We start from the raw sequence: 48369 nt of genomic DNA, 5'->3' as shown, positions 1-48369 counted from the left end.
ACTGTCAGTCTTATAGACCAACAACATTTGCAGCTTGCAGACCTTTTTGGCCTTGCTCTACTTCAAATGATACTTTCTGGCCTTCAGCCAAGGTCTTAAAACCGTCTGAAGCGATGGCACGGAAGTGAACGAATACATCAGCACCGCCGTTGTCTTGAGTAATAAAACCAAAACCTTTCTCTTCGTTAAACCATTTTACTAGACCAGTTGTTGAATTAGACATGATGTATCCTTTACTTTGAATCTGATTAAATCATCGCGCTATGCAATAATCTGAAATGATAATATTCATATAAGTAATCGTACTTACCATCATCACTATAATAATACCGAGTAATTATAGAATGCGTTCAATACTTATATTTTTATTAAATAATGTCATTGGCGAGATAAGACATTTAATTAAAATCATTTCTTAATTAAATCCCCTAAGGTATTAATAAGAAATATAGAAATTACCAATTATTTTATTGCTGCTGTTCGTTATATTTCCTGCGGCTGTTTTTTCGCAGTAACTGAATGATATATCAAGATTATCAACATTACCGTTAATAAGAATATGGCGTTTCAATACATCACTATTTAACTGGTGAATATTAGCACTCCAAGTACGTTGATCTTTTACTAAATTAAAATTTACTATCATTATTTAACTTCTTGGTTTTTATTTAAAGTTGCAGGGTTTTCTTGACGATTTTGTTGAAACCAAAATCGCTTACGGCCTAATGAACGAGACATAATTGTCCTCAATTGTTTATTCGCAATAAAAATATTAAGACGATAAAAGTCATCAAAGTTTTTATGCTAATTAAATATTAAAATGCTATTTATAATAATGTAACGAAGAAAATAAGGAACGTAACGACAGATGCAGATTGAGATGCAGATGTTGGAAGTGTTTTATATTTCGATGATATTGTATAAATAATAGTTTGGTGAAAGTAACGTCAATGGTACTACGACCATTGACGTCAACTTAAAATCTTATAGCGCTACAACGTTTGCAGCTTGAAGACCTTTTTGGCCTTGCTCTACTTCAAAAGACACTTTTTGGCCTTCAGCAAGAGTTTTGAAACCTTCAGAAGCGATTGCACGGAAATGAACGAATACGTCAGCACCGCCATTGTCTTGAGTAATGAAACCGAAACCTTTCTCTTCGTTGAACCACTTAACGATACCAGTAGTAGACATAATGTGTCCCTTAATTTAATTAAAATTCATAAAATTTATCGTGCTTAAAATCACGATGCGCTGAAAGCTTGAATTATTGAATGTGACTATGAAGCTAAGGGAAACACTAAGGAATGCAACAATAACGAAGATATTCTGAGGGTTTTTCTTTTACTTGACGTTTTCATTAATAACTCTGAACAACAGAGCGACATCATTATTATCTGGTTAGCGATTATTGTAAAGATTTATTTTAAGATAAAACACAAAAAGAATATAACCAACTGATATTACTTAGAAAGATTTCATACCTAACCAAGCAATATCAATAAAAAAACACCATTCCGGATGAATTTTGAATGTTTTTAAGGCTTAAAAATTAAATTGATCGTTTTAAAATCATACGTTTTGGCCAGCGACATAGCCAGAACTCCACGCCCATTGGAAGTTATAACCGCCAAGCCAGCCACTAACATCCATCACTTCCCCAGCAAAAAACAGCCCGTTAATTTTTTTCGATTCCATGGTTTTTGAAGACAACTCATCGGTATCAACACCGCCTAAAGTCACTTCTGCAGTGCGATAACCTTCAGTACCATTGGGTGCAATATTCCATTGGTGGAAATAATTCGCTAGCTGCTCAAACTCTTTATGATTAAGTTGCTTTAACGGCTTATCGGTAATATCACCGCGGTTGATTAACACTTCAATTAAACGCTTTGGCAATAAACGCGATAAAGTGTTCTTTAAACTCTGATTAGGGTGCTGTTCACGTGACTCAATCAACGTTTCAGCCAAATTAAGCATTGGCAACAAATCAATACTCACTTTCTGTCCAGGCAACCAGTAAGATGAAACTTGCAGTACTACAGGCCCTGATAAACCGCGATGAGTAAATAATAAATTTTCTTTAAAGCTGGTGCCATCAGCAGTAGTGATCACCGCAGGTACTGCGATACCGGATAATTCTTCGAAGGTATCTTTATCTTGTTTATGTAACGTAAACGGCACTAACCCTGCAGTCGTTGGCACCATCTTCAAACCAAACTGCTCTGCTACTTGATAACCAAATGGGGTGGCACCCAATTTCGGCATTGATAACCCCCCCGTTGCAACCACCAACGATTCACAGCTAATAGTCTCACCGTTAACATCAAGACTAAAACCCGTCTCGAGCTGCATGATTGACGTAATATCGGTTTGATAACGTAAAGCGACATTTGGTAAGTCACATTCAGCAACCAACATTTTGACAATGTCTTTAGCTGAATCAACGCAAAACAACTGTCCATGATCACGTTCTTCATAGTCAATTTCATACTGACACACTAAGCCGATAAAATCCCATTGGCTGTATTGCGACAACGCTGATTTAACAAAATGGGGATTACGACAAACATAATTATTAGCGGCAACATCATTGTTAGTGAAATTACACCGACCACCACCTGAAATTAAAATTTTACGGCCAGGTTTCTTGCCGTGATCAAGTACTAACACTGAACGTCCACGCTTACCTGCCGTGGCGGCGCACATTAAACCCGCTGCACCTGCGCCAATAATTACTACATCATATTTGTTTGCCATGGATTTCAATCAGCCTTTAATGTCACTAAATAAACGCAAAAAGGATGCTAACGATTAGCATCCTTTTTCTATTGTCGCTGCTATTTTACCTGCCTCTTGGCGCAATACCAACCGCTATCCAATCTCAGTTATTTATTCGATTAAAATCAAGCTTGTTGACGATTATCGATAGCGGTTAATGCACTAATCGCAGCCGTTGGCATATCTAAAGTGGTGGTAGGAAATGCGAAATCAGCCCCGTGTGAATGTACAATCGCGACAATTTGTAACATCACATCTTGCTGTACCGCTTTGTATTTGACCCAATCAACTGTTTTAGTAAAGGTATACACCAGTATATTTAGTGATGATGGTCCATAGGTATCAAAGCTAACAATCAATGTTTGGCGAGTTTCAATATCAGCATGGTTTTGCAGCATCGTCTTAATATCATCGACCACCAATCCAACCACCGCCGCATCACAATAACGTAAGCCAACACTTTGCTTAATCCGGCGATTCTGCATCCGTGAAGCATTCTCAACCACCACCGAGCTAAACACTGAGTTCGGTACATATAATGGTCGCTTATCAAAGGTACGGATCACTGTCATACGAAATCCAATCCGTTCAATCGTACCTTCTATTTGGCGATCTGGGCTACGAATCCAATCACCAACTTTAAATGGGCGATCAAAATAAATCATCATCCCACCAAAGAAGTTAGCCAGTAAATCTTTAGCTGCCATACCGACAACTAAACCACCTACGCCACCAAAAGTGAGCAAACCCGATAAACTTAAACCGAAGTTTTGCATCACAATTAAACTGCTCAATACAATCACAATTAAGCGTAATATTTTTGAAATAGCAGTAACGGTGGTGGCATCTCGATGAGGACGATTATCTAATATTGTCTGCTCAATATTGGTGATCAGCCGCATCAGAATCCAAATAAAGACCCCAACCAACAATAAGTGGCGTAATAAAGCCAAAAAACCACTGGAATAAGAGGTAATATTATCGACCATAATGCCTAATGACATCAGCCCTGGCCACACCCAAATACATAACGAAACCGGCGCTCGAATAGCATCAATTAACGCATCATCCCAGATTAAATGGGTTTTACTCGCTATCGTGGCTAATCGGCTTGAGAGTAATAACCACCCCCCCCAAAGTAACGCACTCAACAGTAGCAACAAGCCAATGTTATACATCCAATTAACGGACGCACCTTTTTCAAGTGATGACAACCAGATTAAAAATTGATCCATAGCTACTTTGGTTCCGATACTGAAGATAAAAATGAAGTTTCATTGATAAACTATTGTTATATTGATACTAATCATATAACACTGAGCGGGGATACAGCAAAGAAAGTGCCACTAGAGCAGTGACACCTGAAGAAATAAACCTAAGATTAGAGTCCGAGAAAGGCCACGGCAAAAATAGCCACAAAAAAAGTAATCATAAACGTACTTGCTAACACAAATAATTTACGAACTTTCATGCATTTAGCCATAAAAAGCGGATCGTGATGTTTTTTATACTGTTGGCTACGAATGTAATGAAATAAGCGGATCTGTTTACTGACATTACCTTGAGATGAAAAGAAGCCACGTCCATCTACCTGCTGATATAATAATGGGTCACAATCTCTCATCACCACCAACAAAGAACGCAATGTACTGATATACCTACAAGTATTAACAGTTGCTACCACAAAAATCGCAACCAAAAGTGCATCACCACTGATCATAGTTATCCCCCCTCTTACTATCACTGACTTATAGGGATAAAAAGGGCAGCGTATTACCACCACCCTAAAATCACTTTAAGCTTGTGAGTCCATTACCGACGTTGGTGCTGATTCGCCTTTAGCCATCGCAGCTAAATCTTTATCAATAAAGAATAGCGCTTTGCCGTCTTCACCAACTAACTCAATTTTATCTAAAATGCCTTTGAATAACTTCTCTTCTTCATGTTGCTCTGACACATACCACTGCAAGAAATTAAAGGTTGAATAATCTTGAGTAGAAAATGCAACATGGGCTAATTCATTAATTTTTTTAGTGATAAGTTGCTCGTGCTCGTACGTTTCACGGAACACTGCGCCTAAAGAAGCAAATTCATGCTTAGGTGCTTCAATGGTACCTAAAATAGGTAACGCACCCGTTTCGCTCACATAAGTAAACAAACGTTGCATATGCTCCATCTCTTCAGCAGCATGCACACGTAAGAACGCAGCAGCACCTTCAAAGCCTTTATCTTCACACCATGCGCTCATTTGCAGATATAGATTTGAAGAAAAGAACTCTAAATTAATTTGCTCATTAAGATTTTCAACCATTGCCTTGGCTAACATTGCACTACTCCTGTTTGTTTAAGTGTAATCAAGACATTGTCACTGTGCATTGTTAAGAATGCAACAAATGAACAAAACGCCTTCATTAAAGATAACCACTGTTAGTATAAACCACTAAAATAACAATAAAAAATAATCGACGATTACGGAAAATAATTAACCATTTAGTAACCTATAGATGCGACCTAATCGATATTTTTAAGTTTATACCAGTGCTAACATACATCATTATTGTATTGCTATGGAGTGTAAGTGATGGTTTATAAACATATTCTCGCTGCTATCGATCTTTCTGAAGACAGCGCCTATCTCGTCGATAAAGCAGCCAAATTAGCGCAGTCATTGGATGCTGAACTATCACTGGTCCACATTGATGTCGACTACGCTGATCTCTACACTGGTTTAATTGATATTAATCTAGCAGAGATGCACGAACGTGCTGAAAATGATGCTCAGAATAGATTACACCAACTTGCTAATAGCGCAGGTTACCCAGTAGCACACACTTTAGTAGGTAGCGGCGATTTAAGTGAAGAAATTTGTGTCGCCATCAAAGATCTTAATGTTGATCTGGTTATTTGTGGCCATCACCAAGATTTCTGGAGCAAAATTTTATCATCGACGCGTCAACTCATTAGTCGCACTCCGGTTGATTTATTAATCGTCCCCCTAAAGTAATTCAACTACAGATACAGCAGTTGTTATCATAATAGCTGCTGATCATCGTTATTATTCTGCGTTTTAATTCTCATATTCCTACTGCCGCAATTTAGTTACACTATCATTACCCTTTATCAACACACCATGTTGCAACGATGAGATATTTATCTGTAATTACCCTGTTATGGGCTTTTTCTTTTAGCTTGATCGGCGTTTACCTTGCTGGCCAAGTCGATGCTTGGTTTTCAGTGTTAACCCGCGTTTGTTTAGCCGCAGTCGTTTTTTTACCGTTTTTACGCACCAAACATCTACACCCTAAGCTAGCGCTAAAATTAATGGCCGTTGGCGCCTTTCAGTTAGGGCTGATGTATTGCTTCTATTATCAATCGTTTCTATATTTAACGGTGCCAGAAGTGCTGCTGTTCACTATTTTTACTCCTATTTACGTGACCCTTATCTACGACGCACTGCATAAACAATTCTCACCATGGTATTTACTCAGTGCAGTGATCGCAGTATTAGGTGCCGCCGTGATTAAATTTGAAGGTATTAATCAGCACTTTATTATTGGTTTCTTAGTGGTTCAAGGTGCCAATCTTTGCTTTGCGATTGGTCAAGTAGGCTACAAAAGAATTATCGAACAAGAGCAAGCCGATATTCCACAACATACCGTCTTTGGGTGGTTTTATTTAGGCGCAGTTTGTGTGGCAGTGCCGATGTATTTATTGTTTGGTAATAGTGCAAAACTACCAACGACCTCGCTGCAATGGGGCATTTTAGTCTATCTTGGCGTGATAGCTTCAGGAGTCGGCTATTTTATTTGGAACAAAGGGGCGACGCTGGTCAATGCTGGTGCCCTGGCAATTATGAACAATGCCTTAGTCCCAGCAGGTTTGATCGTCAATATTGTAATTTGGAACCACAATGTTGATTACCCACGGTTAATTATTGGCGGCGGGATTATTTTATTATCATTATGGTTTAACGAAAGCTGGGTAAAAAATAAAGTCGCAACCCAGCGTCAAACGCTAGACTCGCAACGATAGTGATATAAAAAAGGCGCGTTAAACGCGCCTTTTTTAATGATTATTAGCTGTTAAATAAACGCAAATGCATCCGCAAACATATGCTCACGCACAGCGCCTTTTTCAGTACAGAAACGCTCACGAGCGGCTCCTGCCATTTCAAAACGACCGCAGACATAAATGTCATAGGCCGATAAACTGACAAAGTCTTCAGCAACGGCATCAAGCACATTACCCACTTTACCTTGCCAACCTTCCGGCGCGGTTTCAACCACAGGTACATAACTAATATTTGGGTATTGCTGTGCCAATTGCTGCATTTCATCATTAGCATATAGCTGACACAAATCACGTCCGCCCCAATAAATGAATATCGGTTGCGTTAAACCACGACTAATACAATTATCGACCATACTGCGAATATAAGAGAAACCAGTACCACCAGCAATCATCACTAATGGGCGCTGACTTTCATGACGCAGCCATGCCTCACCATGCGCAGCTTCAATTGTTACCGTTTGCTGATCACTTAAGGCCTTTTTCATGGTCTCAACCACTTCTAATGCATAAGCATTATGCTCGGCTGCACCAATATGAAGTTCAAGCTCGCCTTGACGACAAGGGCTGCTAGCAATCGAAAATGGGCGTTTATCCTGCTCACCCATGACAGCTAATAAATATTGCCCTGCTTTAAAATCGAGGGCTTGTAATGGCTTTAATAAAATACGGTATGTATTACACGCCAACGGTTCAACTGACTTTACTTCACATTTGATAGACATGGTTTTCCTCTAGTCTAACGATAATACCAAGTCACTTTCCACCCTCGCTTGGCAAGCAAATATCCAGCCTTGTGCCTGCTCTTGTGGCGTCAGCATCGGTTCAAGCACATAGCTTATTTGGCCTTGCTGTTTACGGCACATACACATCGCACAAGCACCAACTTGACAGCGATTAGGGAAAGCAATGCCTGCGTCGAGCGCTGCTTGTAATACTGTTTGCTGCGCATTGGCTGCAAAAGTAATGTTATTGGGCAACAGGCGTACTTGGTACATAAAAAACTCTCATTCAGTGGTAAGTTTTATCACTGAAACATAAAATATTCGGCTCTTGATTGGTACTCAATCTAACGAGTGTGATTCATTAGCAATCGCTAATTGAGACCACATCGCATCAATGCGTGCCACAATCTGTGGATCTTTAACTATCGGAGTACCCCACTCACGTTGGGTTTCAGCGCCAAGTTTATTGGTGGCATCAAAGCCGATTTTCGAACAACGGCTTGCCGTCGCAGCGATTAATACCGTATCACGGCTTGGATCCATACGGGTAGTGACAGCCCAAATAACATCATTCCAATCACGAACATTGACGTCACCATCACACATAATCACAAATTTAGCATCTGTGAACTGATTCAAAAATTCCCATACCGCCGTCATCACTTGCAGTGCTTCGCCTGCAACAGTTTTATTAATACTCACAATTGCCATACTGTGATCAACCGCTTCCGGCGGTAGATAACAATCAATAATGGCAGGGAATTGCTGCCGTAATGCGATTAATCCCGCTTCAATATCAAACTCTGGGTTAATTAATGGCGCTTTTTCTGTGGTATTTGCTAACTCTGCTGGCCATTTAATAGTGGCATCAATACCCATTTTTGAGCCTAAGCCCACCACAGGTGAGGCAAAATCAAGTGAATCTATCGGAGTGTTTTCAATTAATAAGCTGTCTCGTACGGGATCCATTTGGGTTGTCATCGCGCCAATCACACTGTGCCAATCGCGTGCATTGACATCATCGTCACACACAATTACAAATTTAGTGTACATAAACTGGCGTAAAAACGACCACACGCCCATCATTACTCGTTTAGCATGACCGGGATATTGTTTCTTCATCGTTACCACCGCCATACGGTAAGAACACCCCTCTGGCGGCAAATAAAAATCTACAATCTCAGGAAATTGCTTGTGCAAAATAGGCACAAACACTTCATTTAACGCGACCCCAAGTACTGCTGGTTCATCCGGTGGGCGGCCAGTATACGTACTGTGGTAAATCGGATCATTACGCATCGTGATATGGGTGATGGTAAATACATGGTGCCGCTCAACCTCATTGTAATAGCCAGTATGATCACCATAAGGACCTTCATCGGCGTATTCTTCAGGGTCGATATAGCCTTCCATCACGATTTCAGCACTAGCAGGCACTTGTAAATCATTACTGATACTTTTAACTACTTCAGTACGGCTACCACGTAATAACCCTGCAAATGCATATTCAGACAAAGTATCTGGCACTGGAGTAACTGCACCGAGTACTGTTGCGGGATCAGCACCAAAGGCAACTGTGACCGGAAATTTTTCACCCGGATGTGCTTCACACCATTCACGCATATCTAACGCACCACCACGGTGAGCTAACCAGCGCATAATGACTTTATTTTTAGCTATTTTCTGCTGGCGATAAATACCGAGGTTTTGGCGTTTTTTATTTGGGCCTCGAGTAATGGTTAAGCCCCATGTCAACAACGGTGCTACATCATCGGGCCAGCAACTCATAACCGGGATTTTATCTAAATCTACTTCGTCGCCCTGCCATATTATTTGTTGGCAAGCCGCCTTGCGAAGTACTTTAGTTGGCATATTAAGCACTTGCTTAAATACAGGGATTTTATTGATGGCGTCCCGTAAACCATGCGGTGGCTCCGGCTCTTTTAAATAGGCTAACCATTCACCGACTTCACGTAACTGCTTAACATTATCACGCCCCATTCCCATCGCGACTCGTTCAGGTGTACCAAACAAGTTTGCCAATACTGGCATGTCATAACCTACAGGATTTTCGAACAACAATGCTGGCCCACCAGCACGTAAAGTACGATCACAAATCTCGGTCATTTCCTGATTAGGATCAATCGGCTGTTGAATACGTTGTAATTGCCCTTGCTGCTCTAAATAGGCAATAAAGTCACGTAAATCCTTGTATTTCATAGCGACTACCTGTAGCTAAACTAAGTCAACCAGCATCACTGATATCAACTTAATGAGAATGATTTTTGGTAGTATAACCAGTTGTGAGATGGAAAACACCCGTCGTCCACAAAAAGAAAATACCCGTTTTAATTCTGTGGGTTAACGAATAAAGACAATGAATAACATTTAATTTAAGCAAAAAAAAACGTCACCCTAGGGTGACGTTTTTAATTCAATAACCACTCACTTAATTATGATTTCTGACGACGCATTGCGTCAAAGAACTCTTCATTAGTTTTAGTCATTGATAGTTTGTCGATTAAGAACTCCATGCTGTCCGTTTCACTCATTGGGTGAACGATCTTACGCAGGATCCACATCTTCTGTAGTTCATCAGCTTTCGCCAATAGCTCTTCACGACGCGTACCAGAACGATTGATATCAATCGCAGGGAAAACACGCTTCTCAGCAATCTTGCGAGAAAGGTGAAGTTCCATGTTACCAGTACCTTTAAATTCTTCGTAGATAACTTCATCCATCTTCGAGCCAGTATCAACTAGCGCTGTTGCGATGATTGTTAAGCTACCGCCTTCTTCGACATTACGTGCAGCACCAAAGAAGCGCTTAGGACGGTGAAGGGCGTTAGCATCCACACCACCTGTTAGTACTTTACCTGAAGAAGGAATCACAGTGTTGTAAGCACGTGCAAGACGGGTAATTGAGTCAAGTAAGATAACAACATCTTTCTTATGCTCAACCAAACGTTTTGCTTTTTCGATAACCATTTCTGCCACTTGAACGTGACGTGATGCTGGCTCATCAAACGTTGATGCAATCACTTCGCCTTTCACAAGACGCTGCATCTCTGTTACTTCTTCTGGACGCTCATCAATCAGCAAGACCATCAACACACATTCAGGGTGGTTGTGAGAAATACTTTGAGCGATATTTTGCAGTAACATGGTTTTACCCGCTTTCGGCGGGGCAACAATCAAACCACGTTGACCTTTACCGATTGGCGAGGCTAAATCAAGTACACGTGCCGTAATATCTTCGGTTGAACCATTACCACGTTCCATACGCATACGAATATTGGCATGTAGCGGAGTAAGGTTTTCAAATAGGATTTTATTGCGGGCGTTGTCAGGTTTGTCGTAGTTTACTTCGTTAACTTTCAGTAGTGCAAAGTAACGTTCACCGTCTTTTGGTGGACGAATCTTTCCGGCAATAGTATCGCCAGTACGAAGGTTAAAACGACGAATTTGGCTCGGTGATACGTAAATATCATCAGGACCTGCAAGGTAAGAACTGTCTGCGCTACGCAGAAAGCCGAAGCCGTCTTGCAAAATCTCTAGAACACCGTCGCCAAAAATATCCTCACCACTTTTAGCATGTTGCTTAAGAATGGAGAAGATGATGTCCTGCTTACGTAGGCGGGCCAGGTTTTCCAATCCTAAACTTTCGCTAAGTGATACCAACTTAGGAATAGGTTGGCTCTTGAGTTCTGTAAGATTCATAGTGGTGGGTTTCTTGTCTGTCAAAATCGGGGTTCTATATTAGTTGAGATAAGGATGACCAATAGGGCCTGGTCAAGAAATGAACGGAAATGCAATTTCTGTGCGTTACGTTAACACTAAACGTTCTATTCGTCTAGCATAGTCGCTAGACAAACCATGCACAACTTAGAAATTGTGCATGGCTCGCAATTATATCACTTATAAGTTCGCATCAAGGAACTCTTTTAGCTGTGTTTTTGATAACGCGCCAACTTTAGTTGCAGCAACTGCGCCATCTTTAAACAATAATAACGTTGGAATACCACGAATACCAAATTTTGGCGGTGTCGCCGCATTTTGGTCGATATTTAATTTACCAATCGTTAATTTACCTTCATATTCATCAGCGATTTCATCAAGAATAGGGGCAATCATTTTACATGGTCCACACCATTCAGCCCAGAAATCGACTAGTACCGGGCCAGCAGCATTGACAACATCAGTATCAAAACTTTCATCGGTAAGCTGCACAATCTTATCGCTCATCTTCCACTCCAACAGTGATTTTGTTAGCTGATATTGAATTAACCAGCAAATCGTTATCCTATTTGAATGGAATACGTTTCGTATTGCAACCCTAAGCTGATATTCTATAGTAATGAAGACGACACATATCACAGAGCAGAAATTTGCCGAACTAGGGTTAAACCCTCTAGTGCTAAAAGGATTGGAAGAGAAAGGGTTTCATAATTGTACCCCGATCCAGGCCTTGGCATTGCCAGTTGTGCTCACTGGCCATGATATCGCGGGACAGGCTCAAACAGGTACGGGTAAGACCCTTGCCTTTCTGACCGCTACTTTTAACCATCTATTGGAGACTCCTGCACCAGCAGAACGTAAAACCAATCAACCGCGGGCGATCATTATGGCGCCAACGCGTGAGTTGGCGATCCAAATTTTCAATGATGCTTCATCACTACTTGCAAGTACTGGCCTTAAAGCTGGCCTTGCATATGGTGGTGAACCTTATGAAAAACAAAAACAAGTGTTTGATGAAGGTGTCGATATCCTAATCGGTACTTGTGGTCGTATTATCGACTTCTACAAGCAACGCGTTATTGACCTTGCAAGCATTCAAGTCGTAGTACTTGATGAAGCTGATCGCATGTTCGATTTGGGCTTTATTAAAGATATTCGCTTCTTGTTCCGCCGTATGCCAGAGCCTAAAGCTCGCCTAAATATGCTGTTTTCAGCAACATTATCATACCGCGTTAAAGAGCTTGCCTTTGAACACATGAATAGCCCTGAAAGTGTTGTGGTTGAACCTGAACAAAAAACAGGCCACCGCATTCAAGAAGAATTGTTCTATCCTTCAAACCAAGAAAAAATGCGTTTATTACAAACGTTAATTGAAGAAGAATGGCCAGATCGTGCGATTATTTTCGCTAACACTAAACATCGTTGTGAAGATGTTTGGGGTCATTTAGCTGCTGATGGCCATCGCGTTGGTTTACTTAATGGTGATGTACCACAGAAGAAGCGTGAACGTATTCTAGAAGAATTCACCAAAGGTGATCTTGATATCCTTGTCGCAACAGATGTTGCTGCTCGTGGTTTACATATTCCAATGGTTACCCACGTATTCAACTACGATCTACCTGATGACGCTGAAGATTATGTTCACCGTATTGGTCGTACTGGTCGTGCCGGTGAAAGTGGTCATTCAATCAGCTTTGCTTGTGAAGAATACGCAATTAACTTGCCAGCGATCGAAACCTACATTGAGCATGGTATTCCACAATCAAAGTATGACTCTGATGCCCTATTAGATGATTTACCTGCACCGATTCGCTTACAGCGTAATCCTCGTCAAGGTGGTCGTCGTAATAACCAGCGTCAAGGTCAGGGGCAATCTCGTCAGCGTAATAATCGCCGTCGTCCGCCACAAAACAAACCAGCATAAAATAAGTTAAAGTATCTCTATGGAAAGAAATTCAGTATCACCGCTTTATGCCGCAATTGATTTAGGTTCTAACAGCTTTCATATGTGGGTTGTTCGTGAGGTCAATGGCAGTGTTCAGACGCTAGCTAAAATTAAACGTAAAGTACGTTTAGCGGCGGGTTTGAATAATCATAACGAACTCAGCCAAGAAGCCATTCAACGTGGCCTTGACTGTTTGGCTATCTTTGCCGAACGTTTACAAGATATCAAACCTGATCATATTCGCATTGTCGGTACTGCCGCTTTGCGTACAGCGGTCAATGCTGACGAATTTCTTTCTCAAGCTCACAGTATTCTTGGGTACCCTGTGAGTGTAATTGCGGGTGAAGAAGAAGCACGCATTATCTATCAAGGGGTAGCGCATACCTCTGGTGGCAGTGACAAACGCCTGGTCGTCGATATTGGCGGTGCGAGCACCGAAGTCATTATTGGTGAAGGTTTTGATGCCAGTGCATTAACTAGCCTAAAAATTGGTTGTGTCACGTGGCTGGAGCGCTATTTTAAAGATCGCTACTTAACCTCGGTCAACTTTGATGCTGCCATTAATGGCGCTAAAGAAGCGATTGAAGCCATTATTGAGCGTTATACCCAGCAAGGCTGGGAAACCTGTGTTGGCGCAAGTGGCACCGTGCAAGCATTACAAGAAATTATGCTGGCACAAGGCATGGATGAAATTATTACCCTGCCAAAACTTAAGCGTCTTCAACGCCAAGCGATGCAGTATGAACGTTTGGAAGATCTTGATATTGAAGGCTTAACATTAGAACGTGCCCTTGTTTTTCCAAGCGGGTTATCGATTCTAATTGCGCTGTTTGAATCATTACAAATTGAATCAATGACTCTCGCTGGCGGTGCGCTACGTGAAGGCTTGGTTTATGAAATGATGGATCAAATGCGTCATCACGATGTCTGCGCTCGAACGATTACTAGCATGCAACAACGGTTTCAATTAGATCATCACCATGCAGACAGCGTGAGTGATATGGCACTGGCGTTATTAGCTCAGTGTCCAAATTGGCAATTGGAACCGCCTGCAGAAAACCTCCTTCAAGCTGCCGCTAAATTACATGAAATTGGCGCTAGCATTGAATTTAAAAAAAGTGGTGAACATGCGGCTTACTTAATTAAGCACATGGATTTACCCGGCTTTACTCGCGCCCAAAAAAATCTTATCGCTGAGCTACTGCGTCGTCATAACGGCCCATTAACCAGCTTACCTGAACAACATGCGTTATCAGCGCCAAGTGCAGCTCGTTTACTACGCTTGCTACGACTAGCGATTATTTTATGCCATCGTCGAGATCAAACCTGTTTGCCTCCATTTAGCTTACACATGGAAGACAACAAATTGACCTTATTATTATCGGCAAAATGGTTGATCAATAATCCACTAACTCGCAGTGAACTGACCCAAGAAGCCACCCGCCAAACAGATATGGGCTGGCCAATGGTAGTAACGGCACAAGACTGATCACCAGCATAATAATTTAGCGACGAGATTTATTCTCTTAGCACTACGATCAAAAAAGGCTCCCCAAGGAGCCTTTTTTATTAGCTGTTACTTTACTATCAACCCGATTTAGCCAGTAATACCACTGTGACGCAGCATTGCATCCAGCTGTGGTTCTCGGCCACGGAAACGCTTGAACAATTCCATCGGCTCTTCACTGCCACCTTTTTCCAACACGCAAGTCAGAAAGTCGCTACCTGTTTGAGGGTTAAAAATGCCTTCTTCTTCAAAGCGTGAGAACGCATCAGCCGACAATAATTCTGCCCACAAGTAACTGTAGTAACCTGCACTATAGCCACCAGCAAAAATATGACTAAAGCTATGTGGGAATCGACCCCACTCAGGGCTTGGTACTACCGACACTTTATCTTTAACTTCAAGCAAAGTTTCTAGCACTTGCGCACCGACCTCTGGATCGTAGTTAGAGTACAAGCTGAAATCAAACAACCCAAACTCAAGCTGACGTAAAATAAACATCGCCGATTGGAAGTTCTTTGCCGCTAGCATTTTATCTAGCATCACTTTCGGTAGTGGCTCACCGGTTTGATAATGACCAGAAATAAACGCTAATGCTTCTTCCTGCCAGCACCAGTTTTCAAGAAATTGACTTGGTAATTCAACTGCATCCCATGGAACACCATTGATACCTGACACTGCTGCAACATCAATCTGAGTCAGCATATGGTGGATACCATGACCTGTTTCATGAAATAACGTCGTGACTTCGTTATGGGTAAACAACGCAGGCTGATCGCCAACAGGGCGATTAAAGTTACAGGTTAAATACGCTACTGGTGTTTGCAAGCTGCCATCAATGCGAGTACGGCGAACCATACACTCATCCATCCACGCGCCACCACGTTTATGTTCACGAGCATATAAATCTAGGTAGAAACTACCACGCAATGTACCTTGAGCATCAAAGATGTCATAGAAGGTCACCGATTCGTGCCACACTTCAACCCCTAAACGCTGTTTGATATCCAAGCCAAATACGCGCTTTAGCACTTCAAATAAGCCTGCAACCACTTTTTGCTCAGGGAAATACGGCCGTAACTCTTCATCAGAAATACTGTAACGATGCTGTTTTAATTTTTCAGAATAAAACGCAAAATCCCATGGTTCTAACTTTTCAACGCCAAATTCATTACGAGCATAGTCACGTAACTCAGCAACTTCACGTTCACCTTGTGGCTTCGCACGATCAGCTAAATCATTTAAAAAACCCAACACTTGATCGGTTGATTCAGCCATTTTGGTTGCCAGTGATTTTTCACCATAGTTGCTAAAACCTAATAAACTCGCCAGTTCATGACTCAGTTTCAATTTTTCAGCAATAATTTCTGAATTATCAAACTCACCCGCATTTGGACCGCGATCAGAAGCGCGAGTACAAAAGGCTTGATACATTTCAGCACGTAACTCACGGTTATCACAGTAAGTCATCACTGGTAGATACGATGGAATATCTAAGGTAAACAAATAACCTTGCTCACCTTTGGCTTCAGCATTTGCTTGTGCTGCTTGCAATGCAGATTCAGGTAAACCGCGTAGTTGCTCAGCATCAGTAATCACTTTGCTCCATGCCATGGTGGCATCTAACACGTTATTACTAAAGGTTGAGGCTAATTCAGATAAGCGTTTACTAATATCACCAAAACGTTTTTGTTGCTCAGCAGGTAAACCAATACCCGATAACTCAAACGCTTTAAGGGCATCATTAACCGCTTTTTGTTGTGCTTGACCTAAATCAGCAAAATCTTCACTGGCTTGAATCATCTTATACGCATCATAAAGGCCTTTATGCTGTCCAACCCAAGTGGCGTAATCTGACAATAACGGCAAGCAGCTTTCATACGCTTGGCGTAACTCAGGGCTATTTTTAACCCCGTTAAGGTGTCCGACTGGTGACCAAATACGTCCTAAACGATCATCCAACTCTGCCAATGGGCGACAAATCGTGTCCCAGCTTGGCATTTGTAATTGCGATAGCACCGATTCAACGTTGTTACGACAATCAATGATCGCTTGTTCAACCGCAGGTTTAATGTGCTCAGGCTTAATATGAGCAAACGGTGGTAAATCGGTCATCGTCAATAATGGGTTAGACATACGCTTTTCCTTTATTTTTATCTTCTTATTAACATGCGCCCGCAATAGATAAATTTCAATCCTTTGATCGGTTTAGAGTATAAAAAGGTAGAAATAGCGTATTTAGTCAATGTTGATCGGCGCAAAGGTTGGCACCATGGTTGGATATTAGTGAATAATTGACGATAATAGCCTTTAGCACCCCTGCTTTAGATACCGATAGAGACTGATTTCATGCTGAGTTATCGCCACAGCTTTCACGCTGGCAACCACGCAGATGTGGTTAAACACATTGTTCAAAGCCTAATTCTGGATGCACTCAAGCAAAAAGATAAACCGTTCGTGTATCACGACACTCACTCAGGTGTTGGTCGTTACGATCTCCAAGATGAGCGCAGCGAAAAAACCGGTGAATTTAAGCAAGGTATCGCCCGTATTTGGTCACGCGATGATGTACCAACAGAAATCGCCGCTTATATTGATGCGATTAAAGCCCTTAATAACAGTGATGAACTACGTTACTACCCTGGCTCACCAAAAGTAGCGCGCGCACAAATTCGTGACCAAGACCGCATGGTATTAACCGAATTACATCCAAGCGATTTTCCATTATTACTGCAAGAATTTCGTGGTGATCGCCAAGTTAAAATCTATCAAGAAGATGGCTTTGCCCGTCTAAAAGCGAGTTTACCGCCGAAAGAGCGTCGTGGGGTGGTATTGATTGATCCACCTTATGAACTCAAACATGAATACCAAGATGTAGTAAAAGCGATTAAACAAAGCTATCAACGTTGGGCGACAGGTACTTATGCGATTTGGTATCCCGTCGTTTACCGCGAAACAATTGATAATATGCTTGCTGGTCTAAAAGACCTCAATATTCGTAATATTCTTCAAGTTGAACTTGGGGTTGAACCTGATACTGAAGAGCGCGGAATGACGGCTTCTGGAATGATCATCATTAATCCACCATGGAAACTTGCTAGCCAAATGCAGCAAATACTGCCATGGCTACAACAAGCAATTGCGCCAAATCACGGTCATCATAAAGTTGAGTGGATCGTACCAGAGTAATCTTACTGCATTATTTTTTCGCTCAATAAACAGCCACATTCCCCTGTGGCTGTTACATTCCTCACGTGACAATCATCATTTCCGATGGTAAAACACTATATTAATCGGTTTTTCCGATTTTAAATCCTCGTCACTCAGCCCAATCTTGATTACACTAGGTGACAGTGAATATTCATAACATCTATTGGAGTAAAGTCATGGCAAAGCATTTTGATTACATCTGCATCGGTGGCGGTAGCGGTGGTATTGCATCAGCAAATCGCGCTGCAATGTATGGCGCTAAAGTAGCAATCATTGAAGCAAAAGCGCTTGGTGGCACTTGCGTTAACGTTGGTTGTGTACCAAAGAAAGTAATGTGGCACGGTGCCCAAATCGCAGAAGCTATGCACCTTTATGCTAAAGATTATGGTTTTGACGTTGATGTAAAAGGCTTTAATTGGAGCAAACTGGTTGAAAACCGTGAAGCCTACATTAGCCGAATTCATACCTCTTACGACAATGTATTAGGTAAAAACAACGTTGAAGTGATCAATGGTTTTGCTACCTTTGTTGACGCTAAAACAATTGAAGTTAATGGTGAACATTACACTGCTGATCATATTTTGATTGCAGTTGGTGGCGAGCCAACGATTCCCAATGTACCTGGTGCTGAACACGGTATCGATTCTAATGGTTTCTTTGAGTTACTAGAGCAACCTAAGCGTACCGCTATTGTTGGTGCGGGTTATATCGCAGTTGAAATTGCAGGTGTATTAAGTGCGCTGGGTACTGATACTCACCTGTTTGTTCGTAAAGAATCACCACTACGTAGCTTCGATCCAATGATTGTTGATACGCTAGTTGAAGTAATGGCAACAGAAGGTCCAACTCTGCACACCCATTCAGTGCCTAAAGAAGTGGTTAAAGAAGCTGACGGTTCAATCACACTTCATTTTGAAAATGGCGAATCACACAATACTGATTTACTGATTTGGGCCATTGGTCGTCATCCAACCACTGACAAGATCAACCTTCAAGCAACGGGCGTTGAAACCAATAGCCGTGGCTATATTAAAGTTGATCAATTCCAACAAACCAATGTTGCAGGTATCTATTGTGTTGGTGACATCATGGAAGGCGGCATCGAGCTAACACCGATTGCAGTTAAAGCAGGACGTCAATTATCTGAGCGTTTGTTTAATAACAAGCCAGATGCCAAGATGGATTACAGCCTAGTTCCTACTGTTGTATTTAGTCACCCACCGATTGGTACTATTGGTCTAACGACTCAAGAAGCTATTGACCAATACGGCGAAGACAACGTCAAAGTCTACCAGTCAGGCTTTACTGCTATGTACACCGCGGTAACTACCCACCGTCAGCCATGTAAAATGAAACTTGTTTGCGCAGGTGATGATGAGAAAGTCGTTGGCCTACATGGTATCGGTTATACCGTTGATGAAATGATTCAAGGTTTTGGTGTCGCGATGAAGATGGGCGCAACTAAAGCTGATTTCGATAGCGTGGTAGCTATTCACCCAACAGGTTCTGAAGAATTTGTTACCATGAGATAGTTACAACACTATCTTTGATATTAAAAAGGCCGCTAATGCGGTCTTTTTATATTTAATTTTCAAGTAAGTCAGTTACAATACTTCGTCTTTATAAACCGCCTTAGATTTAGTAACCATATAGATCTTCATATGACAGATAATAATGAAAAAACTATTTCCCTTTTGTGTAATTATATTTTTAAGTATTTTTTTATCATTATTAATTAGTAATATAACTATTAGATACATAGAAAAAAATCAAATAAGTAACATTTTATCACTATTAGACAATGTTATTTACAAACCACAGTTACATATTGAACATGAAAGCAACATTGATGGCAGTAATAAAGAAAACAATGAACGTTTTTTAGAAAACATTGAAATAAAATATCCAGAGATAATGAATATTTCATATATCGATAATGGAAAGTACTACTATAATAATAGTGGCATTAATAAACCTGTCCCTAAATATATAAGAAACATAATCTCTGATAATATAAGGGTTAAATTATTTAACGACCCCTATGATAAGAATAAAATAAATTATATATTTAAATTCGGCTCTGGTTATTACCTGATTGATTTTTATTCTGAATTATTGAAAACGCTAAGTCATAATGCCATAACTAATTTTGAAATTATTGATTCAAATGAAAAACCAAAAAGTAATTTATATTACAGCTTGAGTCACAACGCTAAACATCTACATGTGATTATTATCAGTGGATTGACGCTTAATAAACTATTATTAATAATGGCTCTAAGCTTCAGCCTATCATTAATATCTTTAAAAATTGTAGAATTAAATTTAACATCTTTTTTTGAGAGTAAAAAAGTATTACATCGAAAGTTAAAAAAAGCAGCAAACAATCATGAGTTTGTTCCTTACTTCCAATCAGTTTACTCGACTAAACAACAAAAGTTCATTGCCGCAGAGGTGCTATGTCGTTGGATTTACGATGGAAAAATCATTCCCCCCTCAGAATTTATAACAGATCTCGAAAAAACACCGGATATAAACATCGTCACTTTTAAATTAATAAAAGATGCTTTTGCCACTATAAGAAAATCAAGTGTAAATAAAGACTTCATGCTAAGTTTCAACTTTACGGTGACAATGCTGCTTGATGAAAAATTCATGAATAAAATAATTCATTTCATTCGAAAAAACCCGGCTATAAAAAATAAATTTATAATCGAATTAACAGAAAGCGAAAATAACTTTATTTATTTAAATGAGATAAATAAAGTGATGCAACAATTAAAACAAGAATCAATCTTATTATCAATTGATGATGTTGGTACCGGATATTCTAACTTATTGACCATTCAAGAATTACCCTTCGATATCATGAAAATAGATCGGTGCTTTATCTCTGATAGATTTGCAGTATCAAAAAGTAATATGCTTGAAACATTAGCCACGTTAGGTAACGCATTAAATCTAACGATTGTTGCTGAAGGTATTGAAACTGAGTCAGAAGTAAAAAAAGTAAATAGTTTTAATATTGATTTATGCCAAGGGTTTTATTACTCAACTCCCTGTGATGCTAAAACATTTATTGCAAGGATTGAGTCAGAACCACACTTATATCAATAAAAAGGCACCACAGTCAGTGATGCCTTTAGAGGCTCAAACCATTCTCTAATGATGATGATGACCATCTTCATGGTTATGGCCACAACTACAACTCGGTGCTATCACTGTTTGAATGGGTGTTAAGGTAATTTTAGATAATAGCTCTTCAGTGCTAACTGTATTCAATAAATGCATATTTTCAGCATTAACCGCCATTGGGTCTGCAATAGCACGTTGGGCTTGCATCACTGCAATTACTTGTTCAGTAACAGCTTCTGGTAACGACAGCTCACGGATCACTTTAAGTTCATTATTAGCAGTATCTAATGCCATCATTGATAACGCTAATGTCGATTCGGTTGGTTGTTGAAAATATTCTGCTGGAATCGCCGCAGCATTAAATTGAATATCAAATGCAAGTTCAGCTAATTTAAACACCACCAAACAACCGCCATTATCAGTTTTCATTAAACCAAACTCTGCGGTGGCTTCTGCCATCATTTGCTGCTCTTCTGCCGTGATGCCATTTAAACCGATAAAAACAATATTACTCATGTCATTACGGAACATTTCAATAACGGCGCCATCACCAGCAATAAACGGGTGTTCATCAATAATCTGACCGACATGAAACTGCTGATTTGAATGTGCTGCCATGGTGTACCTCATCATTATTTAAGCTCAATCATTTCAGTTTACACGAAATCAACAAGCATTTATGTTAGCGTTCTATTATTAATCATTACCTTATAACTAACAATATAGTTAAAAACTAAAACACTATTACTAACAAGTAACAATGCTAATGGTTAAAACTATAAAAAAAGCCCTAACAAAACGTTAAGGCTTTAATTTATAACAACTAAATTTTATATTTTATTGTGCAGGAGCAAAATCTGCCGCAGCTGAACGATGAGCGGTATAAATTGCTTCGCCATCACTCTCTGCATCAAAGATAACTTTAACATCAGGACTAAATAAAATAACGTCACCCACTTCAGCTACATATTTAATACCAGCTTCATCACGAACAACAATTTTACCTTTAGTGATCACTTTGTACTCAACTGAATCATAGAAGTATTCAAATTCAACCCCTGGTGACATAGTGAAGTGACCAATAGTCAGTGCGTTGCTATTTGTTGTTACGGCAACCTCCGCCATATCACTTTTTAAGCCTTCAACTTCTAGTAACTTACTTAAGTCATTAAGTTTAAAAGTACCTGACTTAATCAGTGTGATACCTGGCTTGGTTGTTAATGTAGTCATAGGTAGATCCTTATTTTTATATTAAGACCAAAGTCGATGCTTTCATCTTATCGAGTACAGATGATCGAACTACCGTAACAGTAATCGAATCTATTATTGGATTTGGGTGTTACACAAATAAATGCTGTTTCCTATCAACGTTATTGTCATAACCTAAATAGAATATTTATTTAATTGAGCATCATCTTTAGTAATGCTTTCTGATGTGATGCAGTTTAACTGATCATCAAGAATCAACAATAGCTTAAAAATATAAATACTATTACTGTATGGTAACAATAATTCGACATAACAGCCTCGACACCCAGCAAATAACCTTTTTATTTATAATGATATCTCGTCGTTCATATCGCTATTGAGTGCCTCAAGAATAAAAACCCCAAATAATCGCATAAGTAACCATTTTTTTAGTTGTAAACTATTCCATCTATTCAATAAAAAATGTAATCTTCGATTCCTTATTTATGGAATAGTAGTGAATAGTTATTCCACCAAGACCTCGGGGATACCCCCATTAATTCGGCCGTTTCTACCAGTAGGTTATGACAGATATGCATCAACAAGCAGTAGCACCACCAAAAAATCTCAATAATTGGTTAATGTTTATCATCCCATCGTTAATCGGGGTGTTTTTATTTATGGCACCGATTAACTTTAATGGCGATATCACGATTCCCATCGCTGTATTAGCAAAAACCATTCAAAGCCATTTTGAAAATTCACTAACATCAATTGTGACTGGTGTTATCAGTTTCACTGCCGTGATGTCTATTATCACCAAACTATTTAAGCCCGGTTTTATCCTTCGAAACAGCTTCGTTAATGGCTTATTAAACCCTTCTCCAATGTGGTTTATCGTCCAACAACTTGGCGCTATCTTTGCTGTAATGACCTACTTTAATTTTGGTCCAGTGATGTTTCGTAACGATGCCACTGGTGGTTTAGTATTAAATGATTTGCTGCCAGTATTATTTTCAGTCTTTATTTTTGCGGGCTTATTGCTGCCGCTACTACTCAATTTTGGCTTACTGGAATTTTTTGGTACTTTATTTACCCGCATCATGCGCCCTATTTTTGGTTTACCTGGTCGTTCATCCGTCAACTGTATTGCATCATGGTTAGGTGATGGTTCAGTTGGAGTCCTGCTGACCAGTAAACAATATGAATCAGGTATGTATACCCAACGTGAAGCGGCAGTTATCGGTACCACATTTTCTGCAGTATCGATCACCTTCAGTTTAGTGGTTATTGCCCAAGTAAATTTAGAGCATATGTTTGCCCCTTTTTACTTAACGGTTTGTTTAGCCGGTTTAGTGGCTGCGATTATCGTGCCGCGTTTACCACCATTATCACGTAAGAAAAATGTCTATATTAATGGCACTACTGAATCATCACATGATGAAACCGTGCCTGAAGGACACAATGTTTTTTCTTATGGGCTTGAGCAAGCACTTAAAAAAGCAGCGGAAGTAAAAAGCGTACCAGCGATTGCACTTGATGGAATTAAAAATGCCGTTGATATGGTATTTGGGGTGCTGCCTGTCGTTATGGCAATTGGTACGATGGCATTGGTGATCGCGGAAAACACCCCGATTTTTGATTACCTCGGGATGCCGTTTATTCCATTCCTTGAATTACTGCATATTCCTGAAGCAGAAGCAGCATCTAAAACTATCGTGGTCGGTTTTGCAGATATGTTCTTACCGTCTATTCTGGCATCAACCATTCAAAGTGATATGACTCGCTTTATTATTGCAGCAATGTCAGTTACTCAGTTGATTTACATGTCTGAAATTGGCGCGCTATTAATTGGTAGTAAAGTGCCGGTTAAAGCATGGGAATTATTTGTGATCTTTATTCTACGTACTCTGGTGACCTTGCCAGTGATTGCGTTAATGGCACATTTGATTTTCTAAAGCATCATTATATAAATAAAAAAGGCGACCACTTGGTCGCCTTTTTTTATCTTACATTTACGGCATTAGCCTTTGTAAATCTTGGGATTAAACACATCCCGTAGCCAATCACCGAGCAAGTTAATCACTAACACTAGCGTAATCAGTACTATTCCAGGGAAGGCAGTGATCCACCATGAGCCCGAGAAAATATAGTTAAATCCAATACTGATCAGTGAACCAAGTGAAGGTTGATCAACCGGCAAACCTAAGCCTAAAAATGATAGCGCAGCTTCCGACATAATCGCATTGGCAACCTGTACGGTTGAGATAACTAAAATCGGTGATAAACAGTTTGGCAAAATATGACGGAACATGATCCGCGGCGCGCGAAAGCCCATCACTTTAGCCGCTTCAACATATTCTTTCTTTTTCTCTGCCAACACAGAAGCACGTACCGTTCGCGCATATTGCGGCCACTCAGCAAAACCAATGATCACCACCAACATAATCACCGCATATTGGGCATAGGTTTCTGCCCCTAACGCAGTCCGGAAAATTGCCGAGACAATGATCGCGACCATCATGGTTGAAAACGATAACTGCACATCGGCAATTCGCATTAGTAAGCTATCAATACGGCCACCAAAATACCCCGCAGTTAAACCGACAATCACCCCAATAGTTAATTGTAGTGCTACTGCCAATAAACCTATCGTCAGTGATAACCGCATCCCATATAAGATAGTGGAATAAATATCACGTCCTTGATCGTCAGTACCTAACACAAAGCTTTGATCGCCATCTTCCATCCACGCTGGCGGTAACTCAGAATCCATAATATCGATTGACGATAAATCATAAGGATTGGTTGGCGCGATAAAAGGCGCAAATAGTGCCGCGGTGGCAAAACTAATAAAGACAGCAAAACAGACCATTGCCACTTTATCTTTCAGAAAATAATAAACAATATCGGAATTTTTAAAACGCTGCCAACGACTAGGTGCAACGGTGCTAATACTATCCATGACTTATGCTCCCTTGCCCGTCAAGTCTACCGTTGGGTTAACCAAGCCATAAAGCAGGTCAACAATGGTATTGGTTACCACAAAAATCAGGCCGACAAAAATCACATATGCTGTGATAAGTGGAGTATCGACACGATTAATAGCATCTAAAAATAATAGTCCAGTACCTGGCCACTGAAACACGCTTTCGGTCAAAATGGTGTAGGCAATCATGGTACCGATCTGTACCCCACCAACAGTTAATACAGGTAGCATGGTGTTTTTTAATGCGTGTTGGTAATAGACCTTATTCATTGGTAATCCCTTTGCCTTGGCAAATTTGATGTACTCAGAGCTTAAGACTTCCAACATTTCAGAGCGCACTAATCGAATGAATAATGGCAACATAATTGAGGCTAACGCGACACATGGCAGCACTAAATGCTTGAGGCCATCAATGGTAAAAAAGCCTGATTCCCAACCCAAGTAATTCGCTGTCTCACCCCGTCCAAATGAGGGTAACCAACCTAACTCAATCGAGAACACATACATCAACATGATCGCGGTTAAAAACACTGGAATAGAAATACCAATACTACTAAATGCCATGACTGCTTTAGTAAACACACTGCGAGGGTGAATCGCAGAATAGACCCCGAGTGGAATTGAGACCAAAATAATGATCACTGTCGCACCAAACACTAACTCTAACGTGGCGACTAACTTATCTAAAATAACCTCAGTAGCAGGGCGCTTAAAGGTGTATGAAGTGCCTAAATCCCCCTGAATCGCATTGCTAAGAAAACGACTATATTTAGTCACAAACGGATCATTGAGACCCAAATCATCCCGTAATTGTTGACGTTCAGCTTCTGATACCGACTGCCCGACGAGTTCTCGTAACGGATCGCCAAGGTTATCCTGAATGGCAAATGCCACCAGACTGATCACAAACATCACTATCAGTGCCTGAAACAGGCGTTTGACCAGAAACGAAAACATTCCCTGCCCCTTTTAATTCATCCTGAAAAAATGCCGGAGCAAGCCCCGGCACTCATGCTTAGCTATTGGTGGCTAACGATTATTTCTCATCAACCACGAGATCACCAAAGTATGGCTGTTCCATTGGGTTTACTACATCAGCGGCGTGGACATTACTACGTGCCCCCCATGCTAGGCTTTGCCAATGTAATGGTACAAATGCCGCTTCGTTATAAAGCGTTGCTTCCACTTGTTTTAACATTACCGCACGCTTAGCTGGATCGGTTTCAATATTAGCGGCAGTAACTAGCTTATCGACCTCTGGGTTAGAGTAGAAGCCACAGTTATATTGACCTTTACCTGTTTTCTCATTGCGAGTCATGGTCAAAAACTCAGTCATATTAGCTGAATCTTCGGTATCTGCATGCCAACCAATCATCATCATATCGGCAGAACATTTATCAAACTCTGGCCAGTACTGCGCTTTGGGTAAGGTTTTTAAATCAACTTTAATGCCAATTTTTGACAACATTGCAGCTGTCGCTTGGGCTATTTTTGCATCGTTCACGTAACGGTTATTTGGCGCTAACATAGTCAGTGTAAAGCCATTTTCATAACCAGCTTCTTTCATTAATTGCTTAGCTTTCTTAACATCATAACGCGGCACCAATTCACTATCGTGACCTTGGTAACCAGCAGGACTTTGTTGACCAGCAGCAGTTGCAAAACCTTTCATGATTTTCTTTACAATGCCTTCATTATTAATCGCATGCACAATCGCTTGACGAACACGGACATCTTTTAATGCTTCATTGCTGTTTTGATTCATTTGAAACGAGATAATACGCGTACCCGGTAAAGTTACTAAATCAACCCCCTTGGCATTTTTAAGACGCTTATGATCATTAGGTGCAACGTGGTCAATCATATCAACCCCGCCAGAAAGTAATGCTGCAACACGGGTCGCATCTTCTTTGATCGGTAATAGCGTAATGGTATCAACATTGCCTTTTGAGGCTGTATCCCAATAACCCGCAAATCGAGTAAATTCAACTTTTACCCCTTGCTCACGCTTAGTGACCGTAAATGGTCCCGTACCTGACATGTGAGTTGAAGCGAATGAATTACCGTGTTTGGCAACTTCAGCTTTATCTTTACCATCAGCCGTCTTACCAGTGTAAAACTTGCTATCCATTGGGAAAATGTAGGTTGCAGTTTGCAGAACCAATGGGTAAGCGCCTTTTGAAATAATATCTACCGTATAATCATCAACTTTTTTCATCTCAGAATACGGTTCAAAAATCGCTTTAAAATCAGGTGATGACTGGAGACGATTAAAGGTCCAAATAACATCATCAGCCGTCAATGGATTACCCGAATGAAATTTCACTCCAGGGCGTAATTTAAAACGGAATGTATGAGCATCAATACGCTCCCAGCTTTGTGCCAGACGCGGTTCAAAATCCATTTGCTGAGTAAAACGTACTAGTGGATCAAATACCATATGCGACAGCTGTAGTGTACCGCCAGACAATTGCTCATGAGGATCAAGCGATACCGGATCTGACGCATAACCGAGCTTTAAATCTGCTGCGGTAACACTAAAACTCAAACCTGCAGCAATCAATGCTAGTGCTAATTTATTCTTGATGGTTTTCATTGCATAACTCCTTTATGCCTAAGCGCCGTTGCTTAGTCTGTTTTTACTTATCAACTCATAACAACTCATTAAGCACGTTGCTGAGGTTTAATTTCTAACCCTTTAAATTCAGGCATTAACGAAATCAAATGCTGACTATATTGATGCTGTGGTGCGGTAAATAATTGTTCTGTTGGCGCGACTTCCAACAATGTTCCCTGTTGCATCACCCCGATTCGATCACACATTTGACGAATAACCGGTAGATCATGGCTAATAAACAACATCGTCAAATTAAGTTCATCTTGTAAATCTTTTAATAGATTAAGGATCTGTGCTTGTACTGAGACATCCAATGCCGATGTTGGCTCGTCACAAATCAATAATCGTGGTCGCGTTGCCAACGCCCGTGCAATCGAGATCCGCTGTCTTTGGCCGCCCGAAAACTCATGCGGAAATTTAATCCCCGCAGCTCGCCCTAAGCCAACATGATCCAATAAATCATTCACAATCTGGCGAGTTTGAGCTTCATTTTTCGTTAATTTATGAAACCGAATTGGCTCAGCAATAATGTCAAAAATACGCATTCTGGGATTCATTGAGGTATACGGATTTTGAAACACCATTTGCATCTGACGACGTAGTGGACGACGTTCGGCTTCACTTTTTAAAGCAGTCAAATCAATACCTTCAAAACGTACTTTGCCGCTATTTGGTGGGTATAAGCCAGCAATCACTCGAGCAATAGTTGATTTACCAGAACCGGATTCGCCAACTAAACCAAACGTTTCGCCTTCTGCAATATGAAAACTGACATCGTTATTTGCCTGCACATATTCGCGCCGACTCTCAAATAACGAATCTTTAGTAATAAAGCGCAAGTTAACATGCTCAACCTCAAGCAATGCACCTTCATAAGCACGTTGATCTTGGCTTTGCCCTAACCAATGATTCTTTACATCTAATGGCGGTGGCTGTTGAGCATCTTCAATATAAGTGACTAACGGGAATCGTTTCAGTTTCACATCTGAACGCGGCACAGCCGAAATCAAACTTTGGGTATAAGGATGTTGTGGACGTCGCAGCACTTGCTCAGTAGTCCCGATTTCAACTAAATCGCCACGATACATAACTGCAACGCGATCGGTAACATTTGAAACCACGCCCATATCATGGGTAACCAACATACAGCCAACATTTTTCTGCACACATAAATCACGGATCAAGGTTAATATTTGATCTTGAATTGATACATCTAATGCTGTGGTTGGCTCATCGGCAATAATCAAATCTGGCTCACCGGCTAACGCAATCGCAATCACTACCCGTTGACGCATACCACCAGAAAACTGATGCGGATATTGTTTAATCCGTAATTGAGGCTCAGGAATACCAACTTGTTCCATCAATGCTAATGCACGCTTTACCGCTTCAGGTTGCGACACCTTTAGATTAGTAACAATAGTTTCAGTTAGCTGTTGCTCAACCGTAAACAATGGATTTAATGACGTCATTGGATCTTGGAAAATAAAACCAATTTTTGAGCCGCGAACTTGGCGCATTTTATCGGCACTTAAACCAGAGATTTTATTGCCATCTAAAAAAACATCACCACTCGCGATTTTTCCTGGCGGACTTAATAAATCAATAACGGCATTACCAACCGTAGATTTACCAGCACCGGACTCACCGACAACACCCACAATTTCACCACGCTCAATTGAGAATGACAGTGATTTCACTGCTGCATGGACACCATGACGCGAGGGATATTCTATACGAAGGTTTTTTACTTCTAATAATGCCATTATCAGACTCCACTACTGGCAGCATCCTGCCTATCTGAAAAATTGAATCCTTTCCATGCCAATACTATTGTCTGATCGCATGCCTTAGTTCAATTTGTCAAAAATATTACAAAAAAGCAACAAAACAAAGTAAAAAACTATCACTATTTATATTTCTCGCATATTTATTTTATATAAGTGCATACTAAAACAACGGAACACTAAACAACAAATAAACCATAACATCCTGAATTACAATCAACGACCTCTTAAAAACCACACAATAAACCAAACAACTATAAACATTAAAAAACACCATCATGAATAAAACAGCAAACACCACCAATACAGCAATTAACATTAATTAAACAAAGTAGCGTTTTTTTTCAAAAATATAGCGATAACAACTACTGAAAATACGAACATCAGTGGATATAGCTACCACTACGCTGGATGGCACAATTTACATCAACAGCCTTCACAGCATCTTCGAACTGTTTTCTAAAATTTAATCAGAGTCATGAACTCACACCCAACATCCACATATACGCTACCAAACGGCATTATTTTCTATAAACGAAAAAAAACTGAATCTTTCGATTCAGGTTTCTTAATGGTGGTCGCTGAAGAGCGAGATTCTAATATCGAAGACCCCCGCCCCTCTGATTTCCAGATTAAATATTCAAAGATATGCTATTGATCATTTTCTTCAGATGAAAAAAAACCTGAATCTTTCGATTCAGATTTCTTAATAGTGGTCGCTGAAGAGCGAGATTCTAATATAGGTGAACCCCCGCCCCTCTGATTTCCAGATTAAATATTCAAAGATGTGCTATTGATCATTTTCTTCAGATGAAAAAAAACCTAAATCTTTCGATTCAGATTTCTTAATAGTGGTCGGTGAAGAGCGAGATTCTAATATCGAAGAACCCCCGCCCCTCTGATTTCCAGATTAAATATTCAAAGATGTGCTATTGATCATTTTCTTCAGATGAAAAAAAACCTGAATCTTTCGATTCAGGTTTCTTAATGGTGGTCGGTGAAGAGGGATTCGAACCCCCGACCCTCTGGTCCCAAACCAGATGCGCTACCAAACTGCGCTATTCACCGACAATGTTTAGGCTTACAAGGCCAAGGTCTCTAATAAAAGATAACCTGAATAATGGGGTGGCTAACGAGGCTTGAACTCGCGACAACCGGAATCACAATCCGGGACTCTACCAACTGAGCTATAGCCACCATTGTAAGTGGTCGGTGAAGAGGGATTCGAACCCCCGACCCTCTGGTCCCAAACCAGATGCGCTACCAAACTGCGCTATTCACCGACTTAATTCTGTGTGCTTGTAAAACAAGCGGGCTTTAAAAAGCCAACATGCTGACTGGGATATCAACATCTTATAATATGGGGTGGCTAACGAGGCTTGAACTCGCGACAACCGGAATCACAATCCGGGACTCTACCAACTGAGCTATAGCCACCAATGTTTGTAACCTTTGCCAATACGACCGGATAATGGTGCGCCCGAAAGGATTCGAACCTTCGGCCTTTGGCTCCGGAGGCCAACGCTCTATCCAGCTGAGCTACGGGCGCCTTGCCCTATCGACGGAGGTGAATATTACGGATCAGAACGCTACTCGGCAAGTGTTTTTTTTTATTTTTACGTTACTCGCTGATTTTATCAGCAAATCGGCGTTGATTCGTGTCATGCATAGCACAACATCAAACATTATCAGATATCACAGTTGCTATACTTACAGAGTTGCAACATCTGCTGTAAGTTTAAACTAAGTATTATTCATCAATGTACTATCATCACAGCAGCCCCTTATAACAGGATGTAATAGAGGTGAAAATAATGGATTTATCTTTACGATCATGGCTAATAGCAATCAGTACTCTAGCTTGTTTCTCGACGATGGCTATTGCAGCCGATATGTCTAGCTCTGCGATCAGCGAGCGTATTAAACCCAGTGGTAATATTCATCTTGAAGGAGCAGAGTCTGTCGCAGCAGCGACAACTACGCCATCGCGAACAGGCCAAGCTATTTATGATCAATATTGTGCTTCTTGTCATAATTCAGGCTTGATGGCCGCACCTAAAAAAGGCGATGCCGATGATTGGGCAACAAGAGTGAGTCAAGGTGATGCGGTACTTACTGAGCATGCAATTAAGGGCTTTAATGCCATGCCAGCTAAAGGTACCTGTATGGATTGTAGCGATGCTGAAATTGTTGCGGCAATTAACTATATGATCAACCCCAACTAACGGCCATTAGTTGCAAGTTAAGGGGGATCTCTCCCCCTTTATCTAATAAACCGTTCGCTAATCGCTATTTTTTAAATAGATTACGAATATTGGCAATATGGGCTTGGCCTTTTTGCATTCGCTCTTCAGCAGTAACCGGTTTACGCTCATTTTCCCACTCCAAATCATCTTGTGGTAGCTCATACAAGAAACGACTTGGCTCTGGTTTGATCAACTCACCATATTGGCGCCGCTCTTTACATAACGTAAAAGTTAGCTCTCGTTGTGCTCGCGTGATCCCCACATAAGCGAGTCGTCGTTCTTCATCAACATTATCTTCATCAATACTGGTTTGATGCGGCAAAATACCTTCTTCAGTACCCACTAAGAACACATAAGGGAATTCTAAGCCTTTCGATGCGTGCAAGGTCATTAACTGCACTTGATCTGCATCACTGTCATCTTCCCCACGCTCCATCATGTCGCGTAAGGTTAACCGTTGTACAACCTCTTTAAGGGTTTTAACTTCGTTATCGTAGTTATCACCTTCTAAATCTGCCGTGATCCAACTGTAGAGATCTGAGACATTTTTCATTCTCATTTCAGCCGCCTTAGGACTAGCTGAGGTTTCGTAGAGCCAATCTTCATAATGAATATCGCGCACTAATTGACGCACCGCCGCAACGGTATCACCACGTTCAGCGTTATCTGTCAGCTGATTAATCCAATGAGTAAAACGCTGCAATGATTCTAAGCCTCGCCCAGAAAGATGCTGTTCAAGACCCATTTCAAAACTAGCAGCAAACAAACTTTTACCCCGCATATTGGCATACGTTCCCAACTTTTCGAGGGTAACTGGGCCAATTTCACGTCGTGGAGTGTTCACGATTCGCAAGAAGGCATTATCATCATCAGGGTTAGTTAATACTCGCAGATACGCCATCATATCTTTGATTTCAACCCGCGAGAAAAATGATGTTCCACCGGAAATTTTATACGGAATCCGGTTTTGCATCAGCGCCTTTTCAAATAACCGCGATTGGTGGTTACCTCGATATAAAATCGCATAATCTTTATAAGCGGTATTGTTCATAAATCGATGCGCAATTAATTCACCGACCACTTTCTCAGCTTCATGCTCCTCATTTTTAGCGGTCAGCACTTTCAGCATCGCGCCATCAGGGATCGCAGAAAACAACGCTTTTTCAAACAAGTGCGGGTTATTAGCAATAAGAATATTCGCGGTTCGCAGAATACGGCTGGTTGAACGATAATTTTGCTCAAGTTTAACCACTTTAAGATTTGGGAAATCTTTATTAAGTAAGGCTAAGTTTTCTGGCTGCGCGCCGCGCCACGAATAAATAGACTGATCATCATCACCTACCACCGTAAATCGTGCTCGCTCACCAACCAATAACTTTACAAACAGATACTGACTGGTGTTGGTATCTTGATATTCATCCACCAGCAAATAACGGATGCGATTCTGCCACCGCTGACGCACTTCTTGATTATCACGTAACAACAACACTGGCATTAGAATTAAGTCATCAAAATCAAGAGCGTTATAGGCTTTCATTTGACGTTGGTACATTTCATAGCAATGCGCAAATAGTTGATCGCGCTCAGTTTGCGCTCGGCCACCAGCATCAACTGGCGATAACATGTCATTTTTCCAATTCGAGATGGTTGACTGTAGTTGCTTTAATAAATCTTTATCACCGTCGAGTTCTTCTTCGGTTAACTCTTTTAATAACGCCATCTGATCTTGATCGTCAAATAGTGAAAAGTTAGCTTTTAAACCTAAATATTTACACTCTCGACGCACAATATTAAGTCCCAAAGTATGGAAGGTTGACACCATTAACCCTTTGGATTCTTGACGACCTAATGTTTGACCAACACGTTCTTTCATTTCACGTGCCGCTTTATTGGTAAAGGTTAATGCCGCAATATTGCGCGCCTTATAATCACACTGCTGAACCAAGTAAGCGATTTTATTGGTAATAACACGTGTTTTACCTGAGCCGGCGCCGGCCAAGACTAAGCATGGTCCGGAAACGTATTTAACTGCTTCTGTTTGCCTTGGGTTCAGTTTCATTAGTTATCCTGACGTCATTAAAAACGGGCGCATTTTAACGCGCTTTAATTACAAGTCTATTCACTTTTAGCGGAATGACATTGTCACCACTCATCAACATTTATTCCAATTTCATCACTTAAAACAACTTAACCACCAGATTTATGCTAGAAATATTGAATAAGAACTAGACTAAATCAAAGTAAATTGAACCAAATACTAAATGGAATTAAATGTTGATTACAAAAAAGTAAATAACAGTTACATTATTGTTAAATAACAAAATAATATCTAACAACAGCTATAATTGCTTATATTTAGGAGATTTCATGCGAAAAATCGCAGCCATTGCTACTATTGTCAGTTTGACACTAGGGATATCAGCTTGTGACCAAAGTTCATCCAAAAATCCAACCCAACAAGCAACGACAAGTGTGGCTGTTGGTACAGTTACTGTCACTTCTCATCCACAAGCCATTCATGTTGAACTTCCTGGTCGTAGTAAAGCTTACCTTGAAGCAGAAGTTCGCCCTCAAGTTTCAGGCATTATCACTGAACGTAGTTTTAAAGAAGGCAGCAGTGTTAGTAAAGGCCAATCATTGTATAGTATTGACTCCGCGCCTTATAACGCCGCTTACCTCAGTGCTAAAGCCAGTTTAGCCCAAGCACAAGCTAACCTAGACTCAGCTAAAGCACTGGCTCAGCGCAGTAAAACCTTGGTTAACCGTGGTGCAATCAGCAAACAAACTTATGACGATAATCAAGCGAAATACAAAGTTGCTCTCGCTGGAATTGAAGTCGCAAAAGCTAGCGTCCATAAAGCTAAAATAGATCTTGATTATACTAAAGTAAAAGCCCCAATTGCGGGTCGTATTGGTCAATCATCAGTAACCCCAGGTGCATTAGTCAGTGCTGGTCAAACACAAGTGTTAGCGACCATCCAACAATTAGATCCAATTAATATTGATATCGCCCAATCAAGCACCCAATTACTGCGCCTTAAATCTGCCCTTAAGCAAGGTCAACTTCAGGCGAGTAATAATGCCGATGTCGAATTAATTCTTGAAGACGGCAGTGTTTACTCGCATCACGGCACACTACAGTTTGCTGAAGTAAATGTTGATCCCAATACTGGCTCTGTCACTTTACGTGCCGAATTCCCGAACCCTGAAGGGATCTTATTACCTGGGATGTATGTTCGTGCCGTACTGAATACCGGCACCGATCCTAAAGCCATCATGATCCCGCAAAAAGCCATTACTCGCAACAGTAAAGGCCAAGCTATTGCAATGGTCGTTGGCGCTGACAACAAAGTTGAATCGCGTGTCGTTACCACCGCTGAAGCAATTGATAACCAATGGCGAATCACCAGTGGTCTTAAAGATGGCGATCAAGTGATTGTCGATGGCTTGCAAAAAATACGTCCAGGTGTCGTGGTTGAACCAACACTGATGACTGTCACTCACTCACAATAATAGGAACAGTAAATTATGGCTCGTTTCTTTATCGATCGCCCTATTTTTGCTTGGGTGATCGCGATTATTGTTATGCTAGCTGGCGTATTGTCAATTCTTAAACTGCCTGTTTCCCAATACCCTAGTATTGCACCACCTACAGTCGTTATTAGTGCCAGTTACCCTGGTGCTAATGCAAAAACCATGGAAGATACCGTTACTCAAGTTATCGAACAGCGAATGACAGGTATTGATAACTTACGGTATTTATCATCAACCAGTGATAGTTTTGGTAATACTCAAATCACTCTGACCTTTAATGCCGAAGCTGATCCTGATATCGCTCAGGTTCAAGTTCAGAATAAATTGCAATCCGCCTTACCTCTACTCCCAATGGAAGTGCAACAACAAGGTGTTAAGGTAAATAAAGCCAGCTCAAGTTTCTTGATGGTGGTCGGATTCTATTCCGAAGATGGTTCAATGGATAAAAATGACATTTCGGACTACATCAGTTCGAATGTTGCCGATCCAATGAGTCGTGTTCCTGGCGTGGGTGAAATTCAGACCTTTGGTGCTCAGTACGCAATGCGTATTTGGCTCGATCCTCTCAAACTGACAAAATACAACCTCACCAGTCTTGATGTTATTGCGGCAATCAAAGAGCAAAATGCGCAAATTTCCGCAGGTCAACTCGGTGCATCGCCATCGCTGCCTGGACAAGAACTTAACGCTACTGTTTCTGCACAAAGTCGCTTAAAAACACCAGCCCAGTTTGAAAAAATCATCCTTAAATCCGATCCGTCAGGCGCTAAGGTATTATTAAAAGATGTTGCTCGAGTAGAACTCGGGGCTGAAAGTTATGCCGTACAAGTGTTTTACAACGGTAAACCTGCTAGTGGTATTGGTATAAAACTCGCTACTGGTGCCAATGCATTGGCAACCGCAGAAGCAGTCAAAGCTAAAATTGATGAACTTAAACCGTTCTTCCCTGAAGGACTACAAGCGGTTTATCCGTATGACACCACCCCATTTGTCGAAAAATCGATCGAAGGAGTTGTCCATACTTTATTTGAAGCAGTGGCATTGGTATTTATTATCATGTTCCTGTTCCTACAAAACTTCCGCGCTACACTGATCCCAACCATTGCAGTACCTGTGGTATTACTCGGCACTTTCGCCGTCTTATCGCTCGCGGGTTATTCAATTAACACCCTCACTATGTTTGCGATGGTATTGGCAATCGGCTTGCTGGTTGATGATGCGATTGTCGTGGTAGAAAACGTTGAACGGGTCATGCATGAAGAAGGTTTAGGCCCTGTTGAAGCTACTCGTAAATCGATGGATCAAATTACGGGCGCCTTAGTCGGTATAGCCTTAACACTATCAGCAGTATTTGTTCCAATGGCATTTATGTCAGGCTCTACCGGGGTTATTTATCGTCAGTTCTCGATTACCATCGTAACCGCAATGTCATTGTCAGTAATGGTGGCAGTGATCCTAACTCCAGCACTATGTGCCACTATGCTTAAACCTGTGGCTCACGGTAGCAATGAGAAAGGTTTCTTTGGCTGGTTTAACCGCACCTTTGATAACTTAACCAAACGTTACGAATCAAGCGTTGCTGCAATGATTAAACGCTCAATTCGAGTGATGTTTATTTTCCTTGGCTTAACCGTGGCGGTTGGCTGGATTTTCATGCGAATGCCAACTTCGTTCTTACCCGATGAAGATCAAGGGATCTTATTCAGTCAGGCAATATTGCCGGTTAACTCAACCCAAGAACAAACTCAAAAAGTCATGGACCAAGTGTCTGATTACTACTTAACCCAAGAAGCAGATAGTGTCGCCAGTGTGTTCAGTGTCTCCGGTTTTAGTTTTGCGGGTAACGGTCAAAACATGGGAATGGCGTTTGTGGGCTTAAAAGATTGGTCTGATCGCCAACTACCCGGCATGGATGTTAAATCGATCGTTAACCGTTCGATGAATTACTTCCATAGCATTAAAAATGCGATGGTGTTCTCGTTTGCACCGCCAGCGGTGATCGAGCTTGGTACTGCTAGCGGCTTTGATTTCTACCTTCAAGATCGCAGTGGTCAAGGGCATGACAAACTCATTGCAGCTCGTAACCAGTTACTTAAATTAGCGGCTGAAAATCCTAATTTGGTCGGTGTCCGTCCTAACGGTCAAGAAGATGCACCGATGTATCAAATTAATATCGATCAAGCCAAGATCCGTGCTCTTGGGATTGATATTAATTCGGTCAATAAAGTCCTAGGTACCGCATGGGGTAGTTCTTACGTTAATGACTTTATTGATCGTGGTCGCGTGAAGAAAGTCTTTGTCCAAGGTGATGCTCAATACCGCATGAAACCAGGTGATCTTGATAGTTGGTATGTGCGTAATAACCAAGGTGAAATGGTACCGTTCTCTGCCTTTGCAACCGGTGAATGGCAATATGCTTCACCACGGCTAGAACGTTTCAATGCCACCCCTGCGGTCAACATTCAAGGTAGTGTGGTTAGTGGTTACAGTACCGGTCAAGCAATGCTCGATATTGAAGCTATGGTAAAACAATTACCACCAGGCTTTGGGGTTGAGTGGAATGGTCTATCGTATGAAGAACGCCTATCAGGTAACCAAGCACCTATGCTATATGCGTTATCTATTTTGGTAGTGTTCTTAGTACTTGCTGCACTATATGAAAGCTGGTCTGTACCATTTGCAGTCGTGTTAGTGGTACCGCTAGGGATTATTGGTGCCTTACTCGCGATGAATGCTCGAGGCATGCCTAACGATGTATTCTTCCAAGTAGGTCTATTAACTACTGTCGGGTTAGCGACCAAAAACGCCATTCTAATTGTTGAATTTGCTAAAGAATACTACGAGAAAGGCGCAGGGCTGGTTGAAGCAACCTTGCATGCTGTACGTGTTCGTCTGCGTCCAATCATTATGACCTCACTCGCGTTTGGTCTCGGGGTTGTACCACTGGCAATCAGTACTGGTGTTGGTTCTGGTGGTAAAAATGCTATCGGTACTGCTGTGCTCGGCGGAATGTTAAGTTCAACCTTCTTAGGTATTTTCTTTATCCCAATCTTCTTTGTGGTAGTTGAACGTATCTTTAGTCGTGGCAAAACAAAATCAAAACCAGAGAGTACACCACCAACCCAGTCACATTAATCGTTCTCTAGCCAACTAATATAACAGCCCGTATCTCGTTTGATACGGGCTTTTTTATGCTTTTTTACTGCAAAAACGACGAACATAGCCACCAATAAGCATACTGGCACCCCTGTGAGTGTTGTAATATCCTTATTAATGATACAAAAGCTAAAATAAGGCTTGCGAATCAATTATCAAATCCTACAATAGCCAATGAATGAACATTCATTCATACCTCTTGTACTAAATGTAAGCTGTTATGACTGATAAAAAAGAGCGCATATTAACTGCAACTGAAAAACTGTTAGCCACGCACGGCTTTCATGGTCTATCGATGCAAATGGTAGCTAAAGAGGCTCAAGTTGCAACTGGCACTATTTATCGCTATTTCAATGATAAAGATGACTTGCTGTACCAACTCCATGAACATATTTTAGGTTATATCGCCAAAAAAATTAGCCATAATATTAACGACAGTATGCCGCTTAAACAGCGCTACCGTACCATGTGGCTAAATCTGTGGCATATGTCTATTAGTGGTAATGCTCCATTAATCAATCAAGGGCAATTTCAAAACTTGCCCCGTAAAAATGCACACGAAAGAAAAGCATTAAATAAACAATTATTTAGCTGCGTCGTTCAGATGTTTGACGAAGGTAAAGCCTGTAACCTATTTAAACCGCTTGATAATGAAATATTAAGTACACTTAGCCTTGAGACGAGTTGCTATTTAGCCCGTCGAAAAATCAATGCTGGATTAGAGATCACCGATAGCGAGCTTGATGCCGCTATTAATGCCTCTTGGGACGCCATTATTCAGCACTAACATTGTAATTCCGGAGCACACCTCATAATGAAAAAATGGATCGTGATGTTACTTATTGCCCTTCTGCTATTTGGAAGTGTAATTGGTTTCAATCTTTTTAAAGAACACAAAATAGCTGAATATATGGCTAATATGCCGGAAGCAAACTATCCGGTTACAGCCACCACAACCAAAGCTGAAAACTGGTATCCAGCACTGCAAGCAATTGGTTTTATTGAACCAATGCAAGGTGTTACTCTAACGTCAGAAGCCGCAGGTGTGATCAGCAAAATTAATTTTGAATCCGGCCAAAAGGTAAAAGCAGGTCAACTACTGGTTTCAATTAACTCTAACGTTGAACAATCAAGCTTGCAAAGTACTGAAGCAAAACTACCATCAGTGCAAGCATCTTACCTACGCTATAAAGATCTTTACCGTAAAGGTTCTGTATCAAAATCTAGCCTTGATGAAGCCAAAGCTAACTACCTGGCATTAGTGGCTCAAATCAAATCATTAAAAGAATCTATTCAACGTCGTAATATCAGCGCACCTTTTGCAGGTGAAATTGGTCTACGTAATGTTTATTTAGGTCAATACATTCAGCCTGGCACTAAAATTATTCGTTTAGAAGACACCACGACGATGCGTTTCCGCTTCACTGTTCCGCAAACGGATATTTCTAAAATCAAGATTGGCCAAACAGTTGATATCAATATCGATGCTTATAAAGATACTGACTTTAAAGGTCAAATTACTGCGATTGAGCCAGCGGTTAACGCTCAAACAGGTTTGATTCAGGTACAAGCTGATATTCCTAACAGCGGTGGCCTGTTACGCAGTGGTATGTTTGCGCGTGCACGTGTAATTCAACCCACTATTGCTGATCAAATTGTAGTTCCTCAAACCGCAATTACTTACACCCTCTACGGCGATACTGTGTACGTACTACGCAACGTTGATGGCAAATTACGTGCGATGCAAACGGTAGTAACTACAGGTCTAAACAAAGGAAATGAAGTACGAATTCTTTCTGGTTTAAAAGCTGGAGAGCAGATCGTAACTAGCGGTCAAATTCGTCTTAGCAACAAGTCATTAGTGCACATCGTTGAAAATGACGCACTGAAGGCTCCTGCTGAAATCCCATTGCTGTAACTGGAGAACGCTCAGGATGCGCTTTACTGATATATTCATCAGACGCCCGGTATTAGCAATTTCGATCAGTTTACTGATCGCATTGCTTGGCCTACAGGCGGTTTTCAAAATGCAGGTTCGGCAATATCCGGACATGACAAACACCGTGGTAACCGTGAGTACGGCTTACTACGGTGCCAGTGCTGACCTTATTCAAGGATTTATCACCCAGCCACTGGAACAAGCTATTGCTCAAGCCGATAATATCGACTACATCACCGCCCAAAGTACTATGGGCATGTCGACCATTACCGTACAAATGAAATTGAACACCAACCCTAATGCTGCCTTGGCGGATATTCTTGCTAAAGTAAACTCGGTGCGGGCTCAATTACCTAAAGAAACCCAAGATCCAACTATCTCGCTTTCTACTGGTGGCGGTACCGGGGTGCTATACCTTGGCTTCACCAGTAAAACATTAAGCTCAAGCCAAATCACTGACTACATCGAACGCGTAGTCAAACCGCAACTATTTACGGTTGGTGGGGTGGCAAAAGTAGACATGTATGGCGGCGTGCCGTTTGCATTACGTGTTTGGCTTGATCCACAAAAAATGGCAGCGTTTAACTTATCTGCCAGTGATGTAACTCAAGTACTACAAGCAAACAACTACCAATCGGCTGTTGGCCAAGCTAACAACGATTTTGTGTTGTACAACGGTAGTGCTAACACTCAAGCGAATAGCCCAGAATCTCTAGAGAAACTGGTTGTATCAAGTAATAACGGTCAAGTGATCCGCTTAGGTGACATTGCGAAAGTAACGCTGTCGCGTAGCAGTGATAGCTACCGCGCAACAGCGAATGGCCAAGAAGCAGTAGTCGGCGCGATTGAAGCAGCACCAAGTGCTAACCCAATCAACATTGCCAAAGATGTTATCAACCTACTACCTTCTATCGAACGTAACATGCCAAGCACCATCAAAATGACGGTGATGTATGACTCAACGATTGCAATTAATGACTCGATTCATGAAGTTATTAAAACCATTCTTGAAGCAGCATTAATCGTACTGGTGGTTATTGCACTATTTATCGGTTCACTACGTTCAGTCATTATTCCAATCATTACTATTCCACTATCACTGATTGGTGTGGCACTAGTGATGCAATTATTTGGGTTCTCATGGAACCTGATGACATTGCTGGCTCTGGTATTAGCGATCGGCCTCGTGGTCGATGATGCAATCGTAGTACTGGAAAACGTTGAACGGCATATAAAACTGGGGCAAACGCCATTTAGGGCCGCCATTATTGGTACCCGTGAAATTGCGGTTCCTGTTATTTCAATGACCATTGCTTTAGGTGCAGTATATGCGCCGATTGCATTAATGGGTGGCTTAACCGGTTCATTATTTAAAGAGTTTGCGTTAACCCTCGCAGGTGCGGTATTTATTTCAGGAATCATTGCCTTAACATTATCACCGGTAATGTGTGCAACCTTCTTAAAACAAAATGAAGCGCCGAATAAATTTGAATTGATGGTACACGGTTTTCTTGATCGTCTAACATTACGTTATGAGAAAATGCTAAGCGGTATCATGCATATGCGTGCAGTCGTGATCGTATTTGCTCTTTGTGCTTGTGCAAGCTTGCCGTTCTTATTTAAGTTTATTCCCAGCGAACTAGCGCCTGCTGAAGATAATGGCGTCGTGGTATTTATGGGTACCGCGCCAGCAAATGCTAACCTTGATTTCATCGAAGATACGATGAACCAAGTTAACAAAGTACTGACTGAGCAGAAGAGTGTTCAATACGCACAAATTTTCTCAGGGATCCCTGCAGCTAACCAAGCTTTTGGTCTGGCAACATTAAAACCGTGGAGCCAACGCGATCAAAGCCAAACTGAAGTGGCGAATGAAGTAACTCAAAAAATCAAAAATATTCCACAAATGGCTGTTACTGCTTTCCAAATGCCAAGCCTTCCAGGTGCTGGCTCTGGTTTACCAGTACAGTTTGTTATCACCACCCCCAACAACTTTAAGAGCCTCTACCAAGTCGCTGCTGAAATGTTGGCGAAGGTAAAAGATAACCCAATGTTCGTCTACTCAGATTTAGACTTGAAGTATGACTCTGCCACCATGAACATTGATATCGATAAAGATAAAGCCGGTGCTTATGGTGTCACCATGCAAGCAATAGGTAATACTTTAAGTACCATGCTTGCCGGTGGTGATATTAACCGCGTCGATATTTTAGGTCGTTCTTACAAGGTTATTCCGCAAGTTGAGCGTAAAGATCGTTTCAATCCAAAAGATTTGAACAATTACTACGTCAAAACAAACAGCGGTGATTTAATTCCACTAGGTAGCTTAGTGACCATCAAAGTCACTCCAGCACCACCAACACTACCAAGCTTTAACCAACAAAATGCGGCAACCATCGGCGCAGTATTAGCCCCTGGTACCTCAATTGGTGAAGCAGTTAACTGGTTAAATACTGAATCAGCGAAAGTCTTACCAAAAGGCTATAGCCATAACTACTTAGGTGAAAGTCGTCAGTACGTCACTGAAGGTAATGCGCTATACGCTACATTTGGTCTAGCATTAGCGATTATTTTCTTGGTGCTTGCGATTCAATTTGAATCACTACGTGATCCATTAGTAATCCTAGTTTCAGTACCATTAGCAATTTGTGGTGCACTGATTGCCCTCGCGTGGGGTGCGACAACACTCAATATCTACTCGCAGATAGGTTTGATAACCCTCATAGGATTGATAACCAAACACGGTATATTGATTTGTGAAGTCGCCAAAGAAGAACAGCTCTACCACGGTAAAAACCGCATGGATGCCGTAATGGAAGCGGCGAAGATTCGTCTCCGTCCAATCCTAATGACAACCTGTGCCATGATTGCCGGTCTAATACCGCTATTGTATGCATCAGGTGCTGGTGCAGCATCGCGTTTCAGTATTGGTATTGTTATTGTGGCTGGTTTATCTATCGGTACACTATTTACCTTGTTTGTATTACCAGTTATTTATACATTCTTGGCTAGTGAGCATAAACCGCTACCCGTGTTTGTTGAAGAAGATGATGGTTTAGACAACCATTTCTAATTAACCAACACGAAAAAGGGCGCTGAATCATCAGCGCCCTTTTCTTTTCACTACAGCGCCGATTACAATGACTAATAACGATTTTCGCAACGGAGTAAGCGAATCATGTTCGATTCAAAGAAACTTGAGCAAGTAGCTAAACAAATTCAAGACGCAATGCCTAAACCAGTTAAAGATCTAGGTAATGACGTTGAACAGAAAGTACGCCAGGTGATCCAATCCCAATTGGGTAAACTTGATGTAGTCACTCGTGAAGAGTTTGACGTCCAAACTCAAGTGCTATTACGCACTCGTCAGAAATTGACTGAACTTGAACAAAAAATGTCAGCATTTGAAGCTAAACTAAATGACGAAGACAACAGTACTAAAGCTTAATTAGCGATTATTACTACCACGAAAAAGCCCAGTTCTCATCAAACTGGGCTTTATTTTTAATGAATATTTAAGCTAAAGCTTAACCGCCAACGGCAATATGTTTCATGTCTTTCATATAACCACGTAACTGCTTACCAATCACTTCAACAGGATGATTACGTAATGCTTCATTAACTTCAATCAGCTTTTGGTTATCAACAAAGTTAGTTGTTGTCGTTAAGCCCTTACCAATAACATCGGTTGTTACCGTTGCCATAAAGTGATCACGCAATAGCGGTGTCGCCACATTAGCAAATAAATAGTTACCGTACTCAGCAGTATCTGAAATAACCACATTCATCTCATACAGACGCTTACGAGCAACCGTATTAGCAATTAATGGCAACTCATGTAGCGACTCATAATAAGCAGACTCATCAATAATGCCTGACGCCGTCATCGCTTCAAATGCCAATTCAACCCCAGCCCGCACCATTGCTACCATCAAAATACCGTTATCAAAGTATTCTTGCTCTGAAATTTGAATATCTGAGTCGGGATAGTTTTCAAATTGAGTCTCAGCGGTTTCACCACGCCAACCCAATAATTCTGCATCATCGTTGGCCCAGTCAGCCATCATAGTCGTTGAGAAGTGACCTGAAATAATGTCATCCATATGCTTGTTATATAACGGACGCATCAGATCTTTAAGCTCTTCAGATAAATCGAAGGCTTTTACTTTAGCTGGATTTGAAAGGCGATCCATCATATGAGTAACGCCACCAAATTTAAGCGCTTCAGTAATCGTTTCCCAACCAAATTGTAGCAACTTACCCGCATACGCTGGCTCAATACCATCTGCTAGCATTTTTTCGTAACACACAATTGAACCAGCTTGCAGCATGCCACATAAAATAGTTTGCTCACCCATAAGATCAGACTTAACTTCAGCCACAAAAGATGACTCAAGCACACCCGCACGATGACCCCCCGTTGCAGCAGCCCATGCTTTTGCAATTTCAAGGCCGTCAGCTTGAGGATCATTTTCAGGATGAACTGCAATCAAGGTTGGTACACCAAAACCACGCTTATATTCTTCACGAACTTCCGTACCCGGACACTTAGGTGCAACCATAACCACAGTTAAGTCTTTACGAATTTGCATGCCTTCTTCAACGATATTAAAACCGTGGGAATAACCTAATGCCGCACCTTGCTTCATTAATGGCATCACTGTTTCAACTACATTGGTATGTTGTTTATCAGGAGTAAGGTTTACCACCAAATCCGCTTGTGGAATCAATTGTTCATAGCTACCAACTTCAAAACCATTATCACGTGCATTTTTAAATGATGGACGCTGCTCATCAATTGCCGCCTGGCGAAGAGCATAAGCAACATTCAATCCAGAATCTCGCATGTTAAGACCTTGGTTTAAGCCTTGCGCGCCACATCCGACAATAACCACCTTTTTACCTTTAAGGTAATCAGCTTCGGTAGCAAATTCTGCACGATCCATAAAACGACAACGGCCCAGTTGATCTAACTGCTGGCGCAAATTTAAGGTATTGAAATAATTAGCCATAACAACAAACTCCGTGAAATATATTTATCCTTGGTTCGATATTTATTTATCGAATAGAATGATAGTAGATCAGGTAACTTGTTGCGCAAAGTGCTATATTCACAACAATCAATTGCAAATTATGCAACATCAGACAATGAACATTAAAAATCTGCAACTTTTTCTTCACCTAAGTGATTCGCTAAGTTTTCATCATACAGCGCAGTCGATGCATATCAGCCCATCAGCGCTGAGTCGTGTTATTCAACGTCTTGAGCAAGAATTAGGACAAAGCTTATTCCGCCGTGACAACCGTAGTGTTGAACTCACCATGGCAGGAAAGAAACTGATCCCAGTAGCGACTACGATTATTTCTAATTGGCTCTCACTGAAAACCGAATTAAACAGTGACAGTTCATTACTCCAAGGCAAACTAAAAATATTTTGTTCAGTAACCGCAAGTTATAGTCACTTACCCGCAATATTAACTGCTTTTCGTCATCGCTATCCGCAAATAGAAATTCAATTATTAACCGGTGATTCTGCACTAGCGATTGATAAAGTGCTAAATGATGAAGTTGATGTCGCGATTACCGCCAAACCAGAGCAACTTTCCGCTAAATTAACTTATATAGAATTAGATCATATTCCAATGTCAGTAATTGCACCGACAATTGCGCCACTAGCAATTCAACAACTATTAAATCAAGGTCCCAATTGGCAAGCACTACCGTTCATTCTTGCAGAATCAGGCCCAGCAAGATCACGAGCAAATACTTGGTTTAAAGAAAAAAAAATATCGCCACCAATTTACGCTCAAATTTCTGGCCATGAAGCCATCGTTAGTATGGTTGCCTTAGGTTGTGGAATCGGTATTGCACCCGATGTTGTTATCAATAACAGCCCAATGAGTGATAAAGTGCAGCGTTTTCCTGCTGAGCTGATTGCACCATTAAGTCTAGGCCTTTGTTGTAAACAATCACGCCATCAAGAAAATGTATTAAAAGCGTTACTTCAATTATTTTAATATTGTTATATCAATGCTTTGCCTCTGCTAATTTATTGCATTGAAAAAGGAAATTTTCATGACACACGCAATTTTAACGCATTCATATTGTTCTGATTTTTATGCAGAACACGGTTATCAATTCTTGAAACAAGTCGCCCAAGATTACTCTGTACCACCGAACCTCGTGATATTTTCGGTGATGCACTGCTATGAAGGCTCATTACCGTATATAAATGTATTAGCACAATTAGCGCATCCGCTGGTTTTCATTCCTAAAAATGCGACTGCAGACGCCAATCCTGAGCTATTAAAAACCATCAACCAAATAGCTAACTGCCAGATAGTAAACCCTAGTTACAATAAGGAGTCTTTACGTGATCCTCTACATTGTGAAGCACTAATTCGGCAATATATCAGCCACGATAGCCCTTTTTTAATACTTGATCATGGCGGCTATTTTGCTAATGCGAGTGAACATTTATGTCATGTCTTTCAACAACAATTAGTTGGCATCACTGAATTAACAGCTAATGGCTTATACAAATATTGTAATAAGAATATCAACAAGCCCTTAGTTACCGTTTCTCATTTAAGTATCAAAACGCCAGCAGATACTGAAGCCTCTGAATGTATTGTTCATTATTCTGATCAAATTTTACGGGAAGAGTTTGGCCTTAAAATTAATAACGCTGGATTTTTAAGAATGGGAGTTGTTGGTGCAGGTAACCTCGGCCGTGGAATTATTAAGCACTTACAAAACAAGGATATTTGTAATATTCATGTCTTTGACCAAGATCCTCGCCGCTTAACCCAGTTTCCACGAGACGGTGTTAATGTTTGCTCTCTTGAATACTTAATACAACAATGCAATATGGTTTTTTGCTGTACGGGCAATGCCGCATTAACAGCCGAAATATTTGACCATCTAACCCAGCCTCTTTTCATTACCACCGTAACCTCTGCCGATGATGAACTTCGGCTACCAGAGTTAGTCACTCAGGGCGTATTAACCGAAATTAGTAGTAATCAATTAGTCAAAGAATACCAAACCCGTAATGGCGTCTGTGTTTATCTGCTTGCTGGCGGTGAGTCAGCCAATACTCCCTTTAAAACAGGTATGGGTGATCCTACACTCTATTTATTTGAAGCTGCGCATATGTTGGCAGGGTTACAACTACTAAATCAGCCTCAGCAGTTCACTGATGGTATTCAGGCTTTATCTGATAATAATGAAATAATGATCGCCCAGCAATGGCTAACTCATTTCTATAATTATCAGTAATTAAACAATAAAGCCTCAACACTTATGCTTAGGCTTTATTGTATTAAAACCATCACTTCAGCTGCTCTTGTTGAAGCGATAACCAATCATCACTGCCATATAGACCTAAAAAAAGCCTCACATTACTGTCGAGGCTTTCTTGGATATGGCTGAGATGACGAGATTCGAACTCCTAACACGCACTGATTTTCGGTATCGCTGAATCCGCTGCACTGCTAACTAAAGCTATATTCTATCTATCACAATGATACCGATGTAAAAAATCCTCACATTGCTGTCGAGGCTTTCTTGAAGATGGCAGGAGTTACGATATTCGAGCTTCCAACAGGCGCTGATTTTCGGTATCGCTGAATCCGCTGCTCTGCCAGTTGAAGCTACACTCTATCTATCACAATGATACAAATGTAAAAAATCCTCACATTGCTGTCGAGGCTTTCTTGAAGATGGCAGGAGTTACGATATTCGAGCTTCCAACAGGCGCTGATTTTCGGTATCGCTGAATCCGCTGCTCTGCCAGTTGAAGCTACAC

The 48369-nt window shown here is 41.0% G+C and carries 38 protein-coding genes and 5 tRNA genes; 17 read left to right on the top strand and 26 right to left on the bottom strand.

Going from position 1 to position 48369, the window contains the following annotated elements:
- Positions 1-10: 10 nt before the first annotated feature.
- From cspE (C0W29_RS20015) to ftnA, 7 genes are all read right to left on the bottom strand, one after another.
- On the bottom strand, positions 11-223 hold the full coding sequence (gene cspE, locus C0W29_RS20015) for a transcription antiterminator/RNA stability regulator CspE (protein ID WP_036789212.1): 213 nt from the start codon (positions 221-223) through the stop codon (positions 11-13).
- Between the two features lie 213 nt (positions 224-436).
- The gene (locus C0W29_RS20010; RefSeq protein WP_036789208.1) at positions 437-646 is read right to left on the bottom strand and encodes a hypothetical protein; all 210 of its coding nucleotides are present in this window, start codon (positions 644-646) and stop codon (positions 437-439) included.
- A 338-nt stretch (positions 647-984) separates the two neighbouring features.
- The gene (cspE, locus tag C0W29_RS20005; protein WP_036789206.1) at positions 985-1191 is read right to left on the bottom strand and encodes a transcription antiterminator/RNA stability regulator CspE; all 207 of its coding nucleotides are present in this window, start codon (positions 1189-1191) and stop codon (positions 985-987) included.
- A 378-nt stretch (positions 1192-1569) separates the two neighbouring features.
- Complete coding sequence (locus tag C0W29_RS20000) at positions 1570-2757, bottom strand: BaiN/RdsA family NAD(P)/FAD-dependent oxidoreductase (RefSeq protein ID WP_045045810.1); 1188 nt, start codon at positions 2755-2757, stop codon at positions 1570-1572.
- A gap of 146 nt (positions 2758-2903) precedes the next feature.
- Entirely contained in the window at positions 2904-4013 is a 1110-nt protein-coding gene (locus tag C0W29_RS19995) for a mechanosensitive ion channel family protein (RefSeq protein WP_045067437.1), read from the bottom strand.
- 146 nt (positions 4014-4159) lie between these two features.
- Positions 4160-4498, bottom strand: coding sequence for a universal stress protein UspB (gene uspB / locus C0W29_RS19990; protein WP_036789200.1), 339 nt, complete (start codon positions 4496-4498; stop codon positions 4160-4162).
- Positions 4499-4573: 75 nt separating this feature from the next.
- A complete protein-coding gene (gene ftnA / locus C0W29_RS19985; protein ID WP_045043967.1) occupies positions 4574-5104 on the bottom strand; it encodes a non-heme ferritin in 531 nt (176 codons plus the stop codon).
- A 255-nt stretch (positions 5105-5359) separates the two neighbouring features.
- On the opposite strand from ftnA, the gene C0W29_RS19980 reads away from it, so the two are divergent.
- Positions 5360-5782: a universal stress protein gene (locus tag C0W29_RS19980; RefSeq protein ID WP_045045809.1), complete on the top strand. Its 423-nt coding sequence runs from the start codon at positions 5360-5362 to the stop codon at positions 5780-5782.
- Between the two features lie 137 nt (positions 5783-5919).
- A complete protein-coding gene (locus tag C0W29_RS19975; protein WP_045043965.1) occupies positions 5920-6810 on the top strand; it encodes a carboxylate/amino acid/amine transporter in 891 nt (296 codons plus the stop codon).
- 50 nt (positions 6811-6860) lie between these two features.
- On the opposite strand, the gene fre is transcribed toward C0W29_RS19975, so the two are convergent.
- The 5 genes from fre to trxA form a co-directional block, all read right to left on the bottom strand.
- Positions 6861-7571 carry an NAD(P)H-flavin reductase gene (gene fre / locus C0W29_RS19970; RefSeq protein ID WP_045045808.1) on the bottom strand — a complete coding sequence of 237 codons (711 nt, stop codon included), beginning with the start codon at positions 7569-7571 and terminating at the stop codon, positions 6861-6863.
- Between the two features lie 9 nt (positions 7572-7580).
- Positions 7581-7844, bottom strand: a complete 264-nt coding sequence (locus C0W29_RS19965) for a 2Fe-2S iron-sulfur cluster-binding protein (RefSeq protein ID WP_036789195.1) — start codon at positions 7842-7844, stop codon at positions 7581-7583.
- 66 nt (positions 7845-7910) lie between these two features.
- On the bottom strand, positions 7911-9791 hold the full coding sequence (ubiD, locus tag C0W29_RS19960) for a 4-hydroxy-3-polyprenylbenzoate decarboxylase (protein ID WP_036789193.1): 1881 nt from the start codon (positions 9789-9791) through the stop codon (positions 7911-7913).
- A gap of 233 nt (positions 9792-10024) precedes the next feature.
- The gene (gene rho, locus C0W29_RS19955; protein WP_036789191.1) at positions 10025-11290 is read right to left on the bottom strand and encodes a transcription termination factor Rho; all 1266 of its coding nucleotides are present in this window, start codon (positions 11288-11290) and stop codon (positions 10025-10027) included.
- Between the two features lie 198 nt (positions 11291-11488).
- The gene (trxA, locus tag C0W29_RS19950; protein WP_036789189.1) at positions 11489-11815 is read right to left on the bottom strand and encodes a thioredoxin TrxA; all 327 of its coding nucleotides are present in this window, start codon (positions 11813-11815) and stop codon (positions 11489-11491) included.
- Between the two features lie 112 nt (positions 11816-11927).
- On the opposite strand from trxA, the gene rhlB reads away from it, so the two are divergent.
- Positions 11928-13232, top strand: coding sequence for an ATP-dependent RNA helicase RhlB (rhlB, locus tag C0W29_RS19945; protein WP_045043962.1), 1305 nt, complete (start codon positions 11928-11930; stop codon positions 13230-13232).
- 19 nt (positions 13233-13251) lie between these two features.
- On the top strand, positions 13252-14742 hold the full coding sequence (gene gppA / locus C0W29_RS19940; protein WP_036789185.1) for a guanosine-5'-triphosphate,3'-diphosphate diphosphatase: 1491 nt from the start codon (positions 13252-13254) through the stop codon (positions 14740-14742).
- A 108-nt stretch (positions 14743-14850) separates the two neighbouring features.
- Here gppA and prlC read toward each other — a convergent pair whose 3' ends face one another.
- Positions 14851-16893: an oligopeptidase A gene (gene prlC / locus C0W29_RS19935; protein ID WP_036789183.1), complete on the bottom strand. Its 2043-nt coding sequence runs from the start codon at positions 16891-16893 to the stop codon at positions 14851-14853.
- A 213-nt stretch (positions 16894-17106) separates the two neighbouring features.
- Here prlC and C0W29_RS19930 point away from each other — a divergent pair, with 213 nt between their 5' ends.
- From C0W29_RS19930 to C0W29_RS19920, 3 genes are all read left to right on the top strand, one after another.
- Positions 17107-17946, top strand: a complete 840-nt coding sequence (locus C0W29_RS19930; RefSeq protein WP_058120452.1) for a 23S rRNA (adenine(2030)-N(6))-methyltransferase RlmJ — start codon at positions 17107-17109, stop codon at positions 17944-17946.
- A 197-nt stretch (positions 17947-18143) separates the two neighbouring features.
- A complete protein-coding gene (gene gorA, locus C0W29_RS19925) occupies positions 18144-19499 on the top strand; it encodes a glutathione-disulfide reductase (protein ID WP_045045807.1) in 1356 nt (451 codons plus the stop codon).
- 142 nt (positions 19500-19641) lie between these two features.
- Entirely contained in the window at positions 19642-21084 is a 1443-nt protein-coding gene (locus C0W29_RS19920) for an EAL domain-containing protein (RefSeq protein ID WP_045045806.1), read from the top strand.
- 45 nt (positions 21085-21129) lie between these two features.
- Here C0W29_RS19920 and C0W29_RS19915 read toward each other — a convergent pair whose 3' ends face one another.
- Both C0W29_RS19915 and C0W29_RS19910 read right to left on the bottom strand, forming a co-directional pair.
- Positions 21130-21720 (bottom strand): hypothetical protein, encoded by a 591-nt coding sequence (locus C0W29_RS19915; protein ID WP_036789166.1) that lies wholly within the window; start codon positions 21718-21720, stop codon positions 21130-21132.
- A 219-nt stretch (positions 21721-21939) separates the two neighbouring features.
- A complete protein-coding gene (locus tag C0W29_RS19910; protein ID WP_036789164.1) occupies positions 21940-22332 on the bottom strand; it encodes a hypothetical protein in 393 nt (130 codons plus the stop codon).
- A 551-nt stretch (positions 22333-22883) separates the two neighbouring features.
- On the opposite strand from C0W29_RS19910, the gene C0W29_RS19905 reads away from it, so the two are divergent.
- Positions 22884-24248: a YjiH family protein gene (locus C0W29_RS19905; RefSeq protein WP_045043957.1), complete on the top strand. Its 1365-nt coding sequence runs from the start codon at positions 22884-22886 to the stop codon at positions 24246-24248.
- A 65-nt stretch (positions 24249-24313) separates the two neighbouring features.
- On the opposite strand, the gene C0W29_RS19900 is transcribed toward C0W29_RS19905, so the two are convergent.
- The 9 genes from C0W29_RS19900 to C0W29_RS19860 form a co-directional block, all read right to left on the bottom strand.
- Complete coding sequence (locus tag C0W29_RS19900) at positions 24314-25255, bottom strand: ABC transporter permease (protein ID WP_036789161.1); 942 nt, start codon at positions 25253-25255, stop codon at positions 24314-24316.
- A gap of 3 nt (positions 25256-25258) precedes the next feature.
- Positions 25259-26236 carry an ABC transporter permease gene (locus tag C0W29_RS19895; protein WP_036789159.1) on the bottom strand — a complete coding sequence of 326 codons (978 nt, stop codon included), beginning with the start codon at positions 26234-26236 and terminating at the stop codon, positions 25259-25261.
- A gap of 79 nt (positions 26237-26315) precedes the next feature.
- Complete coding sequence (locus tag C0W29_RS19890) at positions 26316-27875, bottom strand: ABC transporter substrate-binding protein (protein WP_036789158.1); 1560 nt, start codon at positions 27873-27875, stop codon at positions 26316-26318.
- A gap of 68 nt (positions 27876-27943) precedes the next feature.
- Entirely contained in the window at positions 27944-29662 is a 1719-nt protein-coding gene (locus C0W29_RS19885; protein ID WP_045043956.1) for a dipeptide ABC transporter ATP-binding protein, read from the bottom strand.
- A gap of 1012 nt (positions 29663-30674) precedes the next feature.
- Positions 30675-30751 (bottom strand) — tRNA-Pro (locus C0W29_RS19880).
- Between the two features lie 53 nt (positions 30752-30804).
- Positions 30805-30880, bottom strand: a tRNA-His gene (locus C0W29_RS19875).
- A 9-nt stretch (positions 30881-30889) separates the two neighbouring features.
- A tRNA-Pro gene (locus C0W29_RS19870) sits at positions 30890-30966 on the bottom strand.
- 78 nt (positions 30967-31044) lie between these two features.
- Positions 31045-31120: transfer RNA gene (locus C0W29_RS19865), tRNA-His, on the bottom strand.
- Between the two features lie 35 nt (positions 31121-31155).
- Positions 31156-31232 (bottom strand) — tRNA-Arg (locus C0W29_RS19860).
- A 265-nt stretch (positions 31233-31497) separates the two neighbouring features.
- Here C0W29_RS19860 and C0W29_RS19855 point away from each other — a divergent pair.
- On the top strand, positions 31498-31908 hold the full coding sequence (locus C0W29_RS19855; protein ID WP_045045859.1) for a c-type cytochrome: 411 nt from the start codon (positions 31498-31500) through the stop codon (positions 31906-31908).
- 64 nt (positions 31909-31972) lie between these two features.
- Here C0W29_RS19855 and rep read toward each other — a convergent pair whose 3' ends face one another.
- Positions 31973-33988: a DNA helicase Rep gene (rep, locus tag C0W29_RS19850; RefSeq protein WP_045045860.1), complete on the bottom strand. Its 2016-nt coding sequence runs from the start codon at positions 33986-33988 to the stop codon at positions 31973-31975.
- A 308-nt stretch (positions 33989-34296) separates the two neighbouring features.
- On the opposite strand from rep, the gene C0W29_RS19845 reads away from it, so the two are divergent.
- The 6 genes from C0W29_RS19845 to ubiK all read left to right on the top strand — a co-directional run bounded on the left by C0W29_RS19845 (position 34297) and on the right by ubiK (position 44006).
- Positions 34297-35442, top strand: coding sequence for an efflux RND transporter periplasmic adaptor subunit (locus C0W29_RS19845; RefSeq protein WP_045045861.1), 1146 nt, complete (start codon positions 34297-34299; stop codon positions 35440-35442).
- Positions 35443-35457: 15 nt separating this feature from the next.
- Positions 35458-38598 (top strand): efflux RND transporter permease subunit, encoded by a 3141-nt coding sequence (locus C0W29_RS19840; protein ID WP_036789150.1) that lies wholly within the window; start codon positions 35458-35460, stop codon positions 38596-38598.
- A gap of 241 nt (positions 38599-38839) precedes the next feature.
- Complete coding sequence (locus C0W29_RS19835) at positions 38840-39406, top strand: TetR/AcrR family transcriptional regulator (RefSeq protein WP_045044128.1); 567 nt, start codon at positions 38840-38842, stop codon at positions 39404-39406.
- A 27-nt stretch (positions 39407-39433) separates the two neighbouring features.
- Positions 39434-40537 carry an efflux RND transporter periplasmic adaptor subunit gene (locus C0W29_RS19830; RefSeq protein ID WP_045045862.1) on the top strand — a complete coding sequence of 368 codons (1104 nt, stop codon included), beginning with the start codon at positions 39434-39436 and terminating at the stop codon, positions 40535-40537.
- 16 nt (positions 40538-40553) lie between these two features.
- Positions 40554-43631 (top strand): multidrug efflux RND transporter permease subunit, encoded by a 3078-nt coding sequence (locus C0W29_RS19825; RefSeq protein WP_036789148.1) that lies wholly within the window; start codon positions 40554-40556, stop codon positions 43629-43631.
- A 105-nt stretch (positions 43632-43736) separates the two neighbouring features.
- Complete coding sequence (gene ubiK / locus C0W29_RS19820) at positions 43737-44006, top strand: ubiquinone biosynthesis accessory factor UbiK (protein ID WP_036789147.1); 270 nt, start codon at positions 43737-43739, stop codon at positions 44004-44006.
- 79 nt (positions 44007-44085) lie between these two features.
- Here the strand turns inward: ubiK and ilvC are convergent, their stop codons facing one another.
- Entirely contained in the window at positions 44086-45570 is a 1485-nt protein-coding gene (gene ilvC, locus C0W29_RS19815) for a ketol-acid reductoisomerase (protein ID WP_045044129.1), read from the bottom strand.
- A 136-nt stretch (positions 45571-45706) separates the two neighbouring features.
- Between ilvC and ilvY the strand changes: the two genes are divergently transcribed.
- Together ilvY and C0W29_RS19805 are read left to right on the top strand one after the other, a co-directional pair.
- A complete protein-coding gene (gene ilvY / locus C0W29_RS19810) occupies positions 45707-46576 on the top strand; it encodes an HTH-type transcriptional activator IlvY (protein ID WP_045045864.1) in 870 nt (289 codons plus the stop codon).
- A 58-nt stretch (positions 46577-46634) separates the two neighbouring features.
- A complete protein-coding gene (locus C0W29_RS19805; RefSeq protein ID WP_045045863.1) occupies positions 46635-47840 on the top strand; it encodes an NAD(P)-binding domain-containing protein in 1206 nt (401 codons plus the stop codon).
- The last annotated feature ends 529 nt before the right edge of the window (positions 47841-48369 follow it).

The sequence above is a fragment of the Photobacterium kishitanii genome (assembly GCF_003026355.1).
Lineage (GTDB): Bacteria > Pseudomonadota > Gammaproteobacteria > Enterobacterales > Vibrionaceae > Photobacterium > Photobacterium kishitanii.
Note: the sequence above shows the minus strand (reverse complement) of the source record. Positions and strands in the feature narration are given on the sequence as shown.

Excerpts from the sequence above, each read along its gene's own strand:
- cspE (WP_036789206.1), bottom strand. The coding sequence starts at position 1,191 with ATGTCTACTACTGGTATCGTTAAGTGGTTCAACGAAGAGAAAGGTTTC.
- C0W29_RS19890 (WP_036789158.1), bottom strand. The coding sequence starts at position 27,875 with ATGAAAACCATCAAGAATAAATTAGCACTAGCATTGATTGCTGCAGGT.
- C0W29_RS20000 (WP_045045810.1), bottom strand. The coding sequence starts at position 2,757 with ATGGCAAACAAATATGATGTAGTAATTATTGGCGCAGGTGCAGCGGGT.
- ftnA (WP_045043967.1), bottom strand. The coding sequence starts at position 5,104 with ATGTTAGCCAAGGCAATGGTTGAAAATCTTAATGAGCAAATTAATTTA.
- cspE (WP_036789212.1), bottom strand. The coding sequence starts at position 223 with ATGTCTAATTCAACAACTGGTCTAGTAAAATGGTTTAACGAAGAGAAA.
- C0W29_RS19920 (WP_045045806.1), top strand. The coding sequence starts at position 19,642 with ATGAAAAAACTATTTCCCTTTTGTGTAATTATATTTTTAAGTATTTTT.
- C0W29_RS19900 (WP_036789161.1), bottom strand. The coding sequence starts at position 25,255 with ATGGATAGTATTAGCACCGTTGCACCTAGTCGTTGGCAGCGTTTTAAA.
- C0W29_RS19895 (WP_036789159.1), bottom strand. The coding sequence starts at position 26,236 with ATGTTTTCGTTTCTGGTCAAACGCCTGTTTCAGGCACTGATAGTGATG.
- trxA (WP_036789189.1), bottom strand. The coding sequence starts at position 11,815 with ATGAGCGATAAGATTGTGCAGCTTACCGATGAAAGTTTTGATACTGAT.
- prlC (WP_036789183.1), bottom strand. The coding sequence starts at position 16,893 with ATGTCTAACCCATTATTGACGATGACCGATTTACCACCGTTTGCTCAT.
- rhlB (WP_045043962.1), top strand. The coding sequence starts at position 11,928 with ATGAAGACGACACATATCACAGAGCAGAAATTTGCCGAACTAGGGTTA.
- rep (WP_045045860.1), bottom strand. The coding sequence starts at position 33,988 with ATGAAACTGAACCCAAGGCAAACAGAAGCAGTTAAATACGTTTCCGGA.
- C0W29_RS19830 (WP_045045862.1), top strand. The coding sequence starts at position 39,434 with ATGAAAAAATGGATCGTGATGTTACTTATTGCCCTTCTGCTATTTGGA.
- C0W29_RS19965 (WP_036789195.1), bottom strand. The coding sequence starts at position 7,844 with ATGTACCAAGTACGCCTGTTGCCCAATAACATTACTTTTGCAGCCAAT.
- C0W29_RS19840 (WP_036789150.1), top strand. The coding sequence starts at position 35,458 with ATGGCTCGTTTCTTTATCGATCGCCCTATTTTTGCTTGGGTGATCGCG.
- rho (WP_036789191.1), bottom strand. The coding sequence starts at position 11,290 with ATGAATCTTACAGAACTCAAGAGCCAACCTATTCCTAAGTTGGTATCA.
- C0W29_RS19915 (WP_036789166.1), bottom strand. The coding sequence starts at position 21,720 with ATGGCAGCACATTCAAATCAGCAGTTTCATGTCGGTCAGATTATTGAT.
- uspB (WP_036789200.1), bottom strand. The coding sequence starts at position 4,498 with ATGATCAGTGGTGATGCACTTTTGGTTGCGATTTTTGTGGTAGCAACT.
- gppA (WP_036789185.1), top strand. The coding sequence starts at position 13,252 with ATGGAAAGAAATTCAGTATCACCGCTTTATGCCGCAATTGATTTAGGT.
- ubiD (WP_036789193.1), bottom strand. The coding sequence starts at position 9,791 with ATGAAATACAAGGATTTACGTGACTTTATTGCCTATTTAGAGCAGCAA.
- C0W29_RS19910 (WP_036789164.1), bottom strand. The coding sequence starts at position 22,332 with ATGACTACATTAACAACCAAGCCAGGTATCACACTGATTAAGTCAGGT.
- ilvC (WP_045044129.1), bottom strand. The coding sequence starts at position 45,570 with ATGGCTAATTATTTCAATACCTTAAATTTGCGCCAGCAGTTAGATCAA.
- C0W29_RS19995 (WP_045067437.1), bottom strand. The coding sequence starts at position 4,013 with ATGGATCAATTTTTAATCTGGTTGTCATCACTTGAAAAAGGTGCGTCC.
- fre (WP_045045808.1), bottom strand. The coding sequence starts at position 7,571 with ATGTCTATCAAATGTGAAGTAAAGTCAGTTGAACCGTTGGCGTGTAAT.
- ilvY (WP_045045864.1), top strand. The coding sequence starts at position 45,707 with ATGAACATTAAAAATCTGCAACTTTTTCTTCACCTAAGTGATTCGCTA.
- C0W29_RS19805 (WP_045045863.1), top strand. The coding sequence starts at position 46,635 with ATGACACACGCAATTTTAACGCATTCATATTGTTCTGATTTTTATGCA.
- gorA (WP_045045807.1), top strand. The coding sequence starts at position 18,144 with ATGGCAAAGCATTTTGATTACATCTGCATCGGTGGCGGTAGCGGTGGT.
- C0W29_RS19975 (WP_045043965.1), top strand. The coding sequence starts at position 5,920 with ATGAGATATTTATCTGTAATTACCCTGTTATGGGCTTTTTCTTTTAGC.
- ubiK (WP_036789147.1), top strand. The coding sequence starts at position 43,737 with ATGTTCGATTCAAAGAAACTTGAGCAAGTAGCTAAACAAATTCAAGAC.
- C0W29_RS19825 (WP_036789148.1), top strand. The coding sequence starts at position 40,554 with ATGCGCTTTACTGATATATTCATCAGACGCCCGGTATTAGCAATTTCG.
- C0W29_RS19855 (WP_045045859.1), top strand. The coding sequence starts at position 31,498 with ATGGATTTATCTTTACGATCATGGCTAATAGCAATCAGTACTCTAGCT.
- C0W29_RS19905 (WP_045043957.1), top strand. The coding sequence starts at position 22,884 with ATGCATCAACAAGCAGTAGCACCACCAAAAAATCTCAATAATTGGTTA.
- C0W29_RS19845 (WP_045045861.1), top strand. The coding sequence starts at position 34,297 with ATGCGAAAAATCGCAGCCATTGCTACTATTGTCAGTTTGACACTAGGG.
- C0W29_RS19885 (WP_045043956.1), bottom strand. The coding sequence starts at position 29,662 with ATGGCATTATTAGAAGTAAAAAACCTTCGTATAGAATATCCCTCGCGT.
- C0W29_RS19835 (WP_045044128.1), top strand. The coding sequence starts at position 38,840 with ATGACTGATAAAAAAGAGCGCATATTAACTGCAACTGAAAAACTGTTA.
- C0W29_RS19980 (WP_045045809.1), top strand. The coding sequence starts at position 5,360 with ATGGTTTATAAACATATTCTCGCTGCTATCGATCTTTCTGAAGACAGC.
- C0W29_RS19930 (WP_058120452.1), top strand. The coding sequence starts at position 17,107 with ATGCTGAGTTATCGCCACAGCTTTCACGCTGGCAACCACGCAGATGTG.
- C0W29_RS20010 (WP_036789208.1), bottom strand. The coding sequence starts at position 646 with ATGATAGTAAATTTTAATTTAGTAAAAGATCAACGTACTTGGAGTGCT.